Origin of the sequence: Stenomitos frigidus ULC18 (genome assembly GCF_003003795.1) — a bacterium.
In the GTDB taxonomy this organism is placed as follows: domain Bacteria; phylum Cyanobacteriota; class Cyanobacteriia; order Leptolyngbyales; family Leptolyngbyaceae; genus Stenomitos; species Stenomitos frigidus_A.
Map to the genome: position 1 here is coordinate 1 of NZ_PVWK01000012.1, position 57,671 is coordinate 57,671.

Annotated in this window: 50 protein-coding genes (1 of these 50 running past the window's edge); 16 read left to right on the top strand and 34 right to left on the bottom strand. The window is 51.4% G+C overall.

Annotated elements, in window-relative coordinates:
- Positions 1–51 precede the first annotated feature (51 nt).
- Complete coding sequence (locus C7B82_RS01820) at positions 52–438, bottom strand: hypothetical protein (protein ID WP_106254609.1); 387 nt, start codon at positions 436–438, stop codon at positions 52–54.
- A 574-nt stretch (positions 439–1,012) separates the two neighbouring features.
- Positions 1,013–2,065 carry a cation diffusion facilitator family transporter gene (locus tag C7B82_RS01830; RefSeq protein ID WP_106254611.1) on the bottom strand — a complete coding sequence of 351 codons (1,053 nt, stop codon included), beginning with the start codon at positions 2,063–2,065 and terminating at the stop codon, positions 1,013–1,015.
- A 780-nt stretch (positions 2,066–2,845) separates the two neighbouring features.
- Here C7B82_RS01830 and ppk2 point away from each other — a divergent pair.
- The 3 genes from ppk2 to C7B82_RS01845 all read left to right on the top strand — a co-directional run bounded on the left by ppk2 (position 2,846) and on the right by C7B82_RS01845 (position 6,372).
- Positions 2,846–3,826, top strand: a complete 981-nt coding sequence (gene ppk2 / locus C7B82_RS01835) for a polyphosphate kinase 2 (protein ID WP_181357309.1) — start codon at positions 2,846–2,848, stop codon at positions 3,824–3,826.
- 95 nt (positions 3,827–3,921) lie between these two features.
- The gene (locus C7B82_RS01840) at positions 3,922–6,093 is read left to right on the top strand and encodes a glutamine synthetase III family protein (protein ID WP_106254612.1); all 2,172 of its coding nucleotides are present in this window, start codon (positions 3,922–3,924) and stop codon (positions 6,091–6,093) included.
- An 18-nt stretch (positions 6,094–6,111) separates the two neighbouring features.
- Positions 6,112–6,372 (top strand): DUF167 domain-containing protein, encoded by a 261-nt coding sequence (locus C7B82_RS01845; protein ID WP_245939686.1) that lies wholly within the window; start codon positions 6,112–6,114, stop codon positions 6,370–6,372.
- Here C7B82_RS01845 and C7B82_RS01850 read toward each other — a convergent pair.
- Together C7B82_RS01850 and C7B82_RS34935 are read right to left on the bottom strand one after the other, a co-directional pair.
- Positions 6,343–6,948, bottom strand: a complete 606-nt coding sequence (locus tag C7B82_RS01850; protein ID WP_245939687.1) for a DNA topoisomerase IB — start codon at positions 6,946–6,948, stop codon at positions 6,343–6,345. The two genes, C7B82_RS01845 and C7B82_RS01850, sit on opposite strands and share 30 nt — an antisense overlap.
- A gap of 2 nt (positions 6,949–6,950) precedes the next feature.
- A complete protein-coding gene (locus C7B82_RS34935; RefSeq protein ID WP_422632140.1) occupies positions 6,951–7,172 on the bottom strand; it encodes a hypothetical protein in 222 nt (73 codons plus the stop codon).
- A gap of 333 nt (positions 7,173–7,505) precedes the next feature.
- Here C7B82_RS34935 and C7B82_RS01860 point away from each other — a divergent pair, with 333 nt between their 5' ends.
- Complete coding sequence (locus C7B82_RS01860) at positions 7,506–8,285, top strand: photosystem II electron transport protein, Sll1252 family (RefSeq protein WP_106254614.1); 780 nt, start codon at positions 7,506–7,508, stop codon at positions 8,283–8,285.
- A gap of 214 nt (positions 8,286–8,499) precedes the next feature.
- Entirely contained in the window at positions 8,500–9,741 is a 1,242-nt protein-coding gene (gene argJ / locus C7B82_RS01865; RefSeq protein ID WP_106254615.1) for a bifunctional ornithine acetyltransferase/N-acetylglutamate synthase, read from the top strand.
- Between the two features lie 126 nt (positions 9,742–9,867).
- Here argJ and C7B82_RS01870 read toward each other — a convergent pair whose 3' ends face one another.
- The 3 genes from C7B82_RS01870 to trxA all read right to left on the bottom strand — a co-directional run bounded on the left by C7B82_RS01870 (position 9,868) and on the right by trxA (position 12,660).
- Positions 9,868–10,431 carry a Rieske 2Fe-2S domain-containing protein gene (locus tag C7B82_RS01870; RefSeq protein ID WP_106254616.1) on the bottom strand — a complete coding sequence of 188 codons (564 nt, stop codon included), beginning with the start codon at positions 10,429–10,431 and terminating at the stop codon, positions 9,868–9,870.
- 137 nt (positions 10,432–10,568) lie between these two features.
- Entirely contained in the window at positions 10,569–12,062 is a 1,494-nt protein-coding gene (locus C7B82_RS01875) for a S10 family peptidase (protein ID WP_106254617.1), read from the bottom strand.
- A gap of 274 nt (positions 12,063–12,336) precedes the next feature.
- On the bottom strand, positions 12,337–12,660 hold the full coding sequence (gene trxA / locus C7B82_RS01880; RefSeq protein WP_106254652.1) for a thioredoxin: 324 nt from the start codon (positions 12,658–12,660) through the stop codon (positions 12,337–12,339).
- 274 nt (positions 12,661–12,934) lie between these two features.
- On the opposite strand from trxA, the gene C7B82_RS01885 reads away from it, so the two are divergent.
- Together C7B82_RS01885 and C7B82_RS01890 are read left to right on the top strand one after the other, a co-directional pair.
- Positions 12,935–13,489 carry a hypothetical protein gene (locus tag C7B82_RS01885; protein WP_106254618.1) on the top strand — a complete coding sequence of 185 codons (555 nt, stop codon included), beginning with the start codon at positions 12,935–12,937 and terminating at the stop codon, positions 13,487–13,489.
- Positions 13,490–13,654: 165 nt separating this feature from the next.
- A complete protein-coding gene (locus C7B82_RS01890) occupies positions 13,655–13,939 on the top strand; it encodes a hypothetical protein (RefSeq protein ID WP_245939688.1) in 285 nt (94 codons plus the stop codon).
- Between the two features lie 213 nt (positions 13,940–14,152).
- Here C7B82_RS01890 and C7B82_RS31855 read toward each other — a convergent pair whose 3' ends face one another.
- Positions 14,153–14,296 (bottom strand): hypothetical protein, encoded by a 144-nt coding sequence (locus C7B82_RS31855; protein WP_181357310.1) that lies wholly within the window; start codon positions 14,294–14,296, stop codon positions 14,153–14,155.
- 335 nt (positions 14,297–14,631) lie between these two features.
- Between C7B82_RS31855 and C7B82_RS01895 the strand changes: the two genes are divergently transcribed.
- Positions 14,632–15,552, top strand: coding sequence for an S-layer homology domain-containing protein (locus C7B82_RS01895; protein WP_106254619.1), 921 nt, complete (start codon positions 14,632–14,634; stop codon positions 15,550–15,552).
- Between the two features lie 242 nt (positions 15,553–15,794).
- The gene (locus C7B82_RS01900; RefSeq protein ID WP_106254620.1) at positions 15,795–16,952 is read left to right on the top strand and encodes a Vgb family protein; all 1,158 of its coding nucleotides are present in this window, start codon (positions 15,795–15,797) and stop codon (positions 16,950–16,952) included.
- Positions 16,953–17,000: 48 nt separating this feature from the next.
- Here C7B82_RS01900 and C7B82_RS01905 read toward each other — a convergent pair whose 3' ends face one another.
- From C7B82_RS01905 to C7B82_RS01980, 16 genes are all read right to left on the bottom strand, one after another.
- Positions 17,001–18,335 carry a RuBisCO small subunit-like domain-containing protein gene (locus C7B82_RS01905; RefSeq protein ID WP_106254621.1) on the bottom strand — a complete coding sequence of 445 codons (1,335 nt, stop codon included), beginning with the start codon at positions 18,333–18,335 and terminating at the stop codon, positions 17,001–17,003.
- A 69-nt stretch (positions 18,336–18,404) separates the two neighbouring features.
- Positions 18,405–19,013, bottom strand: a complete 609-nt coding sequence (locus C7B82_RS01910) for a GDSL-type esterase/lipase family protein (protein WP_106254622.1) — start codon at positions 19,011–19,013, stop codon at positions 18,405–18,407.
- 83 nt (positions 19,014–19,096) lie between these two features.
- A complete protein-coding gene (locus C7B82_RS01915) occupies positions 19,097–19,420 on the bottom strand; it encodes a ribulose bisphosphate carboxylase small subunit (protein WP_106254623.1) in 324 nt (107 codons plus the stop codon).
- A gap of 92 nt (positions 19,421–19,512) precedes the next feature.
- Entirely contained in the window at positions 19,513–19,905 is a 393-nt protein-coding gene (gene rcbX / locus C7B82_RS01920) for a RuBisCO chaperone RbcX (RefSeq protein WP_106254624.1), read from the bottom strand.
- A gap of 84 nt (positions 19,906–19,989) precedes the next feature.
- Complete coding sequence (locus tag C7B82_RS01925) at positions 19,990–21,420, bottom strand: form I ribulose bisphosphate carboxylase large subunit (protein WP_106254625.1); 1,431 nt, start codon at positions 21,418–21,420, stop codon at positions 19,990–19,992.
- A 781-nt stretch (positions 21,421–22,201) separates the two neighbouring features.
- Positions 22,202–22,594 (bottom strand): hypothetical protein, encoded by a 393-nt coding sequence (locus C7B82_RS01930; protein ID WP_106254626.1) that lies wholly within the window; start codon positions 22,592–22,594, stop codon positions 22,202–22,204.
- A 224-nt stretch (positions 22,595–22,818) separates the two neighbouring features.
- The gene (locus tag C7B82_RS01935; RefSeq protein ID WP_106254627.1) at positions 22,819–24,048 is read right to left on the bottom strand and encodes a hypothetical protein; all 1,230 of its coding nucleotides are present in this window, start codon (positions 24,046–24,048) and stop codon (positions 22,819–22,821) included.
- A 256-nt stretch (positions 24,049–24,304) separates the two neighbouring features.
- Complete coding sequence (locus tag C7B82_RS01940; RefSeq protein WP_106254628.1) at positions 24,305–25,213, bottom strand: AAA family ATPase; 909 nt, start codon at positions 25,211–25,213, stop codon at positions 24,305–24,307.
- A gap of 152 nt (positions 25,214–25,365) precedes the next feature.
- Entirely contained in the window at positions 25,366–26,349 is a 984-nt protein-coding gene (locus C7B82_RS01945; protein WP_106254653.1) for an RNA polymerase sigma factor, RpoD/SigA family, read from the bottom strand.
- Positions 26,350–27,111: 762 nt separating this feature from the next.
- Positions 27,112–28,845, bottom strand: coding sequence for a helicase HerA domain-containing protein (locus C7B82_RS01950; protein ID WP_106254629.1), 1,734 nt, complete (start codon positions 28,843–28,845; stop codon positions 27,112–27,114).
- Between the two features lie 247 nt (positions 28,846–29,092).
- Complete coding sequence (locus tag C7B82_RS01955) at positions 29,093–29,326, bottom strand: photosystem II protein, Psb35-related (protein ID WP_106254630.1); 234 nt, start codon at positions 29,324–29,326, stop codon at positions 29,093–29,095.
- Positions 29,327–29,603: 277 nt separating this feature from the next.
- Complete coding sequence (gene codA, locus C7B82_RS01960; RefSeq protein ID WP_106254631.1) at positions 29,604–30,857, bottom strand: cytosine deaminase; 1,254 nt, start codon at positions 30,855–30,857, stop codon at positions 29,604–29,606.
- Between the two features lie 19 nt (positions 30,858–30,876).
- A complete protein-coding gene (locus C7B82_RS01965; protein WP_106254632.1) occupies positions 30,877–31,467 on the bottom strand; it encodes a chromophore lyase CpcT/CpeT in 591 nt (196 codons plus the stop codon).
- A 136-nt stretch (positions 31,468–31,603) separates the two neighbouring features.
- Entirely contained in the window at positions 31,604–32,779 is a 1,176-nt protein-coding gene (locus C7B82_RS01970) for an esterase-like activity of phytase family protein (RefSeq protein WP_245939689.1), read from the bottom strand.
- An 87-nt stretch (positions 32,780–32,866) separates the two neighbouring features.
- Positions 32,867–34,924: a M48 family metallopeptidase gene (locus C7B82_RS01975; protein ID WP_219903911.1), complete on the bottom strand. Its 2,058-nt coding sequence runs from the start codon at positions 34,922–34,924 to the stop codon at positions 32,867–32,869.
- Positions 34,925–35,014: 90 nt separating this feature from the next.
- Complete coding sequence (locus C7B82_RS01980; protein ID WP_106254634.1) at positions 35,015–35,605, bottom strand: LemA family protein; 591 nt, start codon at positions 35,603–35,605, stop codon at positions 35,015–35,017.
- A 444-nt stretch (positions 35,606–36,049) separates the two neighbouring features.
- On the opposite strand from C7B82_RS01980, the gene C7B82_RS01985 reads away from it, so the two are divergent.
- On the top strand, positions 36,050–37,858 hold the full coding sequence (locus tag C7B82_RS01985) for a M3 family oligoendopeptidase (protein ID WP_245939690.1): 1,809 nt from the start codon (positions 36,050–36,052) through the stop codon (positions 37,856–37,858).
- A 77-nt stretch (positions 37,859–37,935) separates the two neighbouring features.
- On the opposite strand, the gene C7B82_RS01990 is transcribed toward C7B82_RS01985, so the two are convergent.
- Positions 37,936–39,189 carry a hypothetical protein gene (locus tag C7B82_RS01990; RefSeq protein ID WP_245939691.1) on the bottom strand — a complete coding sequence of 418 codons (1,254 nt, stop codon included), beginning with the start codon at positions 39,187–39,189 and terminating at the stop codon, positions 37,936–37,938.
- A 387-nt stretch (positions 39,190–39,576) separates the two neighbouring features.
- Between C7B82_RS01990 and C7B82_RS01995 the strand changes: the two genes are divergently transcribed.
- Positions 39,577–40,167 carry an antibiotic biosynthesis monooxygenase gene (locus C7B82_RS01995; protein WP_106254636.1) on the top strand — a complete coding sequence of 197 codons (591 nt, stop codon included), beginning with the start codon at positions 39,577–39,579 and terminating at the stop codon, positions 40,165–40,167.
- A 119-nt stretch (positions 40,168–40,286) separates the two neighbouring features.
- Here the strand turns inward: C7B82_RS01995 and C7B82_RS02000 are convergent, their stop codons facing one another.
- Positions 40,287–40,982 carry a Uma2 family endonuclease gene (locus C7B82_RS02000; protein WP_106254637.1) on the bottom strand — a complete coding sequence of 232 codons (696 nt, stop codon included), beginning with the start codon at positions 40,980–40,982 and terminating at the stop codon, positions 40,287–40,289.
- A 173-nt stretch (positions 40,983–41,155) separates the two neighbouring features.
- Between C7B82_RS02000 and C7B82_RS02005 the strand changes: the two genes are divergently transcribed.
- Complete coding sequence (locus C7B82_RS02005; protein ID WP_106254638.1) at positions 41,156–43,501, top strand: GUN4 domain-containing protein; 2,346 nt, start codon at positions 41,156–41,158, stop codon at positions 43,499–43,501.
- A gap of 266 nt (positions 43,502–43,767) precedes the next feature.
- Here the strand turns inward: C7B82_RS02005 and C7B82_RS02010 are convergent, their stop codons facing one another.
- Both C7B82_RS02010 and C7B82_RS02015 read right to left on the bottom strand, forming a co-directional pair.
- Positions 43,768–44,367 (bottom strand): Uma2 family endonuclease, encoded by a 600-nt coding sequence (locus C7B82_RS02010; RefSeq protein ID WP_106254639.1) that lies wholly within the window; start codon positions 44,365–44,367, stop codon positions 43,768–43,770.
- A gap of 70 nt (positions 44,368–44,437) precedes the next feature.
- Positions 44,438–48,361, bottom strand: coding sequence for a hydantoinase B/oxoprolinase family protein (locus tag C7B82_RS02015; protein ID WP_106254640.1), 3,924 nt, complete (start codon positions 48,359–48,361; stop codon positions 44,438–44,440).
- A gap of 36 nt (positions 48,362–48,397) precedes the next feature.
- On the opposite strand from C7B82_RS02015, the gene C7B82_RS02020 reads away from it, so the two are divergent.
- From C7B82_RS02020 to rpsD, 3 genes are all read left to right on the top strand, one after another.
- Complete coding sequence (locus tag C7B82_RS02020) at positions 48,398–49,177, top strand: Uma2 family endonuclease (RefSeq protein WP_339375100.1); 780 nt, start codon at positions 48,398–48,400, stop codon at positions 49,175–49,177.
- 213 nt (positions 49,178–49,390) lie between these two features.
- A complete protein-coding gene (locus C7B82_RS34940) occupies positions 49,391–49,633 on the top strand; it encodes a YkvA family protein (protein WP_106254642.1) in 243 nt (80 codons plus the stop codon).
- 109 nt (positions 49,634–49,742) lie between these two features.
- Positions 49,743–50,351, top strand: a complete 609-nt coding sequence (rpsD, locus tag C7B82_RS02030) for a 30S ribosomal protein S4 (RefSeq protein ID WP_106254643.1) — start codon at positions 49,743–49,745, stop codon at positions 50,349–50,351.
- Positions 50,352–50,603: 252 nt separating this feature from the next.
- Here rpsD and C7B82_RS02035 read toward each other — a convergent pair whose 3' ends face one another.
- The 3 genes from C7B82_RS02035 to C7B82_RS02045 all read right to left on the bottom strand — a co-directional run bounded on the left by C7B82_RS02035 (position 50,604) and on the right by C7B82_RS02045 (position 54,318).
- A complete protein-coding gene (locus tag C7B82_RS02035; protein ID WP_106254644.1) occupies positions 50,604–50,975 on the bottom strand; it encodes a hypothetical protein in 372 nt (123 codons plus the stop codon).
- 133 nt (positions 50,976–51,108) lie between these two features.
- Positions 51,109–52,887 carry an ABC1 kinase family protein gene (locus C7B82_RS02040; RefSeq protein WP_106254645.1) on the bottom strand — a complete coding sequence of 593 codons (1,779 nt, stop codon included), beginning with the start codon at positions 52,885–52,887 and terminating at the stop codon, positions 51,109–51,111.
- Between the two features lie 273 nt (positions 52,888–53,160).
- Positions 53,161–54,318 carry a DegT/DnrJ/EryC1/StrS family aminotransferase gene (locus C7B82_RS02045; protein WP_106254646.1) on the bottom strand — a complete coding sequence of 386 codons (1,158 nt, stop codon included), beginning with the start codon at positions 54,316–54,318 and terminating at the stop codon, positions 53,161–53,163.
- Positions 54,319–54,535: 217 nt separating this feature from the next.
- On the opposite strand from C7B82_RS02045, the gene C7B82_RS02050 reads away from it, so the two are divergent.
- On the top strand, positions 54,536–55,300 hold the full coding sequence (locus tag C7B82_RS02050) for an ABC transporter permease (protein ID WP_106254647.1): 765 nt from the start codon (positions 54,536–54,538) through the stop codon (positions 55,298–55,300).
- A gap of 16 nt (positions 55,301–55,316) precedes the next feature.
- On the opposite strand, the gene C7B82_RS32930 is transcribed toward C7B82_RS02050, so the two are convergent.
- The 3 genes from C7B82_RS32930 to C7B82_RS02060 all read right to left on the bottom strand — a co-directional run.
- On the bottom strand, positions 55,317–55,532 hold the full coding sequence (locus C7B82_RS32930; RefSeq protein WP_219903913.1) for a hypothetical protein: 216 nt from the start codon (positions 55,530–55,532) through the stop codon (positions 55,317–55,319).
- Positions 55,533–55,534: 2 nt separating this feature from the next.
- Positions 55,535–55,963, bottom strand: coding sequence for a Uma2 family endonuclease (locus C7B82_RS02055; protein ID WP_219903915.1), 429 nt, complete (start codon positions 55,961–55,963; stop codon positions 55,535–55,537).
- 80 nt (positions 55,964–56,043) lie between these two features.
- A protein-coding gene (locus C7B82_RS02060; RefSeq protein WP_106254648.1) for a serine/threonine-protein kinase crosses the window boundary here: on the bottom strand, positions 56,044–57,671 show its 3' portion. 301 nt of this gene lie beyond the right edge of the window; only the last 1,628 of its 1,929 coding nucleotides appear in the window; its start codon lies beyond the right edge, outside the window — the gene reads right to left on this strand; it ends in the stop codon at positions 56,044–56,046.

Sequence of the window (57,671 nt, forward strand, 5' to 3'; positions counted from 1 at the left end):
TGGCGGTTTACGACAGCCGATGCACGCATCAAACTACAGCGACTTTACCCATCAACTGAAAATTGACAGACCACTAGCGCCAGTCAGCGGATTGGAATCATCCAACGCTGAGTTGCCGTCTGAGTAGACACCCGTTGAGCCAGGAATGGTGGTGCCATAGGTCGTGGCGTAGGTATAGCCCTTTAACTGCTGCATAAACAGCCCTGAGCCCTTACCGGACTTATAAAAGGGAGCACCCTTTGCGATCGAGGTAGCGCGGGCCATTTCCCAGCCCATGCCATCGCCAATCATCAGAATGACGTTGACACCGTTACCTGAGCCACTGTCGGCCAAGGCAGGTAGAAGTCCGATCTGGCTAAATAGCAATGAGGACGAAGTGAAGACGGTAGCGGCGAGTAGCGCTAGCCGACGTGAGAAGGTTCTAAAAAGGCGAAGCATTGGCAGAGACCTTGAGTGTGCAGGTAATTAAGATGCGAAACAATAGAGCAGCGTAAAACTGCTGGATTGGCAATCCACACCAGCGAATGAACTTGGTTTGTCGTCCGTTAGGCTTTGTCGCCAGTTGGACTATTGGTAGAAATTCGGCGCTTGATGAGAGCTAGCGGACTCGGCCATAACACGAACGCCGACAGACGTGATGTCTGTCTGGTTACCCCAAGCATTAGTAGATGCTTCAGCAGACTGATGAACCGCTGTGATGGCGGCGAAAGACAACGCGATCGCTGCAAACAACCCACTCAAAAAGCAAGCGAACCAACGCTGGCGTTTACCCAAAATTGACATGGCGATCGATCTCCTTAGTTGAACCGTGAACTCTGTTTGAGGGCGTGAAGCGTGCCACGCTTGCAACATGCTCCAAGCATCGACTGTGGGGCTGTTCCAAGCCACCAACCACACTAAGGACTTGTTAAAAAATAACGGCATACGTTTGAATGCGCTATCAGCTATCAGCTTTTCTCTCATGGCTGACCGCTGACGGCTGACCGCTACAGTGACGGCTGACCGCTACAGTCTATGACGTTATTTCTTGACAGCCCCTCACTAAACCGCTCAATGTCGTTGTCGTTGTTGTACTGATTTGAGCCCGTAAGCTGCCTTCCAGTAAAGGATGCAGAGTCTCCGCACCGATCGCAAACCGATTGGTGAGTTGCAAGGTTGAGTCCTGAATGCCAAAAGCATGGCTCAGTTCAGCCTGCAACTGCGATTGCAGTCGATCACGCTCCGCAGCCGTCAATGGCTTAATCGCTAACTGAGCACAAAGCCCAGCCCGATTGCTGGCGATCGACCAGATATGCAGTTTCTGCACCTGGCAAACGCCCGGAGAGGACTCCAGAAACTCCCTCACAAGCGCCGGATCGACCGATCGCGGCGCGTAGTTGAGCAATACTTCCAGACTGTTCCAAATCAGCGGTAAAGCACTTAGACCCGTCAGGCAAGCAATCATCAAGCTGGCGACCGCATCGATCCACAACCAGTGCAGCCCATAGATCACCAGTGCCGCTACCAAAATGCCAACCGAACTGGCAACATCCGCGACAACATGTAGAAAAGCACCCTGAAGATTAAGGTCATGGGCGCTATGCTTGTGTAACAGTTTGAGGTTAAGACCATTCACAAGCAGCCCCAATCCGGCTCCCAGCAAAAGCGGTAGGCTTAAAACTGGTTCGGGAAAATGAAAACGTTCAACCGCTTCCCAGGCGATCAAGGCCGCTATCGCCAGCAAGCCAAACCCATTCGCCAGCGCGGCCAACAGTTCGACTCGCCAGTGGCCGAAGGTGGCTCGTCCGGCTGCCGGACGACGGGCAAACCAACTGGCAGCTAGTGTCAGCAGCAACGCACCCACATCGGCAAACAGATGTCCCGCATCGGCAAGCAACGAGAGACTATGGCTCCATGAACCAATACTTAGTTCTGCAATCCAGAGAAGGATTAGCAACCCTAAAACGAGCCACAGACGACGTGTTGATTGACCAGATGCAGATGCTGTCAGAGGGTCTAAAGCACAACAACTACAGTTCCAATCATTGACAGAAGTACCTGCACTCCGCGTGCCTGCGATCGTCATTCGGTAAGCCTGGTAGAGAAATCAACGAACCCCTGAACAGGCTATCAGTGATTCAGTTAATGGAGCGGTAAGGTCTAGTTAATATTGCGTGCACTCTGGTTAAGGTTGTTGCAGCCTCTCCCTAAAATCACGTACCTCACCATTTGCCCTGTAATCGCATCAAGCTTTAGTTAGGAGATTTCTAGTAAACAAACTACCCGCTGTCTTCGACTCCGCTCAGCCAGCTTGCACCCTGAGCGGAGTCGAAGGGTAAAATCTTTGCCGGAAATCGCCTTAGCAGAAAGCATTTCAATTTGTCTCTAAAGCTTTAGATTGCCAAAGTTTTTTCTGCGTACCACAATTTGCAACCTACGATACAAACATCTGGGTTTTTATATTCTTACTATAAGGCGAATATAAAACTCTATTTTTGCGTTTTAGCTGTTTTGGTTTAGCGATTCCAGCGTTTAGTGCTTGCGGTTTATTACGGTTACATTTCCTTGACAGTGTGCCACAGGTTTGCAGGAGTGGTATCAAGTTATTTTCTTAATCTTTGAGCTTTTAGATGTTACGCGTTGGAGTGGTTAGGCAGGCAAGGTTTAGCTATCACCTGCACGCAAGATTGCCTCCTGACCACGGCTCTAAACTATGGGTTTATTTTTTAATCAGCATCCTCGCTCCACTTACACCACACGGACGGCTAGGCAGGGCTAAGGCATATGCCTTTAAGATTTTGGTCTGGTCTCACACCTACCCCAATCTGATTCAGTCATTCAAAATCTCAATTCTTTAAGAGCAACTATGGAAACTGAAACCAACAACGGTGATCAACCTGCGTCTGCGATCGCAGAGCCCCTCCTACCAACCGCGGATCTCAAGCAAAAGGACAAGAAAACCAAGAAGGACAAGAAGGACAGGGAAAAACTGAAAAAGGTAAAGCAAACTGGGCTCAAAAGCAAAGAGCCAAGGGTTTTTCATTACATCTCTGAAGGCGAGGGCAGTTCTAAGCTATCCAGCAAGGCGTACGAAAAAGAACTCGCTCGCCTGCAAGTGGAGCTGGTGAAAATGCAGTATTGGGCAAAGCATACTGGAACTCGCATTGTCATTCTCTTTGAAGGGCGAGATGCTGCGGGCAAGGGCGGCACTATTAAGCGTATTACAGAACCACTCAATCCCCGTGGCTGTCGAGTAGTGGCGTTGGGTACACCGAGCGATCGCGAAAAAACCGAATGGTACTTCCAGCGCTATGTGCCCCACTTGCCCGCAGCCGGTGAAATCGTGTGCTTCGATCGCAGTTGGTACAACCGTGCTGGAGTCGAGCATGTGATGAACTTTTGCACGGAGGCGCAGTATCAGGAATTCATGCAAACCTGCCCCGAATTTGAGCGGATGCTGGTGCGATCTGGAATCATTCTGCTGAAATATTGGTTTTCGGTTAGCGATGACGAGCAGGAGCGTCGCTTTCAGTCGCGCACCATTGACCCGGCTCGTCGCTGGAAGCTGAGCCCGATGGATCTGGAATCGCGCGATCGTTGGGTGGAATATTCGCAAGCCAAAGACATGATGTTTGCCCATACCAACATCCCAGAAGCGCCGTGGTTCACGGTCGAGGCAGACGATAAGAAACGGGCTCGTCTAAATTGTATTCGCCATTTCCTCAGCAAAATTCCGTACGTCGATATGACACCGGAACCGCTGGAACTGGCACCCCGTAAGAGTGCGCCCCATGACTACGTACGCCCGCCACGGAATGAGCAATTCTTTGTGCCGCAGATCTACTGATCGCAGAGACTCCTCAACTTTGCTATCGTTTATACCTTTTGTCGGAACGTGACCAAGTACGCTTTGTAAGTTTAGTATCCTCAGGAATCAGCATTATGAGTGGCAATGAATCACGCTTTGCAGCCATTTGTCAAATTACCGATCGAGAGGTGTTGCCGCCTAAAACTCCAAGTCGCTTGGAAGAGTTGTGGGCAACCGACGTCTTTACCCTGAACAAAATGCAGGCATGTCTGCCCAAAGATGTCTTCAAAGCCATCAAGAAAACCGTGCAAACGGGTGGCAAACTGGATGTTTCAGCTGCAGGCGTTGTTGCCGCAGCCATGAAAGATTGGGCGATTTCTAAGGGCGCGCTCTACTATGCCCACGTCTTCTACCCCATGACCAACATTACCGCCGAAAAACATGACGGGTTCGTCTCGGTGCAAAGTGATGGCTCGGTCATTACAGAATTTACTGGCAAAGTGCTGGTGCAGGGTGAACCCGATGGCTCTTCATTCCCCAACGGTGGCATTCGCTCTACCTTTGAAGCACGGGGCTATACAGCTTGGGATGTGACCAGTCCTGCCTATGTCATGCAAACCGATAATGGCGTGACCTTGTGCATTCCCACTGTCTTCATCTCCTGGAGCGGTGAGGCGCTGGATAAGAAAACGCCGTTACTCCGCTCCAATGCTGCTATGAGTAAAGCCGCTACCCGGTTGTTAAAGCTGTTGGGCCACACTGACGTAGCGACCGTTAACTCAAGCTGTGGTGCCGAACAAGAATACTTCCTGGTCGATTCTCACTTTGCCAATAGCCGCCCCGATTTGCTGCTGACTGGCAGAACACTGTTCGGCAGACCCGCTGCCAAAGGTCAACAGTTCGATGACCACTATTTTGGCGCGATTCCAGAACGCGTTCAAGTCTTTATGCAAGATGTAGAAGAGCGCATGTATCGGTTGGGTATTCCAGCAAAAACCCGGCACAACGAGGTTGCACCTGGTCAGTTTGAACTTGCACCTTTCTTTGAAGCGGCAAACGTGGCGAGTGATCATCAACAGATGACCATGACCATTCTCAAAAACACTGCGAAGAAGCATGGGTTTATCTGCCTCCTGCACGAGAAACCGTTTGCAGGCATTAACGGCTCTGGGAAACACGTCAACTGGTCGGTGGGCAATGCGACCCAAGGGAACTTACTCGATCCAGGCGATACACCTCACGCCAACCTACAGTTTCTGCTCTTCTGCGGTGCTGTGATTCGCGGCGTGCACAAATATGGCCCGCTTCTGCGTGCTGTAGTCGCCTCTGCCAGCAATGATCACCGTTTAGGTGCCAACGAAGCGCCACCCGCTATTATTTCGGTGTATCTGGGTTCTCAGCTCGAAGATGTGTTCGAGCAGATTAAGAAAGGAGAGGTGAAGGACTCAGCCCACGCTGGAGTGATGAACCTGGGTGTCGATACCTTGCCTGAGTTCCCCAAAGATCCGGGCGATCGCAACCGTACATCACCGTTTGCCTTTACTGGTAACCGTTTTGAATTCCGGGCAGTTGGTTCTAACCAGGCGGTTTCGGGACCCTTGGTGGCAATGAACACCATTCTGACCGATTCGTTGATCTGGATTGCCGATGAGCTAGAAGCTGAGTTAGCCAAAGGCGCTGAGATGAGCGCTGCTGCCTACACCGTGCTCAAAGAAGTGATGGATTTGCATAGTCCAGTGGTGTTTGGCGGCAATGGCTATTCTGAAGAGTGGCACAAGCTGGCAGTTGAACGGGGCTTATTAAACTTACCGACCACTGCCGATGCGTTGCCGATGCTCAAAGCCAAGCACATTGAGGAACTGTTTGAGCGCACCGGTGTACTTTCAGCTGTTGAGCTCGAAAGCCGCTTCGAAGTCTATTCTGAACAGTACATTCAGGTGATTGAGATGGAAGCTAAGCTGGTGATCAGTCTGGCAAAAACCGTGATCTACCCTGCCGCGTTCCGCTACTTGTCTGAACTGTCTGGCACCATTAGCAGTCTGAAGGCGATCGGTGTCGCATTAGAAGCAGAAAGCGTTGAGAAGGTTGCTGCCCTCACCAAACTGATGATGGACACTGTCAGCAAGTTAAGCGAGGCCTTAGGCAAGCATGACTTTGCTAGCACAGAGGAACACATGCAGTATTCTGCAACTACCCTCCGTCCGTTGATGGATAAGGTGCGAGAATACGCTGACGCCCTGGAAGGCGAAGTGGCCGACGATTTGTGGCCGCTGCCGAAGTATCAAGAGATGTTATTTATCAAGTAACGCCTCTTGCAAGTAGGGGTGGGTCTTGCTACAAAGCAACAGCAGAACCGAGTACCTGCCGTTCAACCCCGCCCCTGCGAGACTCCAGTGAAAATTCTCAGCGTCAAAGTCAAACCCAATGCTCTTCAGCAGACCCTTCGGCATGAAGACGATGGCAGTTTAACAATTCAGCTTAAAGCGGCTCCGATCGACGGTAAAGCGAATCAAGAACTCATTCAACTGCTGGCAAAAGAGTTTGGTGTACCAAAGTCATCGATGGCCGATCGTTGCCAACTCTGATGCCGCAAGAACACTCCCTGCCCAGGTGCAAAAATCTTTAGCCGTAAAGTCTTGCTCAGTGATGGCTTTCAGATAATCATTGACAGCGCCAGAGTCGATCGACTGATACTGCCCTGCCTCATCACGGTATTGAAAGAGCTCTTGACCAGGGATATTCTGACAGCGCTTGACGATTTTGGCTAAGCGCTCATCGGCAAGCTCAATCTCGTGCTCCACATCACTTTTACCCCGAAACCGAAACTGGAGCTTGGAGCCTGCAATGTTGACATGCTCATCCCGCAACGTCGTCAAGCCAGAGGACTGATTAGAACGAGCATATTCTTCATTGCCAACGCGGACACGGGTTAGTTCCATCAAGCGCACAATCGCTGCGAGCACTTTTTCTTTTGGCAATCCCGGCAAAGAGAGATCATGCTCCAAGCGTTGCCGAATTTGCGGTAGCGATTGGCTGAAGACTAGCATGCGAGTGAACTTACTCTGGTCGCGGATCGATCGCCATAGAGGATGGTAGCGATACTGCTTGCGTCCCTTGGCATCACGTCCAGTTGCCTGTAAATGACCTTCGCAAAGGGGCAAATTCACACGTCCTGATAAGCCGGTGGAATAGCCAGGGCGTCAATCCGCCGGATTTCTTCTGGAGTACGAATACGATCGCCCTTTACATCAAAGTAGGTGAAATTCTTCTTACCAGAGCGTTGGCGCTGAATGCCAGGAATATCGTCCGTGACATATCGCAGGCCGATCGCTTCAGCAGACTCGATTGGATCAGCCGTGACTATGGCTTGTAGGTGCTTTTGAATGGCTCATTTTGAGGAGGATCGCTTGGGCTGCAATCGCGTTTGAGTGGATCGTTTTGGAACCGTGCGCTGCATCGATCGCGAACCAGTAAGGAACGTTCTTCGTTTTTAACGAACGCCAGGCGTCCTGCAATCTGCACAACAGTATAGTTTTTCGCGTTCGATCGGGAAGGCATCACGCGGGCTCGCTCACGGCTCGTTAGAATAAGTTGGGCGTACGCGTTTGGTCAAAACCTCGGAGGTTTAAGCGTCAAGGTTAGTCAGAGGTTTAATGCCTGGTTAAAACCTCCGAGGTTTGCGTCAGTCCAGTAAGTGTCTTGTTAGCAAAGTGGTGTTATGTTACCCAGGGAAGAACTTTTAAAGCGCGTTGAGAACCGAGACGTATTAGCGCGAGTCATTGATCAGGCCGATCAGGCCATCAAAACCTGGGCTGTGGTGCAAACCGATTTTCTCTCGCCACCAGAGATCGCAGAGGTGCAGCAAGCGTTCAGTCGCCTCTCTGAAGTACAGTTTGTGGCCTGGGGTGGCTATCCCCAAGCAGAACGGCAGCGTCTGGCGATCGCCCGTACTGATCTGCCTTTGGACGCTACGCAGGTTGAAATCGCGGTACTGGAAGTGGCAGGAAACTTCCTCTTTGACCAGGCAACTCATCGTGATTTTTTGGGTGCGCTGTTGGGCACTGGCATTGTGCGCGAAAAGGTCGGTGACATCATCGTACTGGGTGAGCGGGGTGCACAGGCGATCGCGGTGCCGGAACTGGTCGAATTTCTGGAGTTGCAGTTGAATCAAGTGCGATCGGTGCCTGTCAAAACACGTCGTATCGATTTAGCAGAACTGAAAGTACGCGAACCGAAGAAGAAAGAACTCACAACCGTTGAAGCCTCACTGCGGCTGGACGCGATCGCCTCTGCGGGTTTTGGCATGTCGCGGAGTAAAATGGCAGAACTGATTAACAGTGGGGATGTGCGCGTCAACTGGAAGGAAATCACTAGCGCCAGTCATGCGGTGAAAGCCAGTGATTTGATTGCCATTCGTGGCAAAGGTCGCGTTGAAGTCGGTGAAATTGCCGTGACCAAAAAAGATCGGTATCGTGTGCAGTTGACCCGATTTATGTAACAGACCTTCCCCGTTAGCGGCGGTTGCAACCGCAAGCCCCAAGCTTTAACTTGACGACAGTTGGCTGGTTTTAGCAGGCAGACACAGCCAGACTCTTATGGCAACCGCCGATCGCCGACCCCACGATTCCAACACATGATGCTAACTGTTAACAGTTAAAACCCCACGCCCCTGATATAATCGCCTGTCATGCAGTGAGTAAGTGGAGGCAGGCATGGCGGATTGGCAGGAAATTCCTGGAAGCATTACGGCACCTAGAGGCTATCGAGCCGTGGGGATGGCAGCGGGTCTGAAACCATCAGGTTTACCCGACCTGACGCTGATTCTCTCTGATGTCGAAGCGATAGCGGCTGGCGTCTTTACCACCAGTCAAGTTCGAGCAGCGTGCGTCGATTACTGCCGGGAGCGTCTCCAGACAAAAGCCAGCGCTCGTGCGATTTTGTGCAACGCTGGACAGGCAAACGCTGCTACAGGTGTTCTTGGTTTGGAAGATGCTCTGGAAAGCGCTCAAGCGCTCAGTCAAGCGCTAGACATGCCTTCAGAATTGATTTTGCTGGCTTCTACTGGCGTCATCGGTCAGCGAATTAAGCTGGATGCACTCAAAGCCGCTTTGCCAAAACTGGTTGCCAGCGTTTCAGAGGATGGCGCAGAGAGTGCGGCAAAGGCCATTACCACTACTGATTTGGTGACAAAGGCGATCGCACTGGAAACAACCTTTCACGATCGTCCGGTTCGGATCGGGGGCATTGCCAAGGGTTCCGGGATGATTCATCCCAACATGGCAACGATGCTGGCGTTTGTTACCTGCGATGCGGCTGTTTCGCCACCGCTCTGGCAGCAAATGCTCAGCCGTGCCGCAGATTGCAGCTTTAACCAGATCACCGTGGATGGCGACACTAGCACAAATGATTCGCTGATTGCCTTAGCTAATGGACAGTCACGCACACCGGCCATTACAGAAGCGGGACCTGAGGCAGACAAGTTAGAGGCCATGCTGACCGAGGTGTGTATTTATCTCGCAAAAGCGATCGCGCGAGACGGTGAAGGCGCAACCTGCCTGGTAGAAGTCCAGGTTTCCGGCACAACTAGTGACGCAGAAGCGCGTCAAATCGCTCGCACCATTGCTGGATCATCCCTGGTCAAAGCTGCTATCTTCGGTCGTGATCCCAACTGGGGACGCATTGCTGGAGCGGCTGGGCGTGCTGGCGTGTTGTTCAACCAGGATCATCTACAAATCAAGCTGGGTGAGTTTTTGATGATGCAGCAGGGTCAACCGCAACCGTTCGATCGTGCTGCCGCCAGTAATTACCTGAGACAAGCCGCCTTGGGAGCCTATTTGAAGGAGGATACGGTAGCGATCGCCGTTAGCGTGGGCGATGGTTCCGGCTCTGGCAAAGCCTGGGGCTGCGACCTCAGCTACGATTACGTGAAAATCAACGCGGAATACACCACGTAGTAGTTGTAAAGGAGTTCATTCATACTTGGAGCTGTTAGCTGTCAGCGCTCAGCCGTCAGCGCTTAGAGAAAAGCTGATAGCTGATAGCTGATAGCCGATAGCTGCCCAAATTGCCTATGCCTTCTATCACCGTGGGTCAATGGCAGGAGTCCGCGACACTAGTCGTACTTGATTTTGCTTGACAACCACCGTTAGCAAGCCGAGGGGACGTCGAGCAGGTCCCTGTACCACGCGACCTTGATCGTCATACTGGGAGCCATGACAGGGGCAAACGAACCGCTTCTGCTCTGGTTTCCAGGCGACTGTACAGCCCAAGTGGGTACAGGTTGTGCCGATCGCGTACTCGGCAATTTTGGGCCCATCCGTCACGACCAGGTATCCGATCGCTGGATCAGCGAGCCCCTTGACGGCGATCCGACTACCCGGTTGAGCGCCCGTTAAGAGCTGATCCACCGCAACCGGTTGTCCTTTAACATCGGTTGCCTGCACACCGGGTAAGTAATCTTTACAGCGAGAGTTGAGTGGAAAGGCAGAGCAGAGTTCTTCCAGACTTGCTTCCAGGCTCTGTGCGGGTCGCAGGTAGCCGACTGACAGCGCCGCGATCGCGCCACCAGCTAGATATCTCAAAAAGTACCGTCTGCCATTGAATTGGTTCAGGCAGAAGGTCGCTGTTGTAGTGGGGGGTTTCATTAGCTTCGGTTCTTAAAGGAGGCTGGGTAAACCGTAAGGCTAATCAATCCAACGATTGCGTTCAAGGGTGACACTTCAATCACGTGGCTTGTCCTCACTTTTCTCACCCAATCACCCGAACCATTCGCCGTATAAAATCACGCGATCGCCGTTTGATAAAAGTCTTGCATTTCAGCAAACCACTGCTGGCGTGACGTCTCCCAGGTATAAAACATATGTCCACCCTGAAAATGTTTCAGCGTCAGGTTAGGGCGAATTTCAGCGTTAAGTTTCATCAACGTTGCCAGGTGGTTTGAGGCGAAATACGGCGTGACTAGATCAAACAGGCCGTGCGTGATGTACACCTGCATGTAGGGATTCAGCGTCATGCCCACGCGCAAATCGTCTACTGCCCCGATAAAGCCCTGCCGTAACTCGCCTTTGAGGTCAAACTTCCAGGCTTTAAACGTTTCCAGGTTGAGGAGCTGATAGGTCAAATCGGTTTCAATACCCAAGGTGTCCCGCAAATGACTATTGATCGCACCGGTGAACAGCCGATCGAGTCCATCTAGTGTCGGATCAATGCCTTCATATAACACCCGATCGGGAAACGGATCGATCGCGGTAATCGAGGCGTCATACAATCCGACAATCCGTTCCTGGTCGCGCAGCAGTGATCGCGCAAAGACTTCAATGCCAATCCGTCCGGCTTGCCTTTCGACTAGAGCCAGCGGCAAGCCAATTAAGTCCGCTAGCTGCTGATACGCCGCCTGACGCTCATCGACTGGCAGCGCATCGCCCATTGCTAACAGTGGAATCAGGGTCTTGAGGGCAAACTGCTCGGCTGCTGCTGTATGAGCCGCTAAATCGCCCGGTTTACCTGACCATTGGGCGCGATCGTGATGCGCGGCCGAGGCTGCAAAGGACGGAAGCAAGGTGGCCCAGGACGTCAGATCGTAATCGCTGCCGCCCAGTAGGCTAAACTCCAACGCAGGCGAGATCAAAATGGCACCCGAAAGCCCGATGCCAAACTCTTGCTGCAGCTTGCGGGCTAACCGAGCCACGCGAAAGCCACCGTAGCTCTCTCCAGCAATAAAAATGGGGGACAGCCAACGCTTCTGGCGCGAGAGAAAGCGTTGAATGAATTCTCCCAACGCTTTTAAATCCCGCTCCACTTCCCAAAACTCAGTCTCTCTGGGTGCATCTGCCGCCTTAGACTTAGCGGTCGCTTGCTCCTGTGCCTCTTTATCTCGTGGCAAACTACGGCTAAAACCAGTGCCGATCGGATCAATGAACACCAAATCTGTAAAGCTCAACCAACTCTCAGCGTTCTCTACAACCGATACCGGCGGTTTGGGCAACGTACCTTGTGTGCCAAAAGCAATGCGTTGAGGACCGAGCGCTCCCATGTGTAAATAAGCAGATGCCGCTCCAGGCCCACCGTTAAACACGAATGTCAGCGATCGTGGTGCAGCCGCCTCTGATTGAGCAAGATAGGCTACATAAAACATTTCCGCGACGGGCTTGTCCTGGTCAAACAAGGTTTGCCACTCGGCTAAAGCCGTGTACTGAATCTGTCGATCGGGCAGCGTCAGGGTGTGTTCCGTTTGACTGGGCTTCCGGTTGGGAGTGGCAGTAGACGTTTCAGACATAGGAGAGTGCTGGCATGAGAAACAGTGTAAAGAGGCTACACGTAAACGTTTGTCTTGATGATACGGTTCTTTGTCGCTACACGCTTGTCTAGCAAGGCGGGCATCAAATCTGGATAAACAAACCACTAATCACTAATCACTAACCACTAATCACTAATCACTAATCACTAATCACTAATCACTAATCACTAATCACTAATCACTAATCACTAATCACTAATCACTGACTGCTGATCACTGATCACTCAACCGTCAGCCATGTTCGCACACCGTCTTAGATCAAATATTTAGCAAGCGCACTACTAAAGGCGTCGTAGGGTTTGGCACCAATCACTGTTTCGACCAATTCTCCTTGCTTGAAGATCATCACAGCGGGAATACTACGGACGCCAAAGCGCGTGGCAACTGGCTTGTTGGTATCGAGATCTAGCTTAAAAACCTTGGCACGATCGCCATACTCCTCTGCCAGTTGATCCATCAAGGGCGCAACCAGCTTGCAAGGTCCACACCATGAAGCTGTGCAGTCTACGACAAACAACGACTCAGCTTGCAGCAGCCGATCAAACTCGGTTTCGTCTTGAATGTAAGCGGCAGCCATGAGCATTCCTCTAAAGACAGCATTATCCCATAGGGTTTGTTCAAAAAAGTCTCGCTATGGGTTGATAGCGCAGCAGCACTACACCCGATCTGATCAGCCGTCTTTGACGAAGGATGCGGTTGCTGTAAAATCTTTTCAATGTAAAATTTCATCTAGTGATTAGCAGGTTGGTGTAGTGCAGTGTCTTTTCAGCTTGCTTTGGTGCAGGCGGTATAGCCGTACCAAAGCACAACGATTCTTTAGAAGAATCGCAGTCACAGCGCTTTGTCTGAGCTTGACAGATGGTTCAACGATCGCGCTTGCCGGTCCTGCTAGAGTTTTCACGCCTCATCTCGATCGTATCCGTCAAAATTTGCCGCCCAACTTTGTCATGCGCCTCCCCTCCCAAGTGCTGTTAAGCGAGCCTGCGGATGAAGAATTCATTCAAAAATTGAGCGTACGGATTGCCACATCAGATTCACCACCGCGCCTTACAGTGGGGCTGTATAGCTGTGAAGATGATTCGCAATTTTGCCGCATCGGTACCTTTTCGGCAGTACTGGCGAAGACGCCTCAAGCACAGCAGGAATACCAACAGCATGTTGCAGCGGCTGCACCCATTCAGCTCACAAAAACCATTCGCGGCTATTTGTTGATGGGAACGGCCAAATACCCAGCCTCTGCCTTCTCATCAATCATGTGGCAGCAAGATGACATGCTTTACACCGTTAGTTTTGCCAATCCAGAGCGCCAAAACATGCTCTACATGGCGGTGTATATGGCAAACGAGGTTCCTATTATTCTTAACAACGCCGCACTGGAAAGGGCACCGATGAGACCATCACCTTAAGGAAGCATGTCGCTAAAACGACCGAGGCTTCTATGGAGTCAAATTCACTCCAGTCGATCGTCAGTGATGAGTGATCATTGCTTGGCAAACATGCCCTGCAGACGCACTAGCACCTTGCACTATAAACGCGGATTTCTGATTTTGAGCAAACTATCAGTACCAAGTATGCCTGCAAGCATCTTTAATAGTCCCTATAGCAACCAGTGCGGGGACGTGCTGATTTTGGAGAAATCCAACATCCGTCGTAGCGGCGCGATCGTGATGGGTATGGATGGGGTGAATACCGCCGTGATCCCTGGTCATTCCACACCGGAACAGTACGTGCGTGAGGTGACGATCGCCAACGATGGCATTGTCAACCAGAAAGCCGTTCTGCAAACGGGTAAATATGGGTATGAAACCATCCAGGAGCTAGAGATCTGGAGCGTGCAATTTCAAAAAGATGCCTAGCATAACTGACAACAATTTTCGTTTACATAAGCCACATCAATGTAGTGTGAGCGTCTCGCTTATGCTTGCGAACAAGATGCTTGCGCTGTAGCTGCCCCCTTTGCAAACGGCTGTATAAGGCGGTTGATTGATACACATTGATTGATGCACGTGGTGTCAGACTTCTCAGCTGGCTTGAGACCGCTGAAGCAAGACATCGCAGTTCAAACAGGATCATGACAGTGGATTGATCGTTTCCCGCTTCTGGTTGGGTAAGCTTTTATCAGGTTGAATAACGGTCACTTCTCCATTGGGCGAAACAAGGCAAATCGCATTCTTTTCCAGTGTTTGAGCATCACGTTGGGGCAGTCTTGGCATTGGTTTGAGCCTTTCAGCAATAAACATCGACATCTTTAGTCTCTTGTATTGGCCACAGGCGCTACAACCGTGGAGCTACGGGGCGTTAGGTGAAGCTATTGTTAACTCTGCAGTTGTAGGGCTAAGCATGCTCACACGCGTTTTGAGCTGATGCCAAAACCAGATTTTTTGATAAAAAAGGTTTTTGAGCAGTGAGGGCATTCGAGACTCACTTTTGCTCAGTGGTGTCAGTCTGATTTCCAAATTTTTAGTTTTTTTAGGGTATCGCAGCTGATCAATTTTCGTCAGTCTGCTTTAGGATTAGCTGTGTATGCTGTCACCTAGCTACCCCGCCAATGACAACTCCTCCTGACCCTCAATCAGACGGTAAGCGGCTCAGTACCGATGAGTTAATCGCTGTCTTTGTTGCTCTCACTAGCATTGGGGTGATCTTTTTCTGGTCGATCGGCCAGAAAGATAGTGGTCTGAGTGTGCCGTTAATGTCATCACCCACTGCGTCAGTGCCCTCGCCAACGCCATCAATAGCGCCTTCTCTGCCGGCAGTAGCGGCATCGCCGATTGGCTCTACAGCATATAGAACGGCTCCTCCTTCTGTGTCTGTACCGATTGAAACACCTGCAAATCCAGCGCCAGTCCCGGTAGCCCCCTTTATTGCGGTGGCTCCACAAGCGCCTACTCCTTCACAAGCAACCTCTTCTCCGCCTGCCCAAGCGAAGCAATTTGCCGATGTGCCGAGTGGTTACTGGGCGGGTGTGCCGATCGCCGCCTTAAGTGCCAAGGGCATTTTAGATGGCTTTCCTGATGGCAACTTCCAGCCGAACAAGCCCATTACACGGGCCGAGTTTGCAGAGATTATTCGACTGGCATTTAATCAACCAACCAGTCGGGAGGCGCTCAAGTTTAACGATTTACAGCCTAACTATTGGGCGATCGCGGCGATCGATGAAGCAACGCAGACTCGTTTTATGAGTGGCTTTCCCAACGGCAGTTTTCAGCCCAATCGCCAAATTCCTAGATTACAAGTGCTGCTGGCATTGGCAACAGGCTTGAATCTGCAAGCGAAGTTGCCGCCCGCTCAAGTGTTAAGTCGCTATCAAGATGCAGCGCAGATTCCTAAGTATGCCACGGATAAAATTGCAGCTGCGACGGAAGCAGGGCTAGTGCTGAATGATGCTGATCCCAAAACGCTTAACCCCACTAAGGTCACGACTAGAGCTGAAGTAGCCGCGCTAGTGTACAAGGCTTTGAGAAAGTGACCATGACACAAAGCGGTTTACTGTTCAGTCTTAGACGTTACGGCTAAAGAAAACGGTTTTATGGACGCTGAATTTAGCTATGCGATCGTACGATCGACGCAACAAGTACTGGTTTGCTTCACAAAAACTTTACATTAAGCCCACTATGCGTGAAAGTAGTACTAATTTGTAACTGCCAACACAGTGCTGATATGGACGGTTCCAGAAGATAAGTGTGCCGTTCTTATCAACACGCAAGCTTCATGAAGATTCGCCTGCACGCTCCAGTCTTTCTTAGTCTTTTTACATTGATTGGTTTTGCTGCTGCTAAAGCGGATGCCGCTTTGCTGATTGGCAATAGTGAAAGTAACACCATCATCATTTTTGATGAGAGTACAGGCACTTTTCAAGGTAACTTTGTAACCCCTGGACTGGGTGGACTCCGAGCACCTGATGATCTCACGATTGGCCCTGATGGCAACGTTTACGTTAGTAGCGGTGGCAATAGTGGTCTGAATTTGTTTGATCCAACCTATCCTCAAGATTCTGCTGTACTCCGGTTTAGCCCGATCGGCGAATTTCTGGGTGTGGCAGCCTCTGGTAGTGGGTTAATTCGTCCGTATGGCAATGCATTTGGGCCAGACGGCAGCTTATTTGTCAGTAGTTTTCGGACGAACGAAATCTTACGTTACGACGGCACTACAGGGGCATTTTTAGGCGTTTTTGCTTCTGATCATAACGGTGGCTTTGGGACGCTCAATGGTTTGAACGGTCCAAATGGGCTGTTGTTTGCGCCCGATGGCAGTCTGTATGTCACCACTGAAGGAACTGCCAATGATGTGAAGGGCGATTTGGCTTTTGCCTATGCGAGTCAGGTGCTGCGCTATACCCCAGAGCAAGTGGCAGGTTTAGCGTCAACTGCAACGCCTAGCGTTTTTATTGATCAACCAGATCTTTTGCCAGAAACTCCAGGCTTCATTAGTCTCTTGGGGTTAGCACTGGCACCGAGCGAGGACAGCCTTTATGTCAGTGATTTTGCGGGTGGCATCCGTCAATATGATTTGGCGGACTCGTTGCTCAGTGTGATATCTACCAATTACACAGGTACAATTCCCAGCAGCAATTTTGTTGGCAGTCTGACCTTTGGATCGGGTGACAACAGTGAGAACTTATACGCGATCGGTTTTGACACCACCAACAAAAACATTGGCTCTGTGTTGGCGTATGCCGATGCTGAGGGCAGTGCTGCGACGTTTTCCGGTGCTCTGTTTACAAACAGCAGTTTAGAACGCCCGATCGGTGTTGTCGCGACTAATGCTGCTGGCGTACCAGAACCATCAACTGTTGCAGGATTGCTGCTCGGTTTGGGCGGTTTGGGTGTTGCCCGGTTGCGTCAACGGCGATCGCCTATCAAGCCTTAGTTCTACTCTGTAGGGACGTTCCATGCAACGTCCCTACAGAATGCCCACCTAGGCTGTAGCAACCTTACCGCTGGGTCGTTGAATGATCGTTTCAGTTACTCTGCTGCGATTGGCTGGATCAATACCCACGAGCCGTACGTAGCTTTTTGGATTTTCGTCGAGGCACGCTTCTAGAGCCGCGATCGCCTCTGATGCTTGCCCCTGAAACGAACCGTAGGAATTCCAGGAGTTCGCACGGAAGCGACGTTCATCGACGTACTCAATGCCCAGACGATGCCCTTGCTTCAAAATTTGGTTGACCTGAGTGACAACGTCTGGGGTAAGCCTAGTGCTGGAGTGCTGACCAGCGTAGCTCGATGAGGCTGGCTGCGGGTTGCTCTGTCCATTACCGCTGCCAGCAGCATTGCCAGAGTCGTACTTGTGATAGTACGGAGCATTGGCGGCAGGCGCTTCTTCTTTGGCCGATGCCTGTTCACCTGTATTGCCTAACTTGCGGTTAAAGTACAGCGCTTTGTTGTATTGCTCTGCTAGCCCCATCTCTTGTACCCGTTTCTGTTCGGCGACTAGCTGCTGGCCCACCTCCAGCAAGTGTGGCAAGTTGAAATTGGGTTTGCGGAAGATCGGCGCTGCCTGATCGCTGTTGACCACTCGCTGAGAGATACGATCGAGCCCAACTTCATCAATCAGAGCTTTGACCTGTTCGTCGTAGAGGCGCGATCGCACTGCTCCATAAAAGTCGATCGATTGATTGGGGAAAGTATCTACCAGGGTCTCGACCGCTCCACGCTGAACGCCATCTGCCTCAAAGATGCCGTTGACAATACCAATGCGATCGGCGCGATCGGGTTCCCAAAAGAACTTGTCCATCCGCCCATCGCGAATCAACGGTGCATACAGCGTAGAAAAGTCATTTCCCGTCACGATGATCGGCACGCGTCTATTGGGTTCCAGTTCGTAGCTACCCGGAAGCTGTACGTTGGAGGGATTGTCCGCAATATTCATCAACGTCCCGTTCACGTTCTGGGTGTTAACGGTGTATTGAGTGTATTGATCGACTCGTCCAGCGCCCGCATCGATGTCATTAATCAACAACACTGCCATTTTGCCGCGCACTTTCACCAGTTCAGCCGCTTCTCGATAGCGCAAGCGCACCAAACGACCGGGATCGCCTGCATCGGGGCTTTCGAGTTCGCCAGCAGACATGTAAACCACATTGATACCCATGCGCTCAAAGGCTAGTTCGCACTGAAAGGATTTGCCTTCGCCCTTGCGTCCATGAATGCCTAGAATTAATGGCACCTTGACACTGGGAATCTCCAGGTAGTTTTTTGTGATGTGGATCGCCAGTTTGTCGAGAAAGCGAGGCGAAATGTAATAGCTCATAGGTCTTAGTTGGCAGAGAGGAGTGAGGGGGAAGGAGTGAGGAGCTAGAAAGCGGAAAGGAAGGAGGAGTTAGAGAGCAGTGAACGCGTTCCAAGCAGACCATGCTTGAATGAGATGGGCGAGTTCGACATAGCCAGCGGCATCAGGATGAGCGCCGTCACCTGCCGCTGCTTCCTGCATCCAAATGTCTGATTGGCTTAGGGGCGTGAAGATATCTAAATACGGAATTTTAAGCGATTCACACAGTTGAGCCAAGTGACCTGATAACTCGTGAATTCTGATATTTTGCGCCTCATCGTCGGCGATCGGGGCTAGACCGACCATGAGGATTGGATAGGTTTGCTGAGCCACACTCAAAATCTGTCGAGCATTGGCCAACGATCGCGGTAAGGCTACGCGTGTACTACCGTTTTCCATTGTGGTATCGTTGACCCCAAACGAAAAGACAACGCGGTGATGGCAACCTGGTGGAAGGCGACGATCGCACTCTTGCTGCCAGCGTGCTAACAGTTCAGTACTGGTTTCGCGTCGGATACCCAGATTGTAATACGTGACGCGATCGCCCAGTTGGGAAAGCGTTTGGCAGAGTCTGCCAGTCCAACCGAGATGGGTGCGATCGCCCGTGCCGTTAACAAACGACTCACCTAAAAAGCAGATACGGATATCGTTCTCAGTCATCATCACAACGTTAAAAGCGGGATAAAGTAGGCATTGCCCACCCTACCCCGCTTCCAATCACATCAGTGACGCATCAACCGCTGTTAGCGTGGCTTCTGAACGATAAAGCTCATCACCTGGCATTGTTTGATGTTGTCAAATGCAACCACACGGATGTAGCTATTGGGGTACTCAGACTTGCACTGCTGCACTTCATTCAGCACTTCTTGGGGAGAGCGAGCGCTGAACATGGGCAGCTTCCACAGCGTCCAGTAGTGCGCTTCAGCGCTAGGGTCATTCGTAAACTCAACGCCGGGGAAAAAGCCCTGATCAAGGGTGTACTGAATCTGGCGAGAGATCTGAGCGTTGTCCATCAACGGCAGATATGAAAACGTCTCATAGCGACGCTCAAACGGTAAGGTCTTCATAAGGTTCTCGATTGGGTAATAGTGGCTAGTTGTCAATGGCTAGTTGTTAGCTTGAGGCTATTCGTCCCATTGCTAACGGCTAACCCTGTTCATCAGGTTTCTTCTGAATTTGGCTCTTGCTCTGGATTGACGCTCGGAACCGACAGATCCATCTGCGTCATCCGCTCCAGTTGTTGGCGACGCTGATCCATATTTGCCTGCTGCGTGCTTGAGCGGAGCAGTTCAGGCAACACATCAGCGATCTCTTCTGCCAAATGCTCTCTGACAGTCAGGATGCGAAAGGCAAGATCTTGACGCTCTTGAAACAGAGCCTTTAGATAAGCCTCACCATCCTGAATCTTTTCTTTAGAAGAAAAGTTCTGCAACCAGAAAGCACGGGGCGGGTCAGTTTCACTGAGTTGAGCAATCACTGTTCGCACAGCCTGATACGTCAAGTAGCTAACGAGCGTCCTGGCAGTATCTTTGGCAATTTGCTTGAGATCCATAGCGAACAAGATGAGTTGGAAAGGATGAAGGATGAAGTTAGACGAGCAATTTATCTTTTATCCTTCATCCTCCATCCATGACGATTAAATGGTATCCATTGCGTCAAACTCAAACTTGATCTCTTTCCACAGTTCGCAAGCAACCGCCAGTTCAGGCGACCACTTCGCTGCGGCACGGATGATGTCGCCACCTTCACGCATCAAGTCGCGACCTTCGTTACGAGCCTGGACGCACGCTTCCAAAGCAACGCGGTTTGCGGTTGCACCAGGCGCGTTACCCCAAGGGTGACCCAGCGTACCACCACCAAACTGCAGGACAGAGTCATCGCCGAAGATTTCTACCAGCGCAGGCATGTGCCATACGTGGATACCACCGGAGGCTACAGCCATCACACCAGGCATGGACGCCCAATCTTGGGTGAAGTAGATGCCGCGAGAGCGGTCTTTCTCGATATAGTTTTCGCGCAGCAAATCGATAAAACCAAGGGTGATGGCTTTGTCGCCTTCCAACTTACCTACAACCGTACCCGTGTGGATGTGGTCGCCACCCGACATTCGTAGCGCTTTTGCCAGCACGCGGAAGTGGATGCCGTGGTTTTTCTGGCGATCCATCACAGCGTGCATGGCACGGTGAATGTGAAGCAAGATACCATTGTCGCGGCACCAGTGAGCCAGTGTGGTGTTAGCGGTGAAACCTGCGGTCAGGTAATCATGCATGATGATGGGCATTTTGAGTTCTTTCGCGTACTCAGCCCGCTTCAACATTTCTTCGCAGGTAGGAGCGGTTACGTTCAGGTAGTGACCCTTGATTTCGCCCGTTTCAGCTTGAGCTTTGTAGATAGCTTCAGCCACGAAGGAGAAGCGATCGCGCCAGCGCTGGAAGGGAGCCGAGTTGATGTTTTCATCATCTTTGGTGAAGTCCAAACCACCGCGCAGACACTCATACACGGCGCGACCGTAGTTCTTCGCCGACAGACCCAGTTTGGGTTTGATGGTGCAACCCAGCAACGGACGACCATACTTGTTGATTTTGTCGCGTTCAACCTGGATGCCGTGAGGAGGCCCCTGGAAGGTCTTCAGGTAGGCAACGGGAATCCGCAAATCTTCCAAACGCAGCGCTTTCAGTGCTTTGAAACCGAACACGTTACCCACGATCGAGGTAAACAGGTTAGTCACAGAGCCTTCTTCAAACAAGTCTAGAGGATAGGCGATGTACGCGATGAACTGGTTGTCTTCGCCGGGAACGGGTTCGATGTCGTAGCAACGACCTTTGTAGCGATCAAGGTCGGTCAGAAGGTCAGTCCAAACAGTCGTCCAGGTACCTGTAGAAGATTCAGCAGCAACAGCAGCACCCGCTTCTTCAAAGGGAACACCAGGCTGTGGGCTCACACGAAATGCCGCCAAAATGTCGGTGTCTTTTGGTGTGTAGTCTGGTGTGTAGTACGTCAACTTGTACTCTTTAACACCAGCCTCGTACCCAGACTTCGCCTGGGTTCTAGTTTGCGCGTAAGACATAAATCTCCCTTCCTGTGTAACTCTACAAAATTTCCTCGATCGCCGTAACCAAAGTAAGCTAAGCGTTTGCCTGCCTACGTCCGAAACTCAGCAAACACCTTATGTCAATAGGGAATTCGTTGATGTCGTAATCTTTGTGCTCCAGCGACCGGGTGCAATGAACGAATTGCTCGCCCGTTCCGTTAGATTGCTTCTCATAGTATCAGCTAATGGGTAGCCAGCAATAAGCTGAGCTTCAAACATTCTGTATCGTTTGATAACAACAGATTATGAATTGAATCGAGGGGTAAAGTTGTGTTGAAAAGTAAACAGAGATAACGGTTTTTACCGTTGGTCAGTGCTATCTGCACGATCGACCCCCGTTTGTAAAAGCCTTTTCATAAGCTTTTCAGCCGCACACTACACTCCAATCCTGCAAGCGTGCAAAGGGGCAAAGTCATAGTCAAGGGGTGGCTGAATCAGGAGGGAGATCTCCCCAGTCCACCCTGCCCACCTGTTACATTTCGCAACGATCACTTAATGTTTCTAAGTAAAAAGCGGCTTGCTGCCCCTTCCTGAGATCTCAAATGAGTTCTGCAGAAGCTTGCGTCGCTACATGGACTCCATCAAGAGTCCACAACGCTATGAGCGAGGACTTTTCAGAAATTCTTCATACTATCTGCCTAAAGGGCAGCAAACAAGCGCTTAATCTCAAATAACGCTTTATTTAGAGGCTGAGTACAGCGTAGTAGAACAGGCATTTTGCAATCAGTAGCGGTTTCTCGAACCGACCACTCCAGGTCTAGCGAATATTGAATCGATAGCCAGCATACTGTTCGCCTTCATAGAGAATGACCAACCAGGTCTGCGGTTCAAACTCTAGCGGGTAGGCTTCCCGTTGAGCGGTTGCCCCAACACGCACCTGAAGGTCAGCCAGTTTGCAGTATGGGTCTTTGAGAATTTCCTGCACTTTTTGCTTTTTACCACCTTCTGGCACAGTGAGCAAGCGCGCTAACTGCTGCCTGGATAACTTTGCTTGCGACTGCACGACCTCCTGGCACGGTTCACCAGAACTCTTTTTGCTTAAAAAGGACGGCAAGCTGTGCAGGTCTAGCAAAAGCCCCACCGCCAGCAGTACAGCACCACCAGCCATTAGTCGCTTTGAAATTAATGGTTCAGACTTCGGGTATTCCATCCATCCTCCTAATGTATCGATCGAATCTGAGCAGTCAAATGAACCTGAGCCTTCAGAAACCAGGTGTTACGGGGTGGCAACTTCTGATTTCTGGCCCATCAGCGAGTGGCAACACGTTAGTGCAGTGCTCATTAGTGCAGTGCTCAAGGTGACCCTAACCATCAGGATTGCTATGCCCCAGTAAAGGCAGTTGACACTCATCAAGCAAGCTTCCATACAGCACACTACAGCCGTCCTCCTAGCAGCAATCCCAGCATGATGAGAAATAACCGATAGATTGAAACAAACCCAGCTTTAGGGACAAACAGCACTAGATAAACAGCAAGTACGGCTGGTGCAAACATGAGCAACATAAAAACGGGTGAGAGTGGTGGAAACAGTGCCAGCAGGAACCTCGCTCCAACGCGTATGGCTGCCGCAAGCACAATCCATAGCACAGCATCGCCGACCTTATCAAACGATTTTTGCGGCATTTGAAGAAACTGCCGTAGCTGTAAACCATACCGTCGCATGGATGAAAGCCCCGCCATTGGCTGAGATGTGCGCGATCGCGCTGCCGTTCGACGTGGTTCATGATGGGTCGCCCCGATCGTGGGTTCCACTGGTTGGCTGACATCGCGACTGGCTAGATAGCGCAGTGCCTGAGCGGTTGCAGTGGCTTCTTGCTGTGCTTTCTGATCAGCCTCCGGTGTTACTTGCGAACTAACCGAAAACGGTCGCGTGTTGGATGCATAGCGGTAGGTATCAGAGGCAAAGGATGCAGGATTAGAAGCGGGGGAGAGTGGAGTAACAGAAGCAGGCTGATCCAAAGGCTGTGCATGGTTTTCACCCATGCCTTGCGCGATCGGACTTTGGGCAATCGTGTCACTCTGGGGCATTGCTTCTCCCTGTACGATGGCGGTTTCCAGTTCTGTCAGCAACTGTTTGATGCGCTCTGCTTGTGCTTCTAACGCTGCCGTGTCGTCATCCTGGGCTGGCATCGGTGAGACCTCTCGCTGCGGCGATCGTGATGATGGCTTGCTACCTTTTGCGGTTCTCTTCTTGGGCGTTGCAGTCTCACCTTTTGATAGCTCTGCAGTCTCAGCCCGCGCCTTCTTCCGTTTGAGCTCCGCCAGCAGTTGATTAATCCGCTCTGCTTGTGCCTCCAGCCGCTTCAATTCATCAATGTATGGCTGCTGATGCCCATCGCGCATTTGTCGAAAGGAAAACGCGTTCTGGCTTGCGGTGGCAGGCTTCTGCTTGGCGCCCTGCTGAAGCTTTGCTGCCGAGCGCTGCGTTGGTGGCGAGTCAGATAAGCTTTCTTGCACCTGTCGATGAGGCATTTCCACCACATTTGCCTCACCCTGCCGTGGAGCATCATCAGAGTACTCAAACTCTGGATACGGCTGTTCGGCAAGATTTCTATCGGTCTGCAGCGATCGACGCGTCCTGATGCGTGCTTGAAGTTCGTCCATGGTCGGGGGTAACCAGCTAATCTAGCAAAACGTTTCTCGGCAGATGCATGCGAGAGGTACTTCTACCAATGTTAGTACAATAGTACTATAGATAGACGGTTAGTGGTAATAATTTTCGCAGCGCAGGGAACAGGCGATCGCTGGAGGGCTGATGCAAAAACCGGGTTTCTCCACAAGCATCAGTCGTTTGAGCCTCATTGTGCCTGGACACTCGGTCTTTCAAGCCGGACATCTGACCTGAGATTGGCTCTCGCGTTTAGGGAATCGGAGTGTCGTTCAACAGCCGATCGACGACCGTCCGTGCTCTCCGTCCACCTACAGGGATCATGCGATGAGCCAGTACATGGGGCGCGAGAAACTTAATATCATCGGGAATGGCGTAATCACGATCGTCTAAAAATGCTAGCGCTTGGGCAGCTCGGTGCAGCGCCACTGTGCCTCTAGGACTCACTCCTAACGTAATTTCTTCGTCGTGCCGTGTTGCTCGTACCAGATCGAGCATGTATTGTTGCAACGAGGGTTCGACCTTAACAAGTGCACAGAGTTTTTGCAGCGCCTGAATATCGGCGATCGCTAAGCAGGGTTGCAACGCATCAACACTGGTTCTGGTTTGCAGACGTTGCAGCATTTGCAGTTCTTCTGCTTCGGTTGGGTAACCCAACGAGAGCGATAGCATGAAGCGATCCATTTGCGCTTCTGGAAGGGGAAAGGTACCCTGGTATTCCACAGGATTCTGAGTCGCAATCACAAAAAATGGCCTCGGCACCGGGCGTGAAATACCGTCTGTCGTTACCTGATGCTCTTCCATCACTTCTAGCAACGCCGCCTGGGTGCGTGGTGTGGCGCGGTTGATCTCATCTGCCAACAGAATATTGGCAAACACGGGGCCAGGCAGAAATTCAAACGTCCCCTGACTGGGGTTCCAGATGTTGGTGCCAGTGACATCACTGGGCAAGAGATCCGGTGTGCATTGAATCCGTTGAAACTTGCCGTCGATCGAGCGTGCTAGGGCTTTGGCCAGCAAGGTCTTGCCAACACCCGGTACATCTTCTAAGAGTGTATGCCCACCTGAGATTAACGCCACCAGAACAAGCCGAATGGCATCGTGTTTACCCACGATCGCCTGTCCCAAATTTGCCGTCAGTGTTTGAATGCGGTCTCTCATGCGGTTGCAAGTTTCAAGAGTGTGGGCAGAACAGTTTTACTTCAGTGTGCCCAGAGAAGCAACTAATGATTCTGGCGCGATCAATAGCCAAAAAACAAGGATAAGCCATTTTGAAACAGCTTATCCTTGCTTCCGTTGCTTTAGAACACTAACTAGCTGGCAAGATACTCACGCACGTTTGCCTTCCGGCGACGCAGATGATCCAGGGCTTGCCGCTCAAGCTGACGCACTCGCTCGCGGCTCAGGCTCAGCCGTTCGCCCACTTTAGCCAGCGACAGTTCGTTACCGTCTTCTAAGCCATAGCGGAGGGCAATCACCTGACGTTGCTGCGGCGTCAAGTCAGCCATGAGCGTTTCTAAGTCCTGACGCAGAGACTCTTGCGCCATGTAGTGCTCTGGCGAGGGACCATCATCTTCCAGCAGGTCTTGCAGCTCGGTATCCTGGTTGTCGCCCACCCGCAGATCGAGGGAAACGGGTTGACGCGAGATGGTCAGATATTCCCGGATTTGGGCGGGTTCAAGCTCCAAAGCAACCCCAATCTCAGCAGCCGTCGCACTACGACCCAATTGCTGGGCAAGCTCTCGCTGGACCTTCTTGATTTTGTTGAGCTTTTCGGTGATGTGGATGGGTAACCGAATAGTACGTGCTTGTTGCGCGATCGCTCGCGTAATTGCCTGCCGAATCCACCAGTAAGCATAGGTCGAAAACTTATAGCCCCGCATAGGGTCAAACTTCTCGACGCCACGCTCCAAACCCATCGTGCCTTCCTGAATCAGGTCAAGGAATTCAAGATTGCGCTTCTGATACTTTTTGGCGATCGACACGACTAGGCGAAGGTTTGCCTCGATCATTTTTTGCTTGGCACGCTGACCACGCTGCATGACCTCTTTAAAGTCTGCTTCACTCATTTGAGCGTGATCGGCTAACTCTTTGGCAGTAGGCTCATGGTCAAGCGTCTGAGCCAACCCATCTTTTTGGTCGTGCAGTGCCATCATCTGCTGCACCTGCTTGCCGTAGATGATTTCCTGTTCATGGGTCAGCATCGGCACACGACCAATCTCGTGCAGGTATGTACGAACCATATCTGCCGTAAAAGTGGGTTTCGTCGTTTTTGATTTGGTGTTGGCAGTAGCCATGGATGCGTAGAACTCCGTAGACATAAGGACAGGGAACTATGACTGAAGCGAAAAACGAGTGCCCGTAGCAAAACTGGCGTGGGCAATAAGATGAACGTCTGAGTTTGAGTTGCTCTCTTAGAAAGAAACCACTTGCCTACTTGTGCGATCAGCTAGTCGCTGACGTATTGCTTCTGGACATCAGCACCGAGAACGTTGCAAGCATACGTTGGCTCGATCTAAGACGGCTTACTAAGAGTGGAAGCGTGATGTAGCGGCTCGGAAGGCTTGGTAAAAATAACTTTAGGTGACGCAGAAACGCTAAACCGACGCACTAATGCGGAATCATTATGAGTTTGGATTTAATCATAGCCTATATTATAGACGCAAGCAGAGATCTTTAGTTTCGCCCTGTAGTATGACCCGACTGGATGATTTTTGAGGTTTAAGCACCATCGATAACCTCCAATTTTTTTAAGGTTTCAGGAACGTTTATGCTAGAGCCTTAACGTCAAAGTCTGGATACTCAACTTTGCCACATGACTTATTTTGACCCGATCGTTTGCTTCTAAACAGTCTTTAGTGAGAGGGATAACCGAACGTCTCTAGTACGATTAGGCGAGGACTCGAAGGTGTGGAGTAAGATATACGCTGTCACTTTGTCGATGGATTTGTTTATTTGTTTGCTTTAAGAGACTAGAAGGTCGTTGTAGCTGTTTTGTGTCGCGCAGAAGGCGGTTATATGACACCGCTGGCATTCAGCGTTGACCTTGCTGCCTCAGCTTAAAAGCCTAAATCAGCCTTCGCTGCTTCAGCTGCTTTAAAAACCACGGCTGCTGGCAGCTCTTCCCAGGCTGGTTCGCTAATTTCGGCATAAAACGTCTCATCATAGGGACGGGTTTTGACCACTACAGGCATTGGAATGGCGTGACCGAGAATCAGGGCTTGCTGTTTGGAGTCAAGCTTTGACAGTACCGATCTCAAGCTTTGTGCCCCAGAAACGCCCGTAAAGATGGCATCAATATCTTTTTCATCATTGAGCAAAGCAGTAATACGAGTCCCAATCTGAGACATCACTTCATTGTCAATACCAGACGGACGTTGGTCAACGACCAAAAGAGTGACAAAATACTTGCGCATTTCGCGGGCGATCGTCCCAAAAATCGTTTGCCCCACAGTCGAAGGATCAAGAAAGCGATGCGCTTCTTCAATCGTGATCACCAGTTGTCGGGGGCGATCGCTCACTTTTTTGGTCTGCAAAAATTGTTCGGCTTTCCGCACGTAGGCATGGTGAATACGTCGCGCGATGACATTAGTTGCCAGCATATACGACAGCAAATTGGACTGAGACCCAAATTCAACGACGACATGTTTACCGGCTTCGATCGACTCCAAAATTTGACCCACATAGTTGTGAGGACAGGTTTGACGAATGTACTTCAACTCATCCAGACGATTCAGCTTCCGCTGCAACGCCATGATCGAAGACTTACTGCCCATCTTCGTTTCGCAAAACTCCTGGATCTCACCATTACTCATCGCTAGCAAGCGGGTGATCCACGCTTTACCAAACTCGTTACGGAGAATAATGGCGTTTTCCAGACTAGCTTCCGACAGATTCAATTCGCCTCGTACCAGCATCAAGTCTTCCACGTCGATCTGGTCAAAGCTGATGTAAAGCTCCTGGGCATCGCGCACACCCCGTCGTTTAGTTGAGTCGGGGTCAAGCGTGTAAATCTGCACCTGCCCAGGAAAGAGCTGGCGTAGCCCTTTCACTGTGCTGAACTGTTTACCTTCTCGTGCGGCCTCCCACCCATACTCCGAGTGCATATCAAAGATAAGGTTGACCGCTGCCTGTTTGCGAATAATGCCAGATAGCAAGAGACGCGTCAAAAATGATTTACCCGTGCCCGATTTACCAAACACACCATTACTGCGCTCGACAAAACGATCGAGGTCAATGCAAACGGGCACTGCCATATCAATCGGCTGTCCGATCGCGAAATTTCGTCGTTGCGGATCATCCTCCCAGCCAAACACGGCGCGAAAGTCTCGCTCACTCGCATCGTAAACCTGACTAAAGTGACCGGGAATTGTTTTGACGGGAAGAAGTTCGATATCAGCGCTCGTTTGAGCTTGATAAGAAGCAGCGCTTTCGGCTTTCAGCTTTCGGCTTTCAGTTTTCTGATTGCCGACTGTTGACCGCTGACCGCTGACCGCTTCCCCCGGCGTAAACATCAACATCGGCGTCAAATTGATCGTGCCAAACGTGCCAGTACCAGCGAGGACTTCTTGCAAAAAACTGTTGGGGTCAGGCGGGTTGGCCAGAATGCGGGGGCTGCCCGTACCCAAAGAGACATCGGTGAGCATACAAAAGAAGCGCGATCGCATCCCTTGAACGACCAGAAACTTACCGACACGCATGTCTTCTACAAACACGTCGGGATGCAAACGAACTTCTAAACCCTGGCTAAGGGAACCCTGAACAACAGAGCCTAATGGCTGCTCTAGAGTCATTCACTACCCCATACGGACGACTTAACCTTGATGAGAGACGCCGCTTACGGCTTTTTGTGCGCGGTCCAGCGGCATCCTGCAGTACAGGGCAACATTCGTAGTTGAAAGCGGATGTACTACTCGGTAAGACAAGTGTACCATCTCATCCAAAGTATGCAAGCAGAGGATACAGCAGTAAAAAACCCCTACTCCTTGTTAGAGCAGGGGTTTCGTCAACTAGAGCGTTTCCTAAGGATGGCCAGGCGATTTAAGCGTTGGGTAGTATCTTGCTAGTGTAAGCATCTAAATCAGCGTAGGCAGGAACGCGAGTGGTGTAGTCGATCGCGCTTCCTGTTACGGCTTCCGACAAGACTTCAAAAGACTCAGAACGCCAGTTGCGCTCGTGAATGGGCTTCGACTGTTCGCCACGGAAATAGGCTTGGGTACCCAGTACAGCAACCGCAGCCCAACCCACTAAAAATAAGGCAGCCAGGATAATCATAGAACCCTCCGTAAACTTTTATTTCGTCTTATGTAAACTAATGTAACAAAGTATTGCAAAAACTGCAACATACTCTGTAAGTAGGTGGGCTGTAGGCAGGTGGGCTACCTGAATTACCTGCTTGCAACTTAATTAAGGAGATCTCCAAACAAAAATTCACCGTTGGGTACGGGCATTGCCAGAGTCTTGACCTCTAGCCGTTAACTTTGTGGCCAAACCTGCCCCTACGACTGACGTGGGGACGACCGTCCGTGCGCTCCACTTGATTCAGAAAGACCTATTCGCCGTGCCAAACCGTTCTTGGCGCTTCGGTGCGGGCGAGAAGCTTGCCCTGGGAAATGACGTAGCTCACGGTAGCGCGTCTACGGATAGCATCATAACGGTCTTGGGCATCGAGCACGATGAGATTCGCGGGTTTACCGACTTCAACGCCGTAGCGATCGCTCACGTTGAGTGTTTTGGCACCGTTCCAAGTCACCATGTCATAGCAGGCATCGATCTCAGCCGTGCCCGTCATCTGGCAAATGTGGAGCCCCATCGAAGCAACATCTAGCATGTTGCCAGTGCCGAGAGAGTACCAGGGATCTTGGACGCAATCGTGCCCAAAGCTGACATTGGTGCCTTGCTGCCAAAGTTCCTTGACACGGGTGACACCGCGCCGTTTGGGATAGGTATCGGTGCGTCCCTGAAGGGTAATGTTAATCAGAGGATTGGCGATAAAATTCAGCTCGGTGCGGCGAAGAAAGCTCAGTAGCTTGAAGGCGTACGCGTTGTTGTAAGAGCCAAACGCGGTTGTATGACTGGCCGTTACGCGAGAGCCCATGCCTGTACGAAGCACACAAGCAGCAACCACTTCGAGGAAGCGGGACTGGTCGTCGTCAATTTCGTCGCAGTGGATATCGATGAGGCGATCGTATTTCTGCGCCAGTGCAAAAATGCGCTGAACCGATTTCACACCATCCTCGCGGGTAAGTTCGTAATGGGGAATGCCACCCACCACATCAGCACCCATCTCCATCGCTTTCTCGATCAGGTGGTCATTCTGCGGTCCGCTATAAATACCGTCTTGGGGAAAGGCAACGACTTGCAGCGTGATCCACTCTTTTACAGCGTCGCGCACCTCTAAAAGTGCCTGGAGTGCGGTGAGGCTGGTTTCGCTGACATCAGCATGGCTGCGAACATACAGGACGCCCTGGGTGGCCTGCTGCTTCAGAGTTTCAATAGCACGAGTTTTCACATCATCCAGCGAGAGGTTTTGCTTGCGCTCGCGCCAAATTTCAATGCCTTCAAACAGAGTGCCGCTCTGGTTCCAACGTGGTTTGCCCACTGTCAGTGCTGAATCGAGGTGGATGTGCGATTCCACAAACGGAGGGCTGACCAGTTGTTTTTGCAGATCGAGTTCGAGTTTGGCAATCTCTGTGATCTTGGGTGCAATGGCAACGATCGCCCCCTGTTGAATCGCAATATCGACATCAGCGATCGTCTGATCGCACTGGAGTAAACGACCGTTGCGCAGGAGCAAATCGTACATGGCTACACCTTAATATGTCTTAAAGCTTAATCTCGTCAGCAAAGCTAGCCCAACGCACAAATTCAAAAGGGCCTGCAATTGAACCCCACAAGTGTTCATCGGTTTCAGGATCGCGCCCGCGATCGAGGCTAATGAATTTCTCGCCATCAATTTCAAATTCACTATCGAGATACGTGGTGGCTCCGCGCCGTACAACCATACAAGCTTTACCTGGTTCAACATGCCCTTTGAAGCTGTGCCCCGTCCACTGCACATGCACATTGCACCCAGGCAGCTTTTGGAGTTGGTCAGCTTTCAGTGTTTCCAGTCGTTTCACATCGCGAGTGGCACCATAAAACGGCGCTTCGTCTTGCACCAGATAATTTTCGATTTCGATGTGATCGTCCTGCGGCACCAGTTTCAGCACACGGACTCGATAGGGATCATTGAGCGCATAGTCATAGGCTTGCTCCACTAGCAAACTCAAGCCCGACAGCAGTTCTACAGGTAAGGGACGCATACAAACACGGATATGGGCAAAAAGGGGAGGGTTTTCAAAGGCCTGTGCCTGGTTGCTAAAGTCTGCCGCCATCCAGCGTCCCAGAGCACCAATATCAGTAGAGTGAGTCATGGATCGTGTCTGCATTAAAATACTGACACTATCTTAGGACTGTCGTTGTCTCCTCTGATGCGTTGGTGAAGTTTTGTTCGTAGTGACAGAACACACAACTCTACGAACGAAATAACATGATCCAGAACAGTACTCTTTAAGTTAAGCCCTTGAGGCGAAACAGGAGAAATTGAGTCACCTGTTCGTTACGGAAGTTGTCGTCGCTGACGAGCAGTAAACTCTGACTCCCATCCGGTAACCGAGGACCAATCGTCATGCCTTCCAAATTGTCTAGCGGGACTCCCAATTGAGCTAGGTCAAGCAGCAACTTTTTGGGAATAGCGATCGTGCCACTCAGAGTACCTTTCAAACTGTCGATCAATGAAATGTCGGTTGCGCCACCCGTCGACAGTTGAAAGAGCTTCACGGCAAACCCCTTGTTGCTAAACGAACGTTCCAGGCTGAGAAAATGTCCACCTTGATCGATCGCGGCAAGTTCAGTTAACCCGTGACTGATTGCGCCTTGTGGTGGTGGGTCAAGCTGATAAAGATGTTCTGAGACAAGCAAGGCTCGACTTGCTTCCAGCATGTAGTGCAGTAGACGGTTTTTTGCGCCCTTTCCTAGCTCGCCTGCTTCAGCATCTTGCTTCAAGGATGACTCAGTCGCAGTAAACAAGCGGAACGGCTCAACCGCTGTGTTTCCATATCCGCCGGGCGTGACGGTCAGCGCCTCAAACCCCAGATTGTCCTGCACGCCCTGCGTCTGCTGTTCGCCTCTAGCATCGGGAATGTAGCGCTTGGGTATTTGCAGACTGCGTTTCCATTGCCCTGTTTTGAGGTCGAACTCTCGCACAAAGGGCGCGATCCCCTCACGGGTTACACCTTCGCTAGAGATCAGTACTGTTCGCAGTGGCGATAGGGCAATGCCTTCCGGGTCGATCGTCCCTTTTGGATAGGGCTTACCATCTTCACTCGTGATGGGCGTTACTGCTTCGATCGTGACCGCTTTAATCCTTGGCGCTTTAGCATCAGCCTTATCCAGAGCGAGCTTGAGGGTATAAAACCGTGCCGGTGCAAATTCGCTGCGATCGTCCGAAATGGCATAGAAGCGATCGTGCTGACGATCGTACGTGATGCCTGACAGCCCACCCACGCGAGTGCCCTCAAAGTCTTGCTTAGGTAACTGATACTCGTCCAAAAAGTCAACGGACAGATTGAGAAAGAGCCGATCTTCAGCGCTCACTTGAGGCAGGTCGCAACTTGTCAGGAGCGGCATCGCTGCCAGAATCATCGCCAAAAGCCAGGAAGTTAGATTGAATCGTCGATCGCGCACAGGTTGCCTCTCAGGTATCCAATGGACGCACCTTTGCATTATGAGTGATCTTACTGTCGCTGTGGAAGTTGCCTGGTTGACGTTCGCTCAGGCTTTTTTGGTCATCGTTTTTTGGCTGAGGTCAAGAAAGGGCGGCATGGGGCAGTCAAGCAGAATGACGATCGCCCTTAGCAATTCGGCTTCTTGAACCGTCACCTTGCTATCCAATAACACCGTATGAGCGCACGCATCCACGATCGCTTGCTTGAGCTTGGGTGTTGCTAGATTCAGGCGATCGAGGCTTTGTTTCAGCGTTCGCATGTTACAAGCGGGTGAGGCATCGGGTAGCGTTTCCTGTCCCGCTCCTGGCAAACGATAAACCCCGGAACGAAAGGCATAGGCGATCGCCTCGGCACCTGTTTGTCCTACTTGCGCCAATCCGGACAGCAAGATCAGGCAGTCTGACCAGATTGGCCCGATCGTCGCGAACTCGGCGGCTTTCTCAACAGTCGCTTTTGATGACTCCAAGCGATGACGCAGCACTGCAACCAACGCAAATTCCGACAGTGTCCAGCGCCCCTTTGCATTGGCTAAACCTTGCATGCATTTGAATAAGCGCTGGCGTATTTCAGGAGGAAGCTGACGCAGCGTTGGTACGGTCAGATCGAGCAACGGCAAGCGCGAACGTGGATCGATCGCCTCAATGTCAGTACTCAACGTCAGCGTTTTTTCGATTACGCCGGCTGGTTCAACCTGCTTCAGCCACTCCAGTTGCTTGGTTCGTAGAGCGGAATTTTGGCTATCAAGTAACAGTCCGTAGACGATCGCGATCGCGCCCTGTTGCTCCCGAATGCCTACTTGAAGAGATTCAGGCAACTGTCCCAGTAAGGCTTTCGCATAGGCGTAGTGTGCGGGTGTCACCGTGCCCACTTGCGACACCACTTGCGCGGGATCAACCTGGATATGGGGCGATTGTGTAACTGATGCTCCACCACCAGCAAACCCCATCGTCAGCGATTCTTGCCCTGCTGCTTGACTGTCGGATGAGAACCTGGGCGTTTGCCCTGCATACTGTCGCTTTGAGGCATCCAGGCGACGAATGCGTTGTGCCAACGGTGGATGAGTGGCAAACAGCTCTTCCAATAAGTTGAAGCGTAGGGCGGTGCCAAAGAAAAGATGACTGTTGCTCTCCGCTGCTGGCGTTCGGACTAGTGAACTGTAATGATGGCTGGCAATTTTATCCAACGCACCAGCAATCCCTGCCGGATTGCGCGTAAACTGCACGGCAGAGGCATCGGCTAGGAATTCTCGTTGACGCGAAATGGCGCTTTTAATCAGCCGTCCGCAGAGCAAGCCCAAACTACCAACCACCATCAGAGCAATGCCAAACGCCAGCATGCCATTGCCTTTTTCATCGCGCGATCGCCAATCAATCACAATGCGTCCCGTGATGTAAATCAGCAGCAACCCATGCAAAACGCCAATGAGACGGATATTGAGCCGCATGTCACCATTCAAAATATGGCTGAACTCATGCCCAATGACGCCTTGCAGTTCGTCGCGAGACAACAGTTCCAACGTGCCGCGAGTGACCCCAATGACAGCATCATTCGGCGTGAAGCCAGCAGCGAAGGCATTAATGCCCTGCTCGCCATCCATCACGTACACGGCAGGAACGGAAATACCAGCGGCGATCGCCATCTCCTCTACAACGTTCAACAGCTGTCGTTCTTCGGGATGCGCCATGTCTGCCAGCAGCAACCGTCCACCCATTTCTTGAGCGATAACGCTGCCGCCTGCTTTCAAGGTCTGAATCTTATACAGACTACCCAAGCCCACAAGTACTACTGTGCCAGTGCCAATGGTGAAAAACAGCGAGGGATTCCACCAGCTAAACTCCTTAGCCTTCTTCGCTGCTGAGCACTTAGCTTGAAGCTCATTGTCCAGGGCGATCTGAGACAGCCGAGAATACTCACTCATGGCTTCAGCACATTCGATCGCCTGATAGTGAGCTTCTCTCGCTTTCGATCGGTTATACGAACTTGACAGCGTAACAACCGCTGCCAAATAGACCGTCACCGTAATAAACAGCAGCGAAAGGGCAAAGAGAACAATCAGCTTCCGGGTATTCTTCCGTGCCTGATCTTGATGCTCAAAAAAGTTCATGATGCTCCGTCAAGAGGATGTTAGCAGGTGAAACCCGACTGTCCAGACCTCCGAGGTCTTTAAAGACCTCGGAGGTCTATAGCCTCTTGCTTAACTAAACGACACTCGTGGTGCTGCTTTAACTTCGGGCGCGACTTCTTCTAATAGTTCTGCTGCCGCAAAGTTAAAACCATTCGCCACTAAATTGCTGGGAAAGACTTCACGTTTGGTGTTGTACAGCGTAATGGCATCGTTGAAGGACTGACGTGCAAAGGCAACTTTATTTTCCGTGGAGGATAGTTCTTCCATGACGCGCGTCATCGTCTGGTCTGCCTTCAAATCGGGATAGGCTTCAGACAACACCATCAACCGTCCTAAGGCACCTGTCAGTGCACCTTCCGCATCGCCTAGCTGTTGCATGGCGCTGGGGTCGCCAGGATTTCTCGCCGCGCGACTGTTCGCCGACAACGCCGCATTTCGGGCGGTAATGACCGCTTCTAGCGTTTCCCGCTCATGCTTCATGTAGCCTTTAGCGGTTTCTACCAGATTTGGAATCAAGTCATAGCGCCGCTGTAGCTGCACGTCGATTTGACTGTAGGCATTTTTGTAACGGTTGCGAAGCGTAACCAGACCGTTGTAGCCATCCATCAAAATGAAGCCAACGATCAGAATGAGTACAACAAGAAAAATCAAAATCCCCATAATGTTTCTGTCCTAGAGTCGATAGGTCGGTGAAGGCGGTAGTGTGTTCTAGACGTGTGGTTGACCTGTCTGTAGGGACGTTACATGTAACGTCCCTACAGACAAAAACAACATCTTTGAAACACTACCAGCGGGAACGGTGGCGACGATCGATGGATCGATGAGTCGAAATTTCTAATCTGTTTTTCGCTTTAATTTGTGCTCAACAGGAAATCTGCATGCCAGTTGCAGTGTGCCCATCTAGTGCGTTCACTTAACAGATTCAAGCGCTATCTAGCTGAGTTTGGAAATTAATCACACCAATTAGGGGTTAGGCAGCAAATTTGGAGGCTGCGTGCTTCGTTTAAGTTTGTCTAAGATTGAGGAAGCAGAAATTTGAGCGTTCTCGAATGTCTGCGATCGCCCTTACATTGCCCGTGATTCAACGAAAGGAGTTTTACCTTGGTGCAAGCCGCTTCTGATACCACTACCGCCCAACTGGATAGCCCACAAGAATGGAATCTCTCAGACCTTTATCAAGGCTTTGATGATCCACGTCTGACGCAAGATTTGGCAGACCTGGAAAAACAGGCGGCAGCATTTCGACAAACTTACCGTGGTAATGTCAGCGAGTTAACGCCAGAGACGATCGCGGCTTGTTTGCAAGAACTAGAGACGATCGCACAAAAATCGGGCTACCTCTACGCCTTTCCCGCTCTCGTCTTCTCGGCAGACACTCGTAATGCCGAAGCCAAACAGATGCAAGACAAAGTGTTGGAAGCCATCACGGGCATTGAAAACCAGCTTTTGTTTTTTGATTTGGCATTGAAAAAGCTTGACGATGCTCAGTTTGCGGCACTTGAAGCGGCTCCGGTTTTGCAGCCTTATCGCCACTATTTCTACAACATTGCGAAGTTCCGTCCTTACACGCTTTCAGAAGAAGTGGAGCAGACGCGAAATCAGGACAGCCTCACTGGACGGCAGGCCTTTATTCAACTGCGATCGGTGCACTTGGGCGAGCAAGAATATAAACCCGTCACTACACCCGATGGCAAAAGTGCCAGCACCGATGCTGAGCTGAGTGCGCTGTTGTTCCATCCCGATCGCGATGTGCGCTACAACGCGTATGCCTCTGTGCGGACGGTGATGCACCAGCACAATTCACTGTATGGCTATATTCTCAGCACCGTGGCGCAAGACCACAAGTTGGAAAACCAGATGCGTGTCTATCCCTCGACGCTGCACAAGCAGTTACTCTCGGACGAAGTATCGGAACCAGTGTTTCGAGCGATTATGGATGGGACGCGCGATCGCTTTGACCTGTGGCAGCGCTACTACACGCTGAAAGGCAAGGCGTTAGGGCAGAAAATTCGTACGTGCGATGTCTATGCACCCTGGGGCCGTGAAGCGGTGGAGCCGTTACCCTACAAAGCAGGCGTAGAAACCTTGCTGACCGCTCTTGAACAGTTCGACACAAACTATGCCCGTCGTGCTGAAGAGTTTTTCTTGAAAAACTGGGTGGATGCAAAAGTGCGTCCCGGTAAGCGGGGTGGAGCGTTTTGCTGGTACAGCCACGGCAAGCACAGCTATCTCTTGCTGTCTTATACGGACGACTACAATTCGCTGTTCACCCTGGCGCACGAAATGGGTCACGGACTACACTTTGCCTGGATTGATGATCGCCAATCCTACTTCAACAGCAACCCGCCAATGGTGCTGGCAGAAATTGCATCCACGTTTAATGAACTGCTGCTGCTGGATTATTTGCTCAAGCAAGCTGCCGACAATCCTGCATTAAAGAAAACGTTGATTACGCGCCAGTTGGAAGACCAATTGAATCTACTGTTCCGTCAAAGCACAATCAGTCGATTGGAGTTGGCAGTCCACGATCGCGCCACGCAAGGCAGCTTCGATCAGTCCTTCGTCAACGAACAATGGCAATCGCTGTATCAGGAACTCTGCGGCGATGCAGTAGACGTTTTGCCGGAACACCAGTACGACTGGGCACGGATTGGACACATCTACTTCAAACCGTTCTACTGCTACCAATACACCGCGTCCAACATCGTCAGCCTTGCCTGTTATCAGAAATATCTGCAAGTGGGCAAAGACTTCATCCCTGGCTATATGGAACTCTTGGCAGCAGGCGGCAGTATGGATCAGGTGGAAGCACTGTGTAAATATGTGGATGTGGATTTAGAGAATCCTGCCACCATTCACGCAGCGCTGAAGTATGTGGAAGGCTTGCTGGATCAACTTCAGGCGGCGTTATAGATAGGGGCGTTTCGCGCAACGCCTCTACGAAATTCACCGCTCAAAGCAGCAACGCTGAATCTTGTTTAGACATGAATTTAGTTAAACCAGGCGGCGAAGCTAAAAAACTGTCCTCGAAAAGTCTGGGCAAGTTGTGTCCACGCTTGCCGATCGGTCATCTTGCCGACTTCTAAATACGGTGCTGCTGCCGTTCCTTGTAGCCATAGCACCACATCGGTTGTGCGCGGCTCTAGAAAAGCCTTGCGGAGATTCACTCCTCTAATCTCGCGCGATCGCCAGAACGGGACAAGTGTCTTGCCTGCCATCAAACCATCGGCTTGATCTAAAAACGCCAGCCAGCTGTCAATCATGGCCTGAGTGATGCGCGCACCGGGAATCACGCCTTTTTGTTTGGGATTGGGGAGCCATTCGCGATCGTTGTCGGTCTCGGCGGTGATGAGTTTCCACGATTGGCGACTGAGTGCTGTGGTGGTCTGTAAATGCTGCAATGCCGTTGCCATACGCGCTGGTTCGGCGATCGGAAAGTGTAGCAGATGGACAAAGGCCACAATATCTACAGCTTCGATGCCGCCAAAGCTAAATTGACTCGGCTCCGGACGACCAGCCACTAGAAACGGGTAGGGCGTCTCTGGTTTGGTGAATACCACATGCGCCAGAGCATTGAAAAACTCCTGCCCATCATGCGCGAGAGCAAATTCGCCGATCGCCCCTAATAGATTGGTGTAGCCCTGCAACCAGATGGCATCCGCCGCATCAAAGGTGATCGTGAAGCCTTTCGCCTGTTGCTCTGTGACGCGTAGCCGATTAATCGTGGCAAAAATGCGCCACAGCGACTCCGTTGGCTCAACCTTGCCATCGCCATTCAAATCCAGCCGAATAAGACTAAGCTTCAGCGGCAGTTTGATCTTGGGATCTTTGATGGGTGCTAGCGTTGTGCGCACGGTTGCCAGGTCGTTCAAAAACGTTTGGAGAATTTGACGCGTGTCCTCATAGCGAATCACCTGCGGCTTAGGGTTCTCTGGAATCGGCAGGCGTAAGAATGGCAGCACACTGGTCAGCGAATTGTGGCGTAAGCCATAGCGATAGAGCGATTGCGTCAAGCGCTCAACCCCGCTCATCAACTGCGTGACACCCAGACTGAAGCGCGCCTGGTCATCCTCTGGCGTCTCCTTCAAGCGTGCCAGCATGGCCGCTTCACCCTCGGCAAACTTGCCAGTCATTAAGAAGGGCTCGATCGGAGGAGGCGTTTCAACGGCTAAAGTACGTGGCACCCATAGCGCTAATAGCAGCAGCGCAACGCAAAGGAGCACGCGCACAGGTGATTTCAACATGATGTCCGGTACCACAGTGGTTGTTTACACAACAGTTCTACACTGGGAGCACCAAGCCATTTCGGACGAACCAAGGTTTTATTTGAGTTGGGTGTCGTCAAGAGGCGTTTTTTGAGCGGCGATCGCTCGTTGCAAATCGCTTAGTACTTATTAAAAAATAACTGGATACTTTTGGCTTAGCTATTAGCTATCAGCCGTCAGCGGTCAGCTTTTCTCTAATGGCTTACCACTGATGGCTGACCGCTACAGTCCATGACGTTATTTCTTTACAGCCCCTTAGCTTGGGTCAAATTTTGTTAGGGAGTGCTTAAGTGTTCGCTAACTCAGGTTCTTGCTGGATAATTTAATTGGTATTGGTACGCCCCTTTTTTCCCATACGTTCCTTCCATGAATCAGACACAAGAGCATTCTGCCCCAATCACACTTGTGATATCCGAGATTGTGGATCCCAACCACATCCAGGAGTATGAAGCGTGGACACAAGGAATGAATCAGGCGGCAAGCCAATTTGAAGGGTTTCTAGGTGTAGAAACCATCCGACCACGAGACCACACTCATCCTGAATATGTCGTCATCCTGAAGTTCAAGGACTATTCGCATTTCAGACGATGGCAACTGTCAGCAACGTTCCAGGAATGGATCGATCGTGAGCGTGGGTTAGTGGTCAGGCGATCGCGGCAATATCAGCCCAGCGGTATGGAGCTATGGTTTACCCTACCTGAGCACGGTCTAGAAGAGACGTCTCAGCCTGCCTATTATAAGAAGGTGATTCTCGGTGTGCTGGCTGTTTATCCGCTGATTTTGCTGGCAAATATGCTGCTGGGGCCTGTGCTGAAGGGGCTACCGTCCCTATTGGGGCTCTTACTTTCAGTAACGTTTGTATCGGCGTTACTCACTTATCCCATCATGCCGTGGCTGACAAAGCTACTTAGCTTCTGGCTTTACCCATCGTCCCGTCAGCGACACCAGAAGCGATGAGAGCAGTACTGTGGTGCAAACCATCAATCTCATCACAAACACATCATCGGGTTTCATGGTGACTTTGGCTTTGCTGCTGAGGGGTTCGATCGTGCCATCTGCCCGTTCCACCCAGTTGTTCAAAAGACTTCTGGGTCTTCGCCCAGTTCTCGGAGTCGAGCTGCCAGCCGTTCAGCTCGCTGACGTTCTTGCTCTGCCTGCGCTTCAGCCTGTTGCCGAGCGGCTGTTTGTTGACTTAAAGCAGCGGCTAATTCATCAGGAATTAATAACTTTTCCCCGTTGTCTAACCGATAAAACGCAATGAGTTTGCCATCTACAGCAAGGCGCAACTGCAAGGGCTGGCTTTGGGCATCTGTAATCGGTTCGTAAGCCTCTCCCCGCAGGCGATAGCCCCGCAGTTGTTCCGGTAGCCATTCCCCTCTGGGGTCAAACTGCCAGTACTCTTGCACACCCAACTGTTCATAGAGCGTTTTCTTAAAGCCTTCATCCTGTTTGCGAGTGCTTTCCGATGTCATTTCAAAGATGACCGCAGGCACCTGCCCCTCTTCCCAGATCTTGTAGTTGTCCCGTCCACCGGGCGCGACATCAAAAATCACCATCACATCGGGAGCAGTGCGTAAGCGCGGAAAGCCCTGAGCGTAGTAGAGAAACTGGTTGCCCAACACCGTTGCCTGACGATCGACCAGAAACTGACGCAACACTTCTAAAACGATCGCCAGTACATAGAAATGGTCATAGGTTTCTGCCACAGGTGCACCATCGCCAGTCGGGTAGAAGGGTTCAGCAGGCTGGAGGTTTGGTAAGAGTGTCGTCATACTCTATCACCGTAGGGTATGACGCTATTGTACCTGCCTTGCCTATGCGAAGTGTTTGGCGATCGCCTGCGTACTCTGATCCTTCGCCACCGAAGACAGTAATTTAAGCCACTTCTGTGCTGGAAAATTGATTTTCTCTCTGTAAACTAGGGAAAAGCGATCGGTAAGTTCAAATGCCAGAGGAAACGCCAAAGCCTGAAGCGAATAATCCTGAGAAAGAGGATGCCTCACGCCAGCAACGACGACAGGTAGCGCGCTGGACGCAGGAATTTCTGCGCTGGATGCCGCTGGGTGGAAGTGGTGGGGTATTCGCCAGCTTTCTGCTGCAACAGCAATGGGCACAGGCAGTCATTATGCTACCCGTCACGGCGATCGCGGGTGTATGGGCAGCGTACAGCAAAAACTTTGTCGAACAGCTTCAAGACATTTACGCCGATCGCGCCAAGCAAGATGCCAAGAATCTGGTGTCCTGGATGGATAGTCTCAACGAAGCGTTGAAGTGGCAGTTTTCTGGGTTTGATGCCAAGTATCTCAAAGTCCAATCGAGTGCTTGCGTTGATTACTACGGTGATGACTTCAAACAGCAACAGGGATTCATGTCGCCCACCTTGTCGCAGGTGTATGTGCCGTTGATGCTTGACCCATCATCGCTGAGCCTGCACCAGCGATCGCCCAGCAACCGCAAACTGGAGGAAGCCCAAACAGAAGGGTGCCAAATTTGGGACTTTCTTGCCCAGGTGCGTCAGGTGCCAGCGTATCAATTTATCGCGATCGTGGCAGATGGCGGCTTTGGTAAAACCACCTTGTTGCGCCACATCACCTATACCTATGCTCAAGGACGGTATCGACGCTATCGAGCACCCAAATTTAGGCCTGTGTTGCTCTACCTCCGCAAATGGCGCGACAAAATTGCCGAAGAGAAGCTCAGCCTGCCCGAACTGATCCGGCTGCATATTCATGATTTGTCCAAAGCCAAGCCGCTGCCAGTGCCGCCCTTGTGGGCAGAGAGTTTGCTGGAGCGGGGTGAGGCATTGATCCTGCTAGATGGGTTTGATGAAGTAGCAGATGCTCAGCGTCCAGCAGTGGCACGCTGGATTAATACCCAGGTCACAACCTACGGCAAAGCGCGATTCCTGTTGTCCTCTCGGCAGGGCGGGTTTGAGGCGTACCAAAAGCTAGTCGATGAAGCGCCAGACACCTCCACCAAAATGCCGACTACGCTCACCGTGCGAGAATTTACCCGGCAACAACGGGCAGACTTTTTGAAGCCCTGGTATTTGTGCCAGCAGCAACACACCACCCAACGCAAAACGTCGGATGTTGCCCAAACTGCTGCCCAACGAGCCAGTGATCTGTTAGCCCAAATTGAACAACAACCCGACTTACAGCGCCTTGCCGGAAATCCCCTGATGCTGAATCTGATTGCCTGGGTGCATTGGTATGCTCCAGGCGACCAGCTTCCTCGCGAACGGGGCAAACTGTACCAGACCATCTGTGACCTGCAACTGGGAGCCAGACCCACCGCCAAGCGCGTAGTTATGCTGCTGGACTCAGCCCAGGAACGGCAACAGGTCTTACAAGGACTGGCACTGACAATGGTGCAACAGGAAGCAGTCCAGCTAGAAAAAGCAGAGACTCTCAAAGCGCTGAAACCTCATTTAGAGGCAGTAGATGATGCCGCCTCGCCAGCACAGTTTCTCAAAGATGCCACCAATATTAGCGAACTGCTCTACGAACCCGACCCTAAAGAATATGCCTTCTCTCATCTGAGTTTCCGCAACTATTTTGCCGCCTTGGAAATGCAGCGCCTGGAACATCAGCAGACTGGGCAGGAAGGTCAACTGTTTGACCAGTGGCGAAATGATAAATGGCGAGAAACCATTTTGCTCTACAGCGCCCTGCTGAAGCCCAAGCCCCTGGAAGCGTTTGTGCGCCAAGGGTGTCAGTTGGGAGAAGATGCCGTTGCTTTAGCTTATCGCTGTTTTCAGCTCTATCCTCATCCAGAAAAATTACCCACGGGGGCTGAGGCATTTGCAGCGGAGTTGCGTCCTTTGCGCTATCAACAGCTAGAAACCTATTTGCAAAACCAGCAATGGCGCGATGCTGACGTTGAAACTTATCGGATGATGATTCAAACCATCAACAAGGAATTTGGATGGTTTAGTGCTGAGGATCTACAAACCTTTCCCTGCCTTGATCTGCTGATATTGGATGACTTATGGCTGAAGTACAGCAAAGACGAATCGGGGACGAGCAAGTTTGGCTTCAGTGTGCAGAAGCAGATTTGGATTGAGTGTGGCAGCCCAACCGAGTACGATGACAATTGGAAAAAATTTGGCGATCGCGTCGGGTGGCGCAAGGATAACTTGTGGTTGAAGTTCCCCGACCTGACATTTAACCTAAAAAAATCTCCAAAAGGAGAATTTCCGGTGTGGGGTGATGATGTGGGAGTGGGGAGTGGGGGGGTAGTGTTTTCTCTCTCTTCTATCGCGCAGAGACTTGTAGAGTGTAAGCGATAGGCATTCTGGCGGTTTCATAAGTTTTATTTCTAGCTTTCAACCCTACGAAGAATCGGCATTCTGGCCTTTTGTTACCTGGCACCGTGGGTTCCACAAGACCTCGGAGGTTTTGAAAACCTCCGAGGTCTGAACCACAGCCAGCCAATTGAAGGAGTGCGATCGCATCGCCATCTCACCCTTGCTGCTCATGAGCAACGAAAGGATAGACGATCGAAGGACAGCAAAACGAACGGCGATCGCGTTTCAAACAGCAGACATGAGTGGCATTAACGCTGTTGGCGCATTACATCTCGAAAGGCCATGACCGCATCAAATTGATCCGCAGGTTGAACGTAACTGGCTAATAAAGCAATATCAAGTTCTGGTAACAGTTCGCTGCTCGAAAGCAACTCATAGTGCGCTGATCGAAGATGATACAGCGAAAACTGATTGTTTGCCCAAAACCACACTCCTGGCACTCGTAGCCCTTGGTAAATGTCCAGCTTATCCACCATGCCGCTGCTCAAAATGACTTCGATCACAATATCTGGGATTTCCTTTTTCTGCCCCAGGCAATAACACTCATCTGGCTCCAATCCGCGCTGTTTTGCCGCTTTACGAAAGGTTGCTGAACCGATGCCATGAAACCGTATCCGAGTTTCCTGAAAATACGCTTCCATCAACATCGCAATGATCGTTTTAAGCTCCTCATGCTCTGGAGAAGTCGTCATGATTTCCAGCGTTCCTTCTAAATAGCTCAACCGCAAGTTTGGAAAATCATCCCCCAAAGTTGCCAGCAAAATTTCATACTGTTGCCAGCTAACGCCTTCCAAAATCACTCGTTGTTCCGGTTGAGCCAAAAGCGGCTCCGCGAGATTCACACTCATAGTCACTAGCCCATCCAATGAGTATCTCTAGCTTAATGGATTCAATTGTAGCGGATTAGCGCCTGAGTCCTTAACCCTGCAAGCCATAACCGCCACCACCAGGAGTTTCAATCATAAACACATCGCCGGGTTGCATGGTAACTTCGGCTTTGCTGCTGAGGGGTTCGATCGTGCCATCTGCCCGTTCTACCCAGTTGCGTCCGACTGCTCCGGCGGCTCCACCGTCCAGCCCAAAGGTTGGCACCAACCGATGCCCAGACAGAATCGCGGCTGTCATGGTTTCATTAAAGCGAAGACGACGAATTACGCCATTGCCACCGTGATGGAAGCCATGCCCACCGCTGCCAGGACGAATCGCAAAGTTTTCCAGCAACACCGGAAAGCGCCATTCCAACACCTCTGGATCGGTCAAACGGGAATTGGTCATGTGGGTCTGCACGGCATCCGTCCCATCAAACGTTGACCCTGCACCCGATCCACCGCAGATGGTTTCGTAATACTGGTAGCGCTGATTGCCAAAGGTGAAGTTGTTCATCGTCCCTTGTGACGCAGCCATCACGTTCAGCGCGCCATACAGCGCATCCGTCACGACTTGCGAGGTTTCCACATTCCCTGCCACAACCGCTGCTGGATAGTGTGGGTTGAGCATACAGCCATCAGGAATAATGATATTCAATGGTTTAAGGCAGCCTGCATTAAGCGGAATATCATCATCAACCAGGCTGCGAAAGACGTAGAGGACAGCCGCTTTGCACACAGCCACCGGAGCGTTAAAGTTATTGGGCTGTTGGGGCGATGTGCCTGTGAAGTCGATCGTGGCGCTGCGAGTCGGATGATCGATCGTCACCGCCACTGCAATCTGACTGCCATCATCCATCGCATAGTTAAAGCTGCCATCCGTCAATACATCAATGACGCGACGCACCGATTCTTCAGCATTGTCCTGGACGTGCTGCATATACGCCTGCACTGTTTCTAAGCCATAGTGCTGCACCATCTTGTGAAGTTCGTGTACACCACGCTCATTGGCAGCAATTTGAGCCTGTAAATCTGCCACATTTTGCGCAGGATTGCGTACCGGATAATCGCCTTCCGTCAGCAGTGCCAGCAACTCTGGCTCACGAAATTGTCCCTGATCCACTAGTTGAAAATTATCGATGAGAATGCCTTCTTGCGCGATCGACACACTATTCGGCGGCATCGATCCAGGCGAAATGCCACCAATATCGGCGTGATGTCCACGAGAGGCGACGAAGAAGAAGGGGCGATTGGCAAAGGATGAAGGATGTAGCTTGCTTCCGCTCTGCGGTAGGATAAAGGATGGATCGGGTTGCTTTTTATCCTTTATCCTTTCGCCTTTATCCTTTCCAAAGACTGGCGTAATCACCGTCACATCGGGCAAATGCGTCCCCCCGTTGTAGGGATTATTGAGCACATAAACATCGCCTGGTTTCAGCGTGCTGCCGTAAGTGGTAATGAGGGATTGAACGCTTTCACTCATGGAACCGAGATGTACAGGGATATGTGGTGCGTTGGCAACTAGCTGCCCATGTTGATCAAACAGAGCGCAAGAGAAATCGAGGCGCTCTTTGATGTTGACGGAATAGCTCGTGTTCTGGAGTGTGAAACCCATCTGCTCAGCGATCGCCATGAAGAGATGGTTGAAGATTTCGAGCAAGACGGGGTCGGGGGAAGGGGGAAAGGATGAAGGATAAAGGATGTAGCTTGCTTCCGCTCTGCGGTAGGATGAATTTTGTGCTTCGCTTTTAGCCTTTATCCTTTCGCCTTTATCCTTTTTCAGCATCAGATGTCCCCGCTCGGTTAATTCCGCCTGCCATCCCGGTGCAATCACATTAGTACCTGTGGGTTCGATGATGAGTGCGGGGCCAGTGATGCGATCGCCGGGAAGTAGATAGTCACGTTGAAACACGGGCGTTGTTTGCCAGGAATCGGCGCTATAAGTCTGGACAGTGGCGATCGGCTCTAAAGGATGTGTGCGAGTGTCTGTGATGATGGGTTCGTCGATCGTGCTAGTGGCACCGATTGCTTCAACCGAAACGGCTTCGACTAGCAGCGGCTTGTTCTCAGCGATGAAGCCGTAGCGTTGACGATGTGCTTCTTCAAAGGCAGCAATCATGGCGTTGTAAACACCAAAATTGACAATGAGTGCCGAGTCCGTGCCCTGATAGCGCAAATGGGCTTTGGGCAACACTTGCATCTGCACATCGAGCATACCTTGTTGGTGCAGTTCGGCTTTCGCCTCTGTCATCAGGTTCGCGAGCGTGCGTGCCAACTCTGGCAGTAGCGTTGGGTTTAACGGTGCTTCGATCGCCGTTTCACGCATGACACGGATATCTGCCAAGCCCATGCCGTAAGCGGATAAAACGCCTGCAAACGGATGCAGAAACACTTGTTGCATTCCCAATGTGTCTGCGATCGCGCAGGCGTGTTGGCCTCCAGCTCCGCCAAAACAGCAGAGAGTATACTCGCTGACATCGTAGCCGCGCTGAACAGAGATTTTTTTGATGGCGCTGGCCATTTTTTCGACAGCGATCGTTAGAAAGCCTTGCGCGACTTGCTCTGGTGTTCTCACGTCACCCGTTGCAGATTGAATCTTTGCCGCTAGATCGCTAAATTGCTGCCGCAGGACAGCGACATCCAACGGTAAGTCGCCACTTGCTCCAAACACTTTCGGGAAAAACTCTGGTTGCAGATTGCCCAACATCACATTGCAGTCCGTGACCGCTAGTGGCCCTCCATTTCGGTAGCAGGCAGGCCCCGGATTTGCCCCTGCCGACTCTGGGCCAACGCGATACCGCGATCCATCAAAGTGCAAAAGCGAGCCGCCACCCGCTGCAACGGTATGAATCGACATCATTGGTGCTCGAAGACGCACACCTGCCACTTCGGTTTCAAATTCCCGCTCGTATTCGCCTGCATAATGCGCGACATCAGTAGACGTGCCGCCCATATCAAAGCTAATGATTTTCTCCAGCCCCGCCAACTTGCTCGTCTGCACTGCACCGACAATGCCGCCAGCGGGACCCGATAGGATGCTATCTTTCCCCTGAAACGATCGGGCATTCGTCAAGCCCCCGTTGGATTGCATGAACATTAACTGGGGCGTGGGGTGTGGGGTGTGGGGTGTGGGGTGGGGTGATAAAGTTTTGAGTAGCGCTTTGCGCCGCTGCGCTAGAGAGTTTTGAGTTTTGAGTTTTTGCTCCTTTGCTCCCTCTGCCTCCCCTGCCTCCCGACTCCCGACTCCCGACTCCCAACTCCCTCCCAATTCCTCGCTCACTTGATCGACATAGCGCCGCAAAATAGGCGATAAGTACGCATCAACAACGGTAGTATCGCCGCGACTGATGAGCTTCATTAAGGGGCTGACGATGTGGGAAACGGAAACTTGAGTAAAACCGATCGCGTGGGCGATCACCGCTGCTTTCTGTTCATGGTCAGGATACCGATAGCCATGCATAAAAGCGATTGCGCAGGCTCGAATGCCGTCTGCATAAGCGTTCTGTAACAAGAGCGCAAGCTTTTCTTCGGCGTTGGCATTGATCGGGATCAGGTCCTCGCCCTGAGCGCTATAGCGTTCTTCAACTTCAATCACACGCTCATAGAGCATTTCGGGTAGAACGATGTGACGCGCAAAAATGTTGGGGCGATTCTGGTAGCCGATCCGCAGCGCATCACGAAAGCCTTGGGTGGTCACGAGAACCACGCGATCGCCCTTACGCTCTAGCAGCGCATTGGTGGCAACCGTCGTACCCATTTTGATCGCAGCAATTTGCTCTGTAGGAATGGGTGCATCGGCTGCGATGCCCAAAAGATCTCGGATGCCCTGCATGGACGCATCGCGATAGCGTGAGGGGTTTTCGGACAGCAGTTTGTGCACCGTCAGGCTACCGTCCGGTCGTCGCGCCACGATGTCTGTAAAGGTGCCGCCCCGATCGATCCAGAATTGCCACCGCGCGTCTGAAGGAGTTGTCATCCCACTATCCCTACCGCATCTTCGTTTAGACCTATTGTGACGCGATCGCCTCGTTCCCGATCGCCCAATCCGCAAGCTGAAACCCCTCCATTCGTTAAGATACAGTCAGTACGACCCGGTGAAATCAACATGGTACAGTACGACCCTTTAAGCTGTTTGCCCTCCTCGGCAGAGCTACCCGACTCAGACGATACGCCTGTGGATAATGAGCTGCAAAACCTCATCCCCAACTTGCTGCAAGCAATTTTGGCATTGGCATGGAGCGATCGCACCGATTGGTTCTTTGGCATCGATATGGGCATTTACTATGCACCCAGCCAGCCGCCGATCGTACCTGATGGCTTTCTCAGCCTGGGCGTCGATCGCTTTGTGGATGAAGAGGAGCGCTTAAGCTACGTCTTGTGGGAAGAAGACGGCGTTGCGCCTGTATTGACATTGGAAGTCGTTGCCAAAACCTACGGCGGCGAATACGAGCAGAAAAAGTTCGACTACGCTCAACTCGGCATCCTGTACTACGTCATCTATGTACCCAGTCGTCGTTATCGCCGAAAACGACTGCCCCTGGAGGTGTATCGGCTAGTCGATGGTCAATACGTCCTGCAACCAAACGATCGCGTCTGGCACCCCGAAATCGGACTCGCGATCGGGCGCGATCGTGGCACCTACTGCGGTCGTACCCGTGAATGGTTGTACTGGTTTGATCAAGAAGGCAACCGCTTGCTCACTCCAGAAGAGTTGGCTATGCGGGAAGGGCAACGCGCTGATCGTCTTGCGGCACGGTTGCGATCGCTGGGGATCGATCCTGACGAGATTTAAGCAGCGATCGGACAAAGCATTTATAGCTGACCGCTGATAGCTGACCGCTCATAGCTAACGCTCCAATGCCTGAGAACAAAGCCTGCCAGCCATTACGGAAGTCTCACGTCGTACTTTCCACCCTGAAACCACTTCGGTTATCCATAGCGCAAAACCGCCAACCGCCCTGCCAAACTTGCGATGATTGAAACTGTAATCGCTAGGCTTTAACCCATGTCCTTTCCACTCCGCTCCGTCTACAACTGGTATCGTCAACTGATTGCTAACCCCAAATATCGCTGGTGGATTGTTGCAGGCACTCTGATCTACCTCCTTAGCCCGTTCGATGTGATACCTGATTTCATTCCGTTCCTTGGCGAACTGGATGATGCCGTACTGGTCACCCTCGTTGCGACTGAAGTGTCACAGCTACTGCTCGATCGCATGAAGTCCTCGAAGTCGCCGAAATCTGCTTAGGAATCGAGCAACCCTCAAAAAATGCTAAATTTTTCTTTGAAGTTGGAATCATCAGAGCCTATACTAGATGTTCTGGCTAAAAATTTTAGACGATTTTAGAGGAAGTTAGATGTCGCGATATCGAGGTCCACGTCTGCGGATTGTGCGCCGACTAGGAGATTTGCCTGGGCTGACCCGCAAAGCACCCAGACGTGCCTACCCACCCGGTCAGCATGGTCAAGACCGTAAAAAACGCTCCGAATATGCGGTGCGCCTGGAAGAAAAACAAAAGCTACGGTTTAACTACGGTTTAACTGAGCGGCAGCTTCTGCGCTATGTGCGTAAAGCCCGTCGAGCTGCGGGTTCTACAGGTCAAACACTCTTGCAACTGTTAGAGATGCGCCTGGATAACACCATTTTTCGCCTGGGTATGGCTCCGACCATTCCAGGGGCGCGTCAATTGGTGAACCACGGGCATGTCACTGTTAACGGTCGTGTAGTGGATATTCCAAGCTACCAGTGCCGTCCCGGTGAAGTCATTGGTGTTAAGGATCAGGATCGCTCTCGCAAGATTGTTGAGACCAACTTGCAGTATCCAGGTCTGGCAAACTTACCGAGCCATCTGGAGTTTGATAAGAACAAGCTGGTTGGAAAAGTCAACAGCGTGATCGATCGTGAGTGGGTAGCACTCCAAATTAATGAGCTACTAGTGGTTGAGTACTACTCTCGACAAGCATAAGGTTCCTCACCTTTCGCTTCAGCTTACCGCGGCATTTAAATCATAAAAACAGCCCCCTGAACCCGTCAGTCAGGAGGCTGTTTTTCTGCATTCGAGCATCGTGGAAAGTGTCTAGACGCTTTTTTAGAAAATCGTTGGCAAGTCCTCAAAATTGCGCCACTAGTCCACGATTTTCAATCACGGGCTAAGTTAAAGGGCTGAAAACCTGCTCAAACAAGTTCTGTAACCGTTTCAACAGGCTGTCCTTAATGCCTAACCCCAGGAATCCAGGTCTAGCGCCTGAGAACCGCCGCTTTCTAGCTGCGCCAGAATCTTACCGAGCTGTGACCAGATCAGCCAACCGATGAAGATGGTCAGGGGTAAAGCGATCGCGTAAGACAGTTGAGTCGTAAAGCCAAACACTTCCATGCCAGAGGACAGAAAGAGACAGATTCCTGCCGAAATACCCAGGAAGGGTAGAAACAGCTGCATGCCTTGTAGCGCTGCCAGGGTGCGTGTCGAACGATTTTTTGACCAGTCCTGAACCGATTTTTTCAAAACGGACTCGAAGGCAACACCAGAAGCAAGGCTGAAAAATAGCCCACCAATCAGGAGTACGTACGGCGGCTCGGGAATGGAATACATAGTGAATAGCTGTAAAGTTCGAAGTTTTGGCTAGGAGTTTTGAGTTCAAACGATGAACTTAAAATCCCTTAATGCAAGAGCGCAGCGCTACTTGTAAATTCCTAACTCTCCTACCCTACACCGTTTTGGTGCTCTAAACCTTACGAATAGCAGTCAAGGCAGAAGGTATCAGCGCTGCTGTTCCGGCCGTCGAAAATTCTGCTAGTGCGCCGATCGCGGCACTAAATAAACGACCTGGCTGAAGGTCTTCTTTGATTAAGTTCCAGAGGCGCTGCATTTCTTCGGTATGTAGGCGATCGTCTTCAGTGAGGGCAATAATCAACTGTCGCCGCAGAAATTTACCTTCATCGGAAAGTAAGTACTGTAGCCCCAATTGAGCAGTAGGCAGCAGGTCAAACGACTGGTCGCTACGGGCGATCGCAATCAGATTCTCCAGCCGCTCCCATTGGAATTTACCGTCCTTGAAGAGCACCTCAAGCAGTCTGCGTCGTAACGCTGGTGACTCTCCAGTCAGCAGTCGTTGTGCTATATAGGGGTAAGCGACATCCACAATCTTAAAGTTAGGATTGAGGGTCAGGGCAAGACCTTCTTGAGTGACCAACGAGCGGATAATCAGCGCAAATTTGGCAGGTAAACGAAAGGGATACTCGTACATCAACTCGGAGAAGCGATCGGTGATGGTTTTGAAGTTAAAGTCCTTCACACTTTCGCCTAGCACGTCACCGAGAACGGCTTCTAGCGCCGGGATGATCGGCTGGATGTCGGTATCAGGGGTCAGAAACCCAAGCTTGACAAAATCCTTCGCCAGATCAACGTAATCTTTGTTGATGAGATGAACCACAGCATCGACGAGCGTTTCCTTCGCAGACTCTTCAAGCTGATCCATCATGCCGAAGTCAATGTATGCCATCTGAGCCATCGGTTGCTCAGTTGCCTTACCGCCCTGAACGTCGCAGTGCGGTGCCATCGCAAACAGATTGCCGGGATGCGGATCAGCATGGAAAAAGCCATACTCCAGCAGCTGACGCAAACCGGAGGTGACGCCAATCTCAATCAGCGCATCTGTTGCCAACCCTGCCTCACGGATACGTGCTGTATCGGTGAGCTTGTAGCCATGAATCCACTCTAAAACCAGGACATGCTGGCTGCTATAGCGCCAGAAAATCGCAGGGACTTTGACCGTTGGATCGTTACGAAAATTGGTCGCAAACTTCTCAGCGTTGCGCCCCTCGTTGAGGTAATCAATTTCCTCAAACAGCTTGACGCCAAACTCATCGACAACCAGCGTCAGATCATGTCCCAGATTGAGCGGTAGCCAGGGAGACAGCCAGCTAGCCGCCCACCGCATCAGGTACAAATCTAACGTCAGTACGGGCAAAAGATTGGGGCGCTGCACTTTGACAGCCACTTCTTCGCCACTGTAAAGGCGAGCATGATACACCTGCCCCAAGCTTGCGGCGGCTACAGGAAGTGACGAAATCTGACTGAACATTTCATCAACGGAGCGATCGAGTTCTGCTTCCATCAGAGCAAACGCGATCGGCGTGGGGAAAGGCGGCAGCTGGTCTTGTAGCTTGATCAGCTCATCGAGAAAATCTTTGCGGATGAGGTCGGGGCGTGTAGAGAGCGCCTGACCAACCTTGATAAATGTCGGCCCCAATCTGATCAATGTTCGACGCAACTGATCGGCACGCTTCAGGCAGGCAGTAACCTGATTACCTCGCCACTCGTCCCATTTCAAACCCAAAAAGAAGGTCAAAAATGATAGGACAATTTTCAAGGAGCGGCCAAATGTTTTCCAGGGACGGTAACGATAGTATTGAGCGATCACGCCCGCATCGTAGCGTCTTAACCGACTAAGGGGATGCTGACCCACGCTTGCTTTTACCTCTCTAACGGTGCTCTCAGGCATAGAGGGCAGCGCCGCGGCTAGCTAACATCGCCCCCAGTGGAACCAATCAAAACAAGAGACTTGCTAGTCTACGTAAGACTCAGTATCAATCTTTTCACTAACTTAATCATAGTATACGAAACTACAAACATTTTGGTCGTTTGATTAACCTGACGTTAACGTTGACTCAAGGCAACCTCGCCTTGAAGACGGTCGATCGGATCTGAGAGGCACCGATCGAGCCTGCTTGCTGACTCAATGGCTCCTGAGCCTTTCAAGTTCCCGCCAGGGCAGCTAGACAATCACTCCAGCAAGGCAGTCCTTCAAGCTATACACCACTCGATCTTGCACATCAGGGGAGAGTTCAGGGAACATTGGCAGCGACAACACTTCGTTAGCCGCTTGCTCTGCGATTAGATGCTGTCCAAGTTGCTGCTTTTGCGCTTGATAGATTGGCTGCAGATGTAGCGGTAGGGGATAGTACACCATCGAACTGACGCCGTCTGCCTGCAAGTGTTGTCGCACCTGATCTCGGCGGCAATGTTGGTCTTGCTCAGTCTGCTGGTCTGTACTGGGAATGCGAAGCGTGTACTGGTTCCAAACGCCCTTTCCACCCACTGGCTCTTGCGGTAAAACAATGCCTGGCACGTGCTGTAACAGATGCCGATAGCGATCGGCAACCGCTCGACGCTGACTGTTCCAGGTGTCAAGATACCGTAGCTTCACTTGCAGGATGGCTGCTTGCAACGCATCCAGGCGAGAATTGACGCCGATCGCTTCGTGGTAGTACCCACCAGCCCGTCTACCGTGGTCACGAAGCATCCGAATCGTAGCAGCAATCTCAGGGTCATTGGTCGTCACAGCACCGCCATCACCGCAGGCACCCAGATTTTTGGTGGGGTAGAAGCTGAAACAGCCAATATGCCCAATGCCACCCACTTTTTGATCGGCCCATTCAGCACCCACTGCCTGCGCGCAATCTTCAACAACGGTAAGCTGATGCTGTTGAGCGATCGCCATCAGGCGAGGCATTTCTACAGGCTGGCCAAATAGATGGACTGGCATAATTGCCCGTGTACGCTCTGTAATAGCCGCTTCCACCTGGTCGAGGTTGAGATTAAAAGTGTACGCTTCAATGTCGACAAAAACAGGCGTGGCACCGACCGCACTGATCACTTCTGCTGTAGCGATAAAGGTAAACGGAGTGGTGATGACTTCGTCACCAGGCCCGATATGCAACGCTCTTAGCGCTAGAAAAAGTGCATCGGTGCCAGAGTTACAGGCAATACACTCTGACGTATCAATGTAAGCAGCAAACTGCTGCTCAAAGCCTTCAACGTGGTCGCCACCGATGTAGCGACCAGACGCCAGAACCGCTAAAACAGCAGCATTAACCTCGTCGCCAATGATCTTGTACTGCTCGGATAAATCAAACGGGGGAATTTTACTCACTCACTTACACCACGAATCTCACTCTGTTAATAGAATCAAATTTTGCCCATAAATGGAATCAATCGCAGCAGTTAGATTGTTGGACTGGCTCGAAACCCAGATTGTTTCAGTGAATCAACTATCCGCTACTCTTTAAAGACTATCAACTTTTCTGCCCTACCCAAAGCTTTTCTGCCCGTTCACGGGACGAATGGAGGGCTTTACTACTCCTACCTGCATGGATTCACCATTACAAATCGTTTGGGCACTTGGGATGATGGCGATCGCCATTGGACTCGCCGCTTGGCAGCGTCTGGGCTTGGAGTGGCAGTTAGCAATCGCAACCGGGCGCACGGTTATGCAGCTACTGGTTGTAGGCTATGTGCTGGCAGTAGTGTTTGCCTTGAAAGATCCCTGGGTGGTGCTGGGAGTGCTAGGAGTGATGCTGACGATGGCCACGATCGTCGCCCGTAATCGCATCAGCAAAAAAGTGCCTTACCTGTTGCCGTTAGTCGGCGGTTCAATTCTGACAAGCACGGTTGTGACGTTGGCGTATACAAACCTGTTCGTCATTCAGCCCCAGGTCTGGTATGAGCCGCAGTACGTGATTCCGCTCGCTGGCATTGTGCTGGGAAATGCCATGAACGGAGCAGCGATCGCGGGAGAACGCCTCGTCAGCACTCTCAATAACAGTCAGCTAGAGGTTGAAACGCATTTGAGTCTAGGTGCGACACCGCAGCAGGCAGTTGCCCAATATCGCAAAGATGCCATTAAAGCGGGACTCATTCCTACCGTTAACACGATGATGGTTGTTGGCATTGTGACGCTGCCCGGGATTATGACGGGTCAGATTTTGGCTGGAGCCGAGCCGCTTCTGGCAGCTGCTTATCAGATGTTAGTCATGTTTATGCTGGCGCTGGCGACGCTCATCACAACGGTGTTGATCACCTGGGGGATCTGTCGCCAATTCTTTAATCAAGCCGCGCAACTCATTTTATGGTGATTTTATGGTGACGGTTTTAGGGTGATTGTGCTTGAAGGCACTCCTGCACCCAGGCTCGGAACGCTTTGACAACGCCTCTCTCTCCCGGTTTCGTGCTCTGGCTAAGAAACGTGGGGATTTCTGTCAAGGGCACATTGGCAAAAGTCGGGCTGTGGTCAAGCTGCACATAGCGTCCCCGACGTAACTGCTTGATTGTGAGTTCACCTTTGGCATAACACCAGACTTCTGGCACACCTAAAGCCAGTAGATTGGCTCTTTGTTCAAAGGGGAACTGCTAAAGTCCACTTCTAGCATCAAATCTGGTGGGGGAGCTTGAGCGAGATCAATCTGTTCCAGATGCCTGACCAACGGTTCTGTCTGAATGTAGAAAGCAGAATCTGGTTCAATGCCGCGTCCCAAATCTTTGCGCTTACAGGTCAACGATCCAGCGCTGCGGATAGGGAGATCTAATGCTTCAGCTAGAGCATCAATGAACTTTTCAAGGAGTCGTTTAATGTGTTCATGAGGCATTAAGGGCGACATGATTTCTAAGACCCCTTGATCGTAAGCCAGGCGAGCGGCTCGATTTTCACCTAATTCATGCAGCAAGTATTCAAAGCATTGCCAATTGATGTCCTGGAGAATGACACGCTGTTCTCCTACTACTGGTGTTACAGCAATCATGACTGGTCTCGCGCGCTATGGTGTTCATTCTAGCCGGAATAGGGGAGTACTCATCGCTGACCGGTGCTTGCTAAAACCCCTTACCCTGACAGCTGCCAAACGCGAATGGTGCGATCGCTACTGCCGCTGATGATCGTTTTGCCATCGGTGCTGAGAGCGATCGTGTTGACAGAGTCGCTGTGTCCGGTCAGGACGATCGGTAGTGCTTGACTATCGTTTAAGTCCCATAGCTTCAGGGTGCCGTCCCAACTACTGCTGACGAGTGTGTTGCCATCAGACATGAACTTGAGGGCGCTGACTGTCCACGAGTGCCCTGGCAAGGTGCGGAGCAGTCGCCCCGTCTGTGTGCTCCAAAGCTTGATCGTCCGATCGTCCCCTCCACTTGCCAGCATTTGACTATCCAGACTAAAGGCAACGGCCTGAACGGTACCCACATGGTCAGTGAAGGTGTAGCGCATCTGAACGTTGAGGTTAGCTTCAGTTGTCCACAAACAGACCGTGTGATCGGCGCTGGCGCTGGCAAGAAAGCGGCCATCTGGACTAAAAGCGATGGCCGTCACATTCAGTCGATGCCCTTTCAGAGTATAAAGTTCAGCTTGTGTTTGAAGCTCCCAAAGTTTGATGGTTTTATCGCGACTGGCGCTGGCAAGCATTCTGCCACTGGGGGTAAAGGCGATCGAGGTCACTGCTTGCGTATGCTGACCCAGGCTCTCGCTACGACCAGCAAGATCCAGATACCACTTTCGCGTCAGCACAACGTTGCGATCTTGCCCTGCCGACGCGATCGTTTCACCATCCGGGCTAAAGGCGATCGTCCGTATAGCCATGAGATGATCAAGAACAGCCGTTGTCACGCTACCCGTTTGCAAATCCCACAAACGGATGGTCTTGTCTTCGCTACTGCTAGCAAGAATGGGGCGATTGGGACTGATGGCAACCGCGTTGACACAAGCGGTATGTCCTGTGAGGACGTGAAGACAGCGCCAGTTGGTAAAGAGTTTTGAGTTTTGAGTTCTAAGTTTTGAGTTTTGAGTTGAAGCTGACCGCTGACCGCTGACCGCTGAGGACTCGATCGCACCCATCACCTCATTTACTGACTGAAACCGCTTGCTCAAAGCATTTTGCAAGAGTCGATTGAGAACCGTAGCAAGGCGATCGCTGACTGGAGGCAACACATATTGCTGCCATGCCCACTGGTCATTGACCAGATCAAAAAGATCAAAGGGCGATAGGTGCGTGAGCAGATGCAGGCAGGTCACACCCAAACTGTAGAGGTCACTGGCGAAAACGGCCTTACCGCGTGCCTGTTCTGGGGCAACATATTCAGCACTGCCGATACTCGTCCCTGTTTTGAGCCGATCGCTCAGCTGCACCAATTTCGCCGCGCCAAAGTCCACGAGCACTAGACGCGAAGACTCGCCATTCCGTTGCCAGATGAGATTCGCAGGTTTGATGTCGCGGTGAATGATCTGGCGATCGTGAATGAATTTGAGCACTGGCAGTACCTGTTCAAGCAGTTGCCAGATTGCCGTTTCTGTAAAAGCACCCTGCTCTACCAATACCTGCTCTAAATTCTGCCCGTCAATAAACTCCTGCACCAGATAAAGCTGTCGATCGTCTTCAAACGCATCCAATAAGGCCGGAATCTGTGGATGGTTACCCAGTTCTTTAAGTCGCTGTGCCTCTTGCCGAAAAAGAGCAATTTCAG

Coding starts and splice junctions, on each gene's coding strand:
- C7B82_RS01820 (WP_106254609.1), bottom strand. CDS start 438: ATGCTTCGCCTTTTTAGAACCTTCTCACGTCGGCTAGCGCTACTCGCC.
- C7B82_RS01830 (WP_106254611.1), bottom strand. CDS start 2,065: ATGACGATCGCAGGCACGCGGAGTGCAGGTACTTCTGTCAATGATTGG.
- ppk2 (WP_181357309.1), top strand. CDS start 2,846: ATGGAAACTGAAACCAACAACGGTGATCAACCTGCGTCTGCGATCGCA.
- C7B82_RS01840 (WP_106254612.1), top strand. CDS start 3,922: ATGAGTGGCAATGAATCACGCTTTGCAGCCATTTGTCAAATTACCGAT.
- C7B82_RS01860 (WP_106254614.1), top strand. CDS start 7,506: ATGTTACCCAGGGAAGAACTTTTAAAGCGCGTTGAGAACCGAGACGTA.
- argJ (WP_106254615.1), top strand. CDS start 8,500: ATGGCGGATTGGCAGGAAATTCCTGGAAGCATTACGGCACCTAGAGGC.
- C7B82_RS01870 (WP_106254616.1), bottom strand. CDS start 10,431: ATGAAACCCCCCACTACAACAGCGACCTTCTGCCTGAACCAATTCAAT.
- C7B82_RS01875 (WP_106254617.1), bottom strand. CDS start 12,062: ATGTCTGAAACGTCTACTGCCACTCCCAACCGGAAGCCCAGTCAAACG.
- trxA (WP_106254652.1), bottom strand. CDS start 12,660: ATGGCTGCCGCTTACATTCAAGACGAAACCGAGTTTGATCGGCTGCTG.
- C7B82_RS01890 (WP_245939688.1), top strand. CDS start 13,655: ATGCCTGCAAGCATCTTTAATAGTCCCTATAGCAACCAGTGCGGGGAC.
- C7B82_RS31855 (WP_181357310.1), bottom strand. CDS start 14,296: ATGCCAAGACTGCCCCAACGTGATGCTCAAACACTGGAAAAGAATGCG.
- C7B82_RS01895 (WP_106254619.1), top strand. CDS start 14,632: ATGACAACTCCTCCTGACCCTCAATCAGACGGTAAGCGGCTCAGTACC.
- C7B82_RS01900 (WP_106254620.1), top strand. CDS start 15,795: ATGAAGATTCGCCTGCACGCTCCAGTCTTTCTTAGTCTTTTTACATTG.
- C7B82_RS01905 (WP_106254621.1), bottom strand. CDS start 18,335: ATGAGCTATTACATTTCGCCTCGCTTTCTCGACAAACTGGCGATCCAC.
- C7B82_RS01910 (WP_106254622.1), bottom strand. CDS start 19,013: ATGACTGAGAACGATATCCGTATCTGCTTTTTAGGTGAGTCGTTTGTT.
- C7B82_RS01915 (WP_106254623.1), bottom strand. CDS start 19,420: ATGAAGACCTTACCGTTTGAGCGTCGCTATGAGACGTTTTCATATCTG.
- rcbX (WP_106254624.1), bottom strand. CDS start 19,905: ATGGATCTCAAGCAAATTGCCAAAGATACTGCCAGGACGCTCGTTAGC.
- C7B82_RS01925 (WP_106254625.1), bottom strand. CDS start 21,420: ATGTCTTACGCGCAAACTAGAACCCAGGCGAAGTCTGGGTACGAGGCT.
- C7B82_RS01930 (WP_106254626.1), bottom strand. CDS start 22,594: ATGGAATACCCGAAGTCTGAACCATTAATTTCAAAGCGACTAATGGCT.
- C7B82_RS01935 (WP_106254627.1), bottom strand. CDS start 24,048: ATGGACGAACTTCAAGCACGCATCAGGACGCGTCGATCGCTGCAGACC.
- C7B82_RS01940 (WP_106254628.1), bottom strand. CDS start 25,213: ATGAGAGACCGCATTCAAACACTGACGGCAAATTTGGGACAGGCGATC.
- C7B82_RS01945 (WP_106254653.1), bottom strand. CDS start 26,349: ATGGCTACTGCCAACACCAAATCAAAAACGACGAAACCCACTTTTACG.
- C7B82_RS01950 (WP_106254629.1), bottom strand. CDS start 28,845: ATGACTCTAGAGCAGCCATTAGGCTCTGTTGTTCAGGGTTCCCTTAGC.
- C7B82_RS01955 (WP_106254630.1), bottom strand. CDS start 29,326: ATGATTATCCTGGCTGCCTTATTTTTAGTGGGTTGGGCTGCGGTTGCT.
- codA (WP_106254631.1), bottom strand. CDS start 30,857: ATGTACGATTTGCTCCTGCGCAACGGTCGTTTACTCCAGTGCGATCAG.
- C7B82_RS01965 (WP_106254632.1), bottom strand. CDS start 31,467: ATGACTCACTCTACTGATATTGGTGCTCTGGGACGCTGGATGGCGGCA.
- C7B82_RS01975 (WP_219903911.1), bottom strand. CDS start 34,924: ATGAACTTTTTTGAGCATCAAGATCAGGCACGGAAGAATACCCGGAAG.
- C7B82_RS01980 (WP_106254634.1), bottom strand. CDS start 35,605: ATGGGGATTTTGATTTTTCTTGTTGTACTCATTCTGATCGTTGGCTTC.
- C7B82_RS01990 (WP_245939691.1), bottom strand. CDS start 39,189: ATGTTGAAATCACCTGTGCGCGTGCTCCTTTGCGTTGCGCTGCTGCTA.
- C7B82_RS01995 (WP_106254636.1), top strand. CDS start 39,577: ATGAATCAGACACAAGAGCATTCTGCCCCAATCACACTTGTGATATCC.
- C7B82_RS02000 (WP_106254637.1), bottom strand. CDS start 40,982: ATGACGACACTCTTACCAAACCTCCAGCCTGCTGAACCCTTCTACCCG.
- C7B82_RS02005 (WP_106254638.1), top strand. CDS start 41,156: ATGCCAGAGGAAACGCCAAAGCCTGAAGCGAATAATCCTGAGAAAGAG.
- C7B82_RS02010 (WP_106254639.1), bottom strand. CDS start 44,367: ATGAGTGTGAATCTCGCGGAGCCGCTTTTGGCTCAACCGGAACAACGA.
- C7B82_RS02015 (WP_106254640.1), bottom strand. CDS start 48,361: ATGACAACTCCTTCAGACGCGCGGTGGCAATTCTGGATCGATCGGGGC.
- C7B82_RS34940 (WP_106254642.1), top strand. CDS start 49,391: ATGTCCTTTCCACTCCGCTCCGTCTACAACTGGTATCGTCAACTGATT.
- rpsD (WP_106254643.1), top strand. CDS start 49,743: ATGTCGCGATATCGAGGTCCACGTCTGCGGATTGTGCGCCGACTAGGA.
- C7B82_RS02035 (WP_106254644.1), bottom strand. CDS start 50,975: ATGTATTCCATTCCCGAGCCGCCGTACGTACTCCTGATTGGTGGGCTA.
- C7B82_RS02040 (WP_106254645.1), bottom strand. CDS start 52,887: ATGCCTGAGAGCACCGTTAGAGAGGTAAAAGCAAGCGTGGGTCAGCAT.
- C7B82_RS02050 (WP_106254647.1), top strand. CDS start 54,536: ATGGATTCACCATTACAAATCGTTTGGGCACTTGGGATGATGGCGATC.
- C7B82_RS02055 (WP_219903915.1), bottom strand. CDS start 55,963: ATGATTGCTGTAACACCAGTAGTAGGAGAACAGCGTGTCATTCTCCAG.